This is a genomic window from Streptomyces sp. NPDC043896 (genome assembly GCF_056435605.1).
The window spans coordinates 55,949-112,051 of record NZ_JBWKEE010000017.1 but is presented as its reverse complement, the minus strand read 5'-3'; the positions used below and the strand labels follow the sequence as shown (position 1 = coordinate 112,051).

Sequence of the window (56,103 nt, the reverse complement as noted above, 5' to 3'; positions counted from 1 at the left end):
AGCTCGATCACGGTGGTGTCGCCCTCGATGCTCAGGGACACGGAAAGCGGCATGTCAGGGTCTCCTTCGGTGCGGGGCGGGTCAGTCGCCTCGGGGCTCGGGTGCGGTGGCCCGGCCGACCAGGATCACGACCGAGCGCGGGCCGATCAGGTACTTCCCGGCGTTGTCGAGCTCCCGCTCCGCCCCCGGGGTGCGGATGTCGTGCGGTGCCCCGGCGCCGGTGTCGGCGAACAGGTGCCAGCTGCGGCCGCCGGGCAGCGCGGGCAGTTCCAGGTCGTGCGCCTCCCAGTGGGAGTTCATGGCCACGTACACCACGTCCTGGTCGCCGGTGCCGCAGCGGGCCACGGCCAGCAGCCGGCTCTCCGCCGACCAGTCGGGCTGCCAGGCCCGCTCCCCGTGCCAGCTGATGTCGGGCAGGCCCAGGCCTTCCCGGAGCCGGCCGGTGGGGTGGGCGGTGGAGCGCAGCTCGCGGTGGTGGGCCCGGAAGGCGATCATCTCGCGGGTGAACCGGAGCAGTTCGGCGTTCTCGTCGACCTGCTCCCAGTCGAACCAGGACAGTTCGTTGTCCTGGCAGTACGTGTTGTTGTTGCCCTGCTGGGTCCGCGCGACCTCGTCCCCGGACAGCAGCATCGGGATGCCCTGGCTGGTGAGGAGGATCGCGAGGGCGTTCTTCATCTGCCGCAGCCGCAGGGCGTTGACCTCGGGGTCGTCCGTGGGTCCCTCGGCCCCGCAGTTCCAGCTGTTGTTGTCGTTGGCTCCGTCGTTGTTGCCCTCGCCGTTGGCCTCGTTGTGCTTGTCGTTGTACGAGACGAGGTCGGCCAGGCTGAAGCCGTCGTGCGCGGTGAGGAAGTTGACGGAGGCCGACGTCCCCCGGCTGGAGTAGAGGTCGGGCGAGCCGGCGATCCGGGTGGCCAGCTCGCCGGTGACGCCGGGGTCGCCCTTGAGGAAGCGGCGGACGGTGTCGCGGTACTTGCCGTTCCACTCGGCCCAGCGGCCGTAGGCCGGGAAGTTGCCGACCTCGTAGAGGCCGCCGGCGTCCCAGGCCTCGGCGATGAGCTTGGTGTGCCGCAGGACCGGGTCGAAGGCGAGCATCTCCAGCAGCGGCGGGTTGGGCAGCGGGGTGCCGTCCAGGTCCCGGCCGAGGATGGCGGCGAGGTCGAAGCGGAAGCCGTCGATGTGGTAGTCGGCGACCCAGTGGCGCAGGCAGTCCAGGACGTAGTTGCGGACCACGGGGTGGTTGCAGTTGACCGTGTTGCCGGTGCCGCTGAAGTTGAAGTAGTACCCCTCGGGCGTGAGCATGTAGTACGTGGCGTTGTCCAGGCCCTTGAAGGAGATGGTGGGGCCCTGCTCGTTGCCCTCCGCGGTGTGGTTGAAGACCACGTCGAGGATGACCTCGATGCCGGCGGCGTGCAGGTCCTTGATCAGGGTGCGGAACTCGTCGCCCTGCATCCCGTAGCGTCCGGTGGCCGCGTAGCCGGCCTTCGGGGCGAAGAAGGAGACGGTGTTGTAGCCCCAGTAGTCGTAGAGCTTCTCGCCGGTCTCGGGGTTGGTGCGCGGGTTGTCGCTCTCGTCGAACTCGAAGACGGGCAGCAGCTCGATGCAGTTGACGCCGAGCTCCTTCAGATACGGGATCTTCTCCCGCAGCCCCGCGAAGGTGCCGGGGGCCGTGACCTGCGAGGAGGGGTGGCGGGTGAAGCCGCGCACGTGGGCCTCGTACACGACGAGGTCCTCGGCGGGTATCCGCAGCGGGGTGTCGTCGCCCCAGTCGAAGTCCTGGAGGCAGACCCGCGAGCGGTACTGGTAGCCGCGGCTGCGGTCCGGTTCGTCGCCCCACACGTCGCGGCCTGCGATCAGCCGGGCGTAGGGGTCGGACAGGACCTGACGGGCGTCGAAGCGGTGCCCGGTGGCCGGATCGTAGGGGCCGTCGGCCCGGTACCCGTACTCGATGTTCTCGTGGTCGAGGCCGAAGACCGTCATGGCGAAGACGCTGCCGGTGCGGAACTCCTCGGGGAATTCCAGCTCGGCCATCGGCTCGGGCTCTCCGCGCTTGTAGATGACCAGGGACATGGAGGTCGCCTGGTCGGAGAAGACGGAGAAACTGACCCCGCCGGGGACCACGTTGGCCCCGAAGGGGAACGGCTTGCCCGCGCGGACGCGGTACCCGCCCACCTCGTGGGTCGGGTACGCGTCCACGCGCAGCACCTGCTCGGAGCGGGCCTCGCTCACCGCGCGGCCCTGGCCCGGGTCGCGGCGGCCTCGCCGGTCTCGAAGAAGTCGAGGAAGCCGGTGGCCGACATGACGAACCGGACTTCCTCGCTCACCCCGTACAGGGTGACGGCGACCCCGGCGTGCTGCGCCTCGCGGTAGACGACGAGCAGCGTGCGCAGCCCGGCGCTGGAGACGTAGGTCACGGCGGTCAGGTCGATCCGCAGCGGCCGGCCCTCGCGGACCAGCGGCAGCAGGGACTCCAGCAGGGTGCCGGAGGTCTCGCTGTTGATCTCGCCGGTGGCGACGAGCACGGTGGCCGTCTTGTTCCGGCGTTCCTTCACGTTCAGACTCATTGCCTGCATTCCCCTCTTGTTGGGGCGCCCCCCGTGGGCACTACCGCTTGTTCACCGGCCGAAGCCGGACCTTGACCTTGACCCGGCCCTGGACGTCGGGGAGGCGGACGGTCAGCGCCTCGGAGTCGAACTCCTCGTAGGGCTTCTCGTCGATCTCCACGGACGCGATCCGCACCGAGCCCGCGGGCAGCAGGTCGGGCGAGACGCGCAGGATCCGGTCGGGCAGGTCGGTCGGGTCGGGCTGGAAGTGGAAGTCCATCTCGCGGCCGTTGACGAGAAGGTTGTTGTAGACGGCGGCGAGGTAGCAGAGCTCCGCCGAGTGGTACATGGACATCGAGTGGCTGCCCTTGAGCCGCTCCGTGCCGAGCAGGTACGGCGTACCGGCGGCGAGCACGTTGAAGTAGACCGCTCCCTCGTCGTGGTCGAGAAAGAAGGTGTTGTAGAAGGCCTGGGCCTGCCGGGCCTCGCGCAGGTTCGCGTCGCCGCCGACCGTGCCGTTCAGGATGAGGTAGGCGAGGATCGCCTGCTCCTGCTGCCACCAGGCCTTGCGGTCGTGCCAGGCGAACCGGTACGCCTCCTGGTCCCCCTCCTTCACCCGTTCCACGACGTCGTACCAGCCGCCGCGCTGGCGGTCGCTGCCGACGGCCGGCATGATCTCGCCGATCTTCCGGGCGAGCTGCTCGTAGGCGGGCTTGGCCTTCAGCGAGTTCATCCGCATCAGGTTCCAGGCGATCTTCAGGTTGTGCCCGACCACCGCGCGGTTCTGCTGCCAGCTGTGCGCCGTGTCGTGCGACCAGTCGCGGAAGAAGCGCTCCTGGACGAACGGGCTGTTCTCGTAGTCCGGGAACCGGTCCGCGATGGTGTCGAAGGTGTACTCCAGGAAGTCGGCGTACTTCTGGTCGCCGGTCGCCAGGTACAGGTTGATCAGGTACGCGGGCGCGTGGTCGCCGACCGAGTTCCAGTTCTTGCGCTCGGCGTTCTCGCCGAGGGACTCGTGGTCGGCGCTGAAGAGGATCGGGTCGATGTGCGAGTAGTAGCCGCCCTGCTCCTCGTCCTTGAAGAACTTGTCGAAGAGCCGGATGGTGGCGTCGGCGTCGTTCTTGATCCGGACGTCGCCGGTGACCCGGTAGGTCTGGACGGGACCGGCCAGCGCGTAGATCTGCTCGTACATCGGGATCGCGTCGTAGTCGTCGGAGAACTCCGAGGTGAAGAGCTTGCGTTCGGTGTCACCGTCGACGCTGATGCCGTGGTACCAGAAGACCACGTCCTCCTCGCTGTCCACGACCCGCATGTGCTTGCGCAGGTACTCGGTGCCCCGCTCGGCGATCTCCAGGTACTCGTCCTTGCCGGTGAGCAGGTAGGCCGAGGCCATGCCGTAGACCAGGCGGGAGATGGTGTCGGTCTCCTGGACGTGGCTGGCGGTCTTGTCGCCGCCGAGCCGGATCTCGGTGCGGTACTCGGTGAAGTCCACCGGTCCGTCGCCGAACTGGGCCCGCTTGTAGAAGTCGGCGAGCGACTCGATCTGCCGGATCCACCAGCCGGCCTCCTCGAAGCGGTAGTCCTCGGCGCCGCGGCCGAGGAACACCAGCCGCTTGGCGTCGAAGCGCCCGCCCCGCTCGGGGTAGTGGACCCCGTAGGCGAAGAGGAACCGGCCCGGGGAGAGCATCTCGTCGACGTGCCCGGAGGCGTCGACGTACGGCTCGTCCAGGTTGCGCACCAGTTCGGCGCTGGGGCCGGAGGCGAGCGAGATCTCGAACTCCCGCTCGTCGGTGGTCTTCAGCCGGAGCAGGCGTGACGAGGTGTCGAAGCGGACGACGTAGCCCGCGATCGTGTCGGAGAAGGAGAAGCTCAGGGAGCCCGCCATGTCATGCACCGTCCTTGTCGTGTGAGCGGTCGTCCTCGTATCCCTGGCTGACCTCGACGATCACGCCGTCGGGGTCGCGCACCCAGACGGTCCGCCAGCCGCAGATGAAGTCGTCGAAGTCCAGCGGGCCCAGGGTCACCTCGGCCGCGTCGCCCAGTTCCGCGAGGAACGCGTCGACGCTGTCGGTCTGGAAGGCCAGGTGGCGGATCCGGCCCGGGGCCGGCGGGCCGTCCTCGTGCGCGGTCCGGGCCGGCTCGGCGGCCGCCGCGAAGAGCTCCAGGTACGCGTCCCCCTTGCGCAGGAAGACGATCCGCGTGGCGCCCAGGTCGACGACCCGGGCCCGGGCGAAGCCGAAGTACCGGGTGTAGAACTCCTCGGTGGTCTTCTGGTCGGCGCAGTTGAGGCCGACGTGGGACCAGACCATCGCGCCCATCAGGCGCTCCCCCGGCCCCGGCCCGCGGAGAGCAGCCCGATGATCCGGCGGGCGAAGAGGTGGTGGTGGGCTCCGGTGCGGCCGGTGACCAGGTCCCCGTCGACCACCACGTCCTCGTCCACGTACTGGGCGCCCATGTTGCGGACGTCCCCGATCAGGTTGTTGTGGCAGACGACCTTGCGGCCGCGGACCTTGTCCGGGATCGAGGAGGCCAGCCACATGCCGTGGCAGATGATCCCCTTGAGCACGGCCGGTTCCTCGAAGGCCCGGCGCAGCAGTTCGGTCGCCGGGGCGAGGACGTCCACGTCCTCGGTGTAGCGCAGCCGGTCGGCGACCATGCCGGAGGGCACGATCAGCGCGGCGTAGCGGCGCAGCTCCGCGTCGTCCAGCCCCTCAAGGGACTTGTCCGCGGTGAAGGGCGCCCGGTACTCGTGCCCGGTGAAGGTGAGGGAGCCGTTGCCCCACAGCCGGGTCAGGAAGTCGACCTCGGCCCCTTCCTCGGCGAACCGGCGCTGGTAGTAGAAGATCTCCGGTTCGTAGAAGTCGCTCTCGACCAGGACCGCGATCCTGGTTCCGGTCAGCGCTCCCTCGCGCAGGACCACGTCAGGCACGGGAGATCCCCCTCAGGAAGTCCGCCGCGCGCTCGGCGATCATCGCGATGGCGGTGTGGCAGTTGCCGGACGGGACGGCGGGCATCACGCCGGCGTCGACGACGCGCAGGTTGCGTACGCCGTGGACCCGCAGCTCGGGGTCGACGACGGCGAGGTCGTCGACGCCCATGCGGCAGGAGCCGGCCTGGTGGTGGTAGCTCTCGGACTTCTGCCGGACGAAGGTCCGCAGCTCCTCGTCGCCCACGACGCCCGGACCGGGCTGGAGCTCCTGCTTGTACCAGGGCGAGAAGGCGGAGGTCGCGAAGAGCTCCCGGGCGAGTTTGACGCCCTGCACCATGCGTTCGAGGTCCCACCGGTCGCCCAGGTAGTTCGGGTGGATCAGCGGGTGGGCCAGCGGATCGGCGCTCGCGAGCCGGATCCAGCCGCGCGAGACCGGGCGTACGACGCCGGGCAGGATGGAGACGGTGTCGGGGTGGTCCTTGCCGACGATCACGTCGAACGGGACGTGGACGAAGGCGATCTGGAGGTCCGGGGCGGGCAGTCCGGGCCGGGAGGACAGGAACAGGGCGCTCTCCGACAGGTTCTGCGCGGGGGGCGGGAGTTCCTGGGTGACCTCGGCCATCAGCCCGGTCAGGACGTGGTTGTGGAAGTTCTCGCCGACCCCGGGCAGGGCGGCGGTGACCGCGATGCCGTGCTCGCGCAGCCGCTCGGGGTGCCCGATGCCCGAGAGCAGCAGCAGCTTGGGGGACTCGATGGCCCCCGCCGCGACGATCACCTCGCGCCGGGCCCGGACGGTGTGCGGGCCCGGGGCCGCGGTGGTGCTGTGCCCGTCGCGGACGGTGCGGCCGGGGACGTCGGCGGGCGGCGCGAGCTGGACGTACTCGACGCCCGTGCAGGTGTCCCCGTCGACGATCAGCCGCGTGGACTGGGCGCTGGTGCGCAGGGTCAGGTTGGGGCGGACGAGCGCCGGCTCCAGGTAGGCGGCCAGGGTGCCCTGGCGGCGCCCGTCGGCGACGTCGATGTGGTGCCAGCCGGTGCCGAAGAGCCCGCGCCGGGGGCCGTCGGTGTTGAAGTCGGCGATCTCCTGGTGGCCCAGCTCGACGGCGGCGTCGATGAAGGCGCGGGAGACCGGGTTGGGGCCGTGCCGTCCGGCGTTCGTGATCCGCTGCGGGCCGGTCGTGCCGGTGGTCGCGGCGGTGGCGTCCTCCTGGCCCTCCAGCAGGGCGAAGTACGGCAGCACGTCCTCGTACGCCCAGCCGGCCGCGCCCTGGTAGGCCCAGTTGTCGAAGTCCGAGGCGTGGCCCCGGACGTGCATCATGATGTAGAGGTTGCTGCTGCCGCCGGGGGCCTTGCCGCGCGGTTCGTACGTACGGCGTCCGCCGAGTCCCGGCTGCGGGACGCTGGTGTAGCCCCAGTCGACGGGCCCGCCGAGCAGCTTGTACCAGGAGGACGGGTCGTCCACCTCGGGCGGGATGCGGGGGCCGCCGGCCTCCAGGACCAGGACGGAGACGTCCGGGTCCTCGGAGAGGCGGCTCGCGAGGACGCTGCCGGCGGTGCCGGAGCCGACGATCACGTAGTCGTACTGTTCCGTGGCCACGAGTCCGGTCCCCCTCAGCCCTGGCCGAGCACCTGGAAGGGGGCGGTGTCGTGGTGGTTCGCCATGTAGGCGATCCGTCCGTCCACGATCTCGAAGTAGTTCATCACATCGGCCTCGATGGCCTGGCCGGAGGCGCTGACGGCGCTGAGGCGGGAGACGGCCGCGGCCTTGGTCCCGTCGACCAGGAAGTGCACGGGCTCGTTGCGGAAGACCCGGTACATGGTCCCCATGCCCTTCATCATCGAGCGCAGGGTCTCCAGGCCCTCGATGTGTCCGGCGAGCTGTTCGTCCATGACCTGGTCCTCGGCGAACAGGCCGCACCAGCGGTCCCAGTCCCCGGCGTTGGCGTACTCGTAGTACTTGGTCAGGATCTCTCGGGCGTCCATCACGTCTCTCATCCCCCTATCGGTCCCTGCGGGTGCCGTCCGCCGCGAACGGTGCCCAGAACTGGCTGAAGTGGGCGGCCGTGTCGCCGAAGAGCCCGTCGCGGCCCTCGAAGATCCGGCCGTCGCGCCACTTCACGAAGTGGAAGACCGGGTAGTCCATCCGCTCGTACGGCGAGGTGCCCGCCGGGTCCGCGCCCTCGCGGAGGGCGGAGTTGCGGCACACGTCGGCGCTGCAGTCCTCCCCGACGAGGACCGCCTCCAGCTCCATCCGGAAGGTGCCGCCCGTGAGTTTGTGGGTCTGCCCCATCAGTTCCAGGAAGGCGTCGAGGCCCTCGTACCAGCCGGCGAGCGGGTGGTTGCCCGGCACCAGCCAGCGCAGGTCCTCGGCGTAGTACTCCAGGATCCGCGCGCGGTCGCCGGAGCCCAGCGCCCGGTAGGCGGCCTCGACCCGCTCGCGTGTCACTCCGGTCATCGCCGCCGCCTTCTCAGAGCGAGCCCGAACCGGGCATCGCTGCCAGTTCGTTGACGGTGTACTGCTTGATCAGCGGCCCGTCCTCGCCCGCGACGACCGTCCAGGTCTGGTCGGCGTCGAAGCCCAGCCACTGGCTGCGGGCGGCCGGCGGGTCCCAGATCTTGGCCTGCCAGTTGACGAGGACCCGGACGATCGCCCGGTCGCCCTCGATGACCGGCTCCACCTTGGTGACCGTGTGCACCTCGTCGAAGAACCGGTGGGTGACGGCGTCGTACCAGCGGCCGAAGCCCTGGTGTCCGAGGAAGGTGTCCTCGGGGACCTTGAACTCCAGGTCCTCGGTGATCAGGGCGAGGACCTGCTCCAGCGGGAGGTGCCGGTCCAGGGCCACGTACCAGTTCTCGGCGAAGGCGCGGATCGCGTCCTCGGTCAGCCGCTCGGCGGGCATGCGGTCTCCTCCTGTCCGTCGGTGGGAAGCGTGGTGCGCCCCGGCGGTGCCGGGTGCGGGAGCTGCTCAGATCTGGACGTCGACCAGGTACGGGCCGGGGTGGGCGAGCATCCGGGCGACGGCGGCCGCGGCCTCGTCGGGCTTCTCCACCCGGGTCCCCCCGGCGCCCAGCGCGCGGGCCAGCCCGGCGAAGTCGATCTCCGGGTGGGACAGGTCGAAGGAGCCCGGGAACGGGTGCTCCGCGATGTCCCGCTCCCGCCAGTACTGGGCGATGTTGTCGTCGAGCAGCCGGTACTTGCGGTTGTTGCAGACCACGAACTTGGCGGCGATGCCGTGCCGGACCGCCGTCCACAGCGCCTGGTAGGTGTACATGGACCCGCCGTCGCCCGCGAAGCCGACGACGAGCCGGTCCGGGTGGGCCAGCTTGGCGCCGACCGCCCCCGGGAAGCCGACGCCCAGCGAACCGCCCCGGGTGAGGTGGTAGTCGCCGGGCCGCTCGGGCGGCAGGTACCGGGTGACCATCGGGGAGGTGGTGAGCGCCTCGTCGAAGACGATCAGGTCCCCGCCGGTGCGCTCGGCGAGCGTCCGCAGGAAGACGGCCATCGGCGTGTCGTCGTCCGGCCGCTCCAGCGCGGCCCGGGCCCGCTCGCGGGTCCGTACGTCCAGCCGCGCGGCCGCGGCCGCCCGCCGGGACGGGGTCAGCCGCTGTTCCAGTACGCCGGCCAGCGCGCGCAGCGCGTACCGCGGGTCGGCGGCGAGGCCGAGGTCGACCGGGTGGTTCTTCGCGATCTCGTAGGCGTTGAGGTCGATGTGCACGACCCTGGCGTCCGGCCGGAAGGGGTTCTCCAGCTCGGGGAACACCTCGGGGAAGACGTAGGTGCCGACGATCAGCACCCCGTCCGCGCCCGCGACCAGCTCCTTGCTGTGCGGGCCGAACATGTGGCCCGTCTGGCCCCGGCGCAGCGGGTGCGAGGCGGCGATGTTCACCTCGGAGGAGTCGACCTCGTAGACGTCGGCGCCCAGCAGCTCGGCGACGGCGGCGAGTTCGGCCTGCGCCCCGGAGAGCGCGACCCCGTCCCCGACGAGGACCACCGGGCGTTCGGCTCCGGCGAGCAGTTCCGCCGCCCGTGCGACCGAGGCCGGCGAGGGCGCCACGTCGGTGAGCGGCACGGTGGCGGGCAGGACGGGCTCGGAGTTGGGCTCGTCCAGCACGTCCATGGGCAGGGCCACGAACACCGGGCCGCGCGGCGAGGTCAGCGCGATCTTGACGGCCCGGCGGACGGTGCGGAGCACGGACCGGGGGTCGGTGACCCGGGTCGCGTATTTGGTGACGGGTTTGGCCATGGCGACCAGGTCGCAGGCCATCTGCGCGTCCATGGCGTCGTAGCGGACCCCGGCGTCGCCGGCGACCACCACGAGCGGGGTGTGGCCGCGCAGCGACTGGTAGAGCATGCCGATGCCGTTGCCCAGCCCCACGCCGGAGTGCAGCTGGAGCAGGGCCGCGCCGCCGGTGGCGCGGGCGTAGCCGTCGGCGATGCCCGCGGCCACGGTCTCCTGGAGGGCGAGGACGTACCGGAAGTCCGCCGCCGCGTCCACCGCGTCGAGGAATCCCTGTTCCACCGTTCCCGGATTTCCGAACATCACGTTCAGACCGTCGGCCTTGAACTGTTCGATCAGCCTTTCCCGTCCGGGAGTGGCTTCGGTATTCATCGGACTCCCCCCTTTTCGCCTACCACCCGTAGCGGGTGAGACCGTCCTCCAGGACTTCCACGATCTTCTGCCCCGTGAGATAAGAGTCGGGGGTCGAGCGGCCGGTGACGAAGGGGTAGTCGACGACCACCGAGAGCGGCTTTCCGAAATTCCCGTGATAGGCGCCGCGCGGGCCGGTCGCATCGCGCAGGATGTACTCCAGCGGATACGGGGGCGGGCCCATGTTGAAGTCGGTGCCGAGGAATCCGGTGCCGTCCTTGTAGTCGTACTCCTTGCAGTGGCCGGTGACGTGCTTGCCCCAGATGATGCTCTTGCGGTCGTCCCAGTCCCGGGCGAATGCCAGGCAGGCGACGCCGTAGCACTCGGCCGCGACGACCTTGCCGGCCTTCTTGAAGGCCAGGATCAGGGCGTGCACCCGCTCGTTGTTGGCGAGGTCGGCGATCGGACCGCTGCCGCCGACGATGAGGATGGCGTCGTATTCCGCGACGTCGGCGTCGATCCGGTCCAGGTCGCGGTGGTACTGCTCCAGCTTGCGCAGGTATCCCTCGTCGCTCGTGTACGGGCGCTCGGGCACCCACGCCTCGATGTCGAGCGGTGAGTCGAGCCGGTTCGACTGCTCGAACTCGCGGCCCAGCCGGGCGTTCTCCTCGGTGGTCACCGAGCGGCCCAGCGGCGGGTCGACGTAGTTCGCGTCGAGGCTCGGCGGAAGTGCGTGCGCGCGCTTTCCGGTCGGCGTGGCGAATACGGTCTCGTAACCCCGCTCGTCGAACGTGGCTATCGGTCCGATCAGCTCCTCGGACCAGTAGCCGTGTTCGGAGACAATGACCAGAATCTTTCGGCTCACAGATTCCTCCAGGCGCCGCCTGTTGTCGTTTGCGTCCCCCACACTGCGTGCGCCCGGGGCCCGCGTCAAAGGGCGCGAATGCGACTTCGTGAGGTAGCGGGCAAGGTGGCGGCACCACCTCACCTAGTCGGCCGCCGAGGTCAGGAAGTACCCGCCGGACTTCCTGACCTCGGCCGGATCGATGAACCGTTTCGAGATCCCCGATTTATGGTCTGGACGCGCCGTGATGGTCGGGCGCGACGGGGTGTACGAGTGCGCGAGGAGAGGGACGGGGACGATGACGATGGAGTTGTTGTGCACACACATCGACCAGATACGTCCGGTGAAGCCATCCGCCGAGGGGTGCGAGGAGTGCCTGCGGCTGGGCGACGTCTGGGTGCACCTGCGGATGTGCCTGAGCTGCGGTCACGTCGGATGCTGCGACTCGTCGAAGAACCGCCACGCCACCCGGCACCACAGGTCGACGGCCCATCCGATCGCGGCCTCGCACGAGCCCGGTGAGGACTGGGCCTGGTGCTACGCCGACCAGCTGATGCTGGACCCGGCGTGAGCGCGGCCCCGGAGGGCGCGGCCGCCCCCGCGACGACGACCGCGACGACCGCCGCCGCGGGTGCCGCCGCGCGCGCCGAGAGCCGCAAGCCGGTCATCCTGGCCGTGGACGACGACCCGCAGGTGCTGCGCGCCGTCCGGCGCGACCTGCGCAGCGCCTACGGCGACCGTTACCGGGTGCTCGGCGCCTCCTCGGCCGCGGACGCCCTGAAGATCCTGGACTCCCTCGACGAGCGCGGCCACGACCCCGCGCTGTTCCTCGTCGACCAGCGGATGCCCGACGTCACCGGGGTGGAGTTCCTGCTGGAGGCCGTCAGCCGCTTCCCGGACGCGCGCCGGGTCCTGCTCACCGCGTACGCGGAGACGGACGCGGCCATCACCGCCATCAACCGGGTCCGGCTGGACTACTACCTGCTCAAGCCCTGGGACCCGCCGCACGAGCGGCTCTTCCCGGTCCTGGACGACCTGCTCTCGGACTGGCTGGCCACCTACCGCCCCGCCTACGACGGGATCATCGTCGCGGGCCACCTGGTCTCCCCGGGCACCCACGCGGTCCGGGACTTCTTCACCCGCAACGGGCAGCCGTTCCGCTTCCTGAACGTGGAGCGGGACCCGGAGGCGCTCACGGTGATCGCCGCCGCGCAGGCGGACGCGGCGCTCCCGCTGGTCCGCTTCCCCGACGGGTCGGTGCTCGCCGCCCCCACCGACACCGAGCTCGCCCAGCGCCTCGGCCTGGCCACCACCGCCTCCCGCCCGCACTACGAGTGCGTCATCGTCGGCGCCGGGCCGGCCGGGCTCGCCGCCGGGGTGTACGCGGCCTCCGAGGGCCTGTCCACCCTGATGCTGGACTCCCGCGCCCCCGGCGGCCAGGCCGGCACCTCCAGCCTGATCGAGAACTACCTGGGCTTCCCCTCGGGCCTCTCCGGCGGGGACCTGACCCGCCGGGCCACCATCCAGGCCGCCCGGTTCGGCGCCGAGATCCTGCACCCCGTCGAGGTGGTCTCGCTGACCCGGGACGACCCGGCGAAGATCCTGACCCTGGCGGACGGTACGGAGATCAGCGCGGAGACGGTGCTGCTGGCGACCGGGGTCTCGTACAACCGGCTCGACGCCCCCGGCGCGGACCGCTTCGAGGGCGCCGGGCTCTACTACGGCGCGGCGACCACCGAGAGCTCGGCCTGCATCTCGCAGCACGTGTTCATCGTGGGCGGCGCCAACTCGGCCGGCCAGGCGGCGGTGCACTTCGCCAAGTACGCGGCCCGGGTGACGATCCTGGTGCGCGCCGCCTCCCTCGACGCGAGCATGTCCCGCTACCTGATCGACGAGATCGACCGCACCCCCAACATCGAGGTGAAGGTGCGCACCACGGTCACGGCCCTGCACGGCGGGGAGCACCTGGAGCGGATCACCCTGCACGACGCCGACACGGGAGCGGACCGGGAGGTCCCGGCGCGGTTCATGTTCACCTTCATCGGGGCCCGCCCGCACACGGACTGGCTGGCCGGGGTGGTGGAGCGCGACGAGTACGGCTTCGTCCTCACGGGCTCGGACCTGATCGCCAACGGCGGCGAACTCCCGGCGGAGTGGAGCCTGGAGCGCGCGCCCTACCCGCTGGAGACCAGCGTGCCCGGGGTGTTCGCGGCGGGCGACGTGCGCGCCCACTCGGTGAAGCGGGTCGCCTCGGGCGTGGGCGAGGGAGCGATGGCGGTCTCCCTGATCCACCGCTACCGCTCGATGGGCTGAGAGCGAACGGGGCCGGAGCGGGCGGCCGGACCCTTGCGATCACGAGGAGAGCGGATGCAACGTTGATTACATGATTACAGCCGAACAGAGCGAGAAGCTCCGCGCGTGGTTCGCCGAGCGCCTGCCGGTGGACGTCTACGAGTCACTCGTCTCGGTCACCGTCGACCGGGAGGAGATCACGGTCGTCGGCACGGTGCCGGCGTCCGAGTCGGTCAAGGAGTTCCGCGAGCGCACCCGCGAGCAGCGGATGGAGGTGGCCCGCGAGGCGGAGGAGCTCTACCGCCGCAAGGTCGCCTGGGGCGTGCGGTCGGGTGGGGAGACCGTCCTCTTCACCCACCTCGCCGTCCCGGTCATGACCCGGCTGCGCCAGTCCGAGCGCCAGGTCCTCGACACCCTGGTGGCCGGCGGCGTGGCGCGCAGCCGGGCGGACGCCCTGGCCTGGTGCGTCCGCCTCGTCGGCGACAACGCCGAGGACTGGCTCGGCGCGCTGCGGGACTCCCTCGACAAGGTGCGGCAGGTGCGCGCCCAGGGCCCGGACATCCAGAAGTCTGGGTCCGAGTGACGGAAAACCTGTCCGGGTACGCATGATCCCGGAAAGGTAGCCGGGACGACCTGACCCCAGGGAGAGGCACGCAACCCATGACGACCACCGTCGAGTACATCCGCTACCGGATCGCCTCGCAGGACCAGCAGGCGTTCGAGGACGCGTACGCCCGGGCCGCCGAGGCCCTGGCCGCGTCGCCCGAGTGCATCGACTACGAGCTGGCCCACAACACGGACGAACCCGACCGGTACATCCTCCGCATCCGCTGGACCTCGGTCGACGCCCACCTGAACGGCTTCCGCAAGGGCGAGCACTTCCCGGCGTTCTTCGCCGCGATCCGCCCCTACGTGACGAACATCGAGGAGATGCAGCACTACTCCGTCACCGGCGTGGCGGGTCCGGGGAAGGCCGCCGGACAGTCATGAGCACGACTCCCACGATCTACGAGTGGATGGGCGGGTCCGAGGCCCTGGAGAGGCTTACCGACGCCTTCTACGCCCATGCGCTGCGCGACGAGGTCCTCGCCCCGGTCTTCGCGGGCATGGACGCGGAGCACCCCCGGCACGTCGCGGTCTGGCTCGCGGAGGTCTTCGGCGGCCCGGCCGGGTACTCGGCGCACCACGGCGGCCACCGGCACATGGCCACCAAGCACCTGGGGCGCGGCATCACCGAGCGGCAGCGCCGCCGCTGGGTGGACCTGCTGCTGGACACGGCCGACGAGGTCGGCCTCCCCACGGATCCGGAGTTCCGGGCGGTGTTCGTCTACTACATCGAGTGGGGCACCCGGATGGCCCTGATCTACTCGGGCCCCAACCCGCCGCCGGTGGACGCGGCGGAGATCCCGGTCTGGTCCTGGGGCCAGACCCCGCCCTGGCAGCCGGAGGCCGCCAAGGCGGAGTGACACCCGCTCGGGGGCCGGTGCGGGCCGGCCCCCGACCGGACGGGACGCCGCCGTTTGCACGGAACCGTGACGTCCCGTCATGAGTCGGCAACAGTGCGCCGGGAGCGGGACTCCGGGGACGCGGGGCGGGGCATGACCGGGAGGTCGGCACCACCTCTCGACCCATGCCAAGCACACGGGGGCCCACCATGAGCACCGCCCGCAACAGATGGCAGACCTGCGTCCTCGGAGCGGCGGCCGTCGCCGCGCTCCTCACCTCCACCGCCTGCGACTCGGGCAAGGACGACGGCGAGAATCCCACCGCCTCCGCGTCCCCCTCCGCGCCGGCACCCGCCTCCCCCGGCACCGGCGCCACCCCGGGCACCAGCCCGTCGCCCTCCGCGAGCGGTTCCCCGGGCGGCAAGGCGAGCCCCTCGCCGAGCAGCTCCGCATCCCCCGCCAACGGCGGGAAGGAGGCCACCAGGGCCTGCAGCCACGACGACCTCTCGATCACGCCGTCGCTGTGGAAGATGGACTCCGGCCAGAACCTCCTGATCACGGCCGTCAACCTCAGCGACACGCCCTGCACCCTCTACCACTACCCGTACGTCGGCTTCGGCACGGTGGTCGAGGGCCCGCTCGCCCCGATGGGCTCCGCGCCGCGGGCGGTCGCCACCCTCCAGCCGAAGGAGAAGGCGTACGCGGGCGTGTACATGTTCCGCGGGGGCGAGCAGACGGTCGCCGTCACGGCGCTGTCCATGGGCTACCAGGACCGCGCGCTCGGCAGCAACAAGGACTCGGGGTGGCTCGAACAGGACCTGGTCCCCCGGACCGGCGGCCTGAACGCCGGGCGCGACGCCAAGGTGACGTACTGGAACAAGGACCTCCGCGCGGTCGAGGACCAGCTGTTCAGGCCGAAGGGCTGAGCCCCCTCAGGTCCGGGCGGACAGCACCACCGTCAGCGGGGGCGCCCCGTCGCGCTCCCGCTGCTCCCGCCAGAAGTCCGCCGCCCCCTCCAGGACCTCCGTCAGGGTGTCCCAGTCCTGCGGCCGCTCGGCCGCGTAGCCGCGCCACGAGGTCACCGCCAGCAGCCGTCCCGGGGCCTCCGGCAGCCAGGACAGGTCCGCCAGGACGTCGGCCAGCGCGTCCCAGTTCCCGCCGAACCACTCCGGCGCCCGAAGCGCCCGCGCGCAGCGCCGCATCAGCGCCGCCTTGCTCCGTACGCCGTCCAGGTCCAGCCGAACGACGCTCCAGCCGGCCTGCTCGGCGGCGGCCAGGGCGGGGGCGAGCGGCTGCGGGTCGAGGCTCATCGGAGAACCGCCTTGAAGGTCTCGTAGTGGTCGTCCGTGTAGTAGAACTCCCCGCCCCCGCCGGTCACGATCCGCCGGGCCCCGCGGTCGCGCTCGCCCGGCGTCTTCACCGTGTACTCGTGGTAGTAGCCGCGCTTCTGCTTCGGCAGCGCCTTCTCGAAGTTCCCGAAGACGGTCCCGTCCTGCCGGTACGGGTACGGCCCGCCCTTGTCGATCAGCGCGAGCACCTCGCGCGCCTGCGGCGGCAGCGCGTCGGCCCGTACGGTGGGCATCCCCTTCGCCCACGCGGGAGCGGGGGCGGCGGTGCTCGCGGCGGAGGACGGCCGCGCCGGGGCGGGCCCGCCACCGCAGCCCGCCAGGGCGGCGGTCAGCGCGGCACACAGGAACAGGGCCCCGAGCACGCGTGACAACGACCGGGACATGTTCCTGAGGATCATGCCCCGATCGTGCCAAATATCCGATTCGGTCGCGAATCGCCCGGCCGCGGCACCCGCCACGGCACCGGGCGTCCGCTCAGTCGTCCGGGTCGGCGCGCTCCAGCGCGGGCCGCAGACCCGGCTCGGACTCGGTCAGCAGGTAGTCCGCGACGGCCGTGTCCGTGACCAGGCTGGTCACCAGCCCGGAGCGGAGCACCGCGCCGATCGCCGACGCCTTGCGCAGCCCGCCCGCGATCGCCACGACCTCGGGGATCCGGCGCAGCCGGTCGGCCTCGACGGTGATGCAGCGCTCGCCCAGGTCCCTTCCGACCCGGCGGCCCTCCTTGTCGAAGAGGTGCGCGGACATCTCGGCCGCGACACCGAGGGAGGCGTAGTGCGCCCGCTCCTCGTCGGTCAGCATGTCGTGCACGGTCGAGATCCCCGGCTCCCAGGAGCCGATGGACACGGCCGCGACGGTGACCTTGTCGAAGTACTCGAAGGCCCGCGCGATCCCGGTCTGGCTGCGCAGCGCCGCCGCCGTCGCCGGATCCGGGAGCAGCATCGGGGCGTAGATGGGGTGCGCGTCCCCGCCGGAGACCTGGGCGGCCCTGCGCACGGCCTCCACGGAGCCGCGCTCGGCGGTCCCCGCGTCGTACACGCCGGTCAGCTGCACGACGGTGCACGGCGGCAGCCGGTGCAGGGAGGCGGCCATGTGAATGGTCGACCGGCCCCACGCCAGCCCGAGCACGTCGCCCTCGTTGACCAGCTCGCCGAGCAGGTCGGCCGCCACCGCGCCGAGGTTCTCCGGGTCCGGGGCGTCCTCGCTCGCGTCGGCGGGCGATTCCACCACGACGGCGTGCCGCAGCCCGTACCGGGCACGGAGCGCGTCGGAGCGCTCCGCGTCCAGTTCCGCCGGCACCCGGATCTCGATGCGTACGAGGTCGCGTTCGAGGGCGGTCTCCAGGACCCGGGCCACCTTGAAGCGGCTCACGCCGAACTCCTCGGCGATCTGGATCTTGGACTTGCCCTCCAGGTAGAAGCGGCGCGCCATGGCCGCCGCCTGCACCAGCTCCGCGGGTCCCATCCGCAGGGCTGACCGTCCCGCCGACATTGCAGACACCGCGCTCTCCTCACTGCTGTTCACACTGTCGTGTTCACACTCTCGACTCGCCGTTCATCCTGTCAGATCCAACGGCCATTGATCAGCCTGGACGGCTTCCGTTCACCGAGCCGTCCCCTGACACCCGCCTCAGTGGTCGCAGGCCCAGGGCGCCGCGGCGATCGCCGCGCCCGCCTGGTCACGCAGCGTACGGACCGCCGCGGCCGGGTCGACCGCCCCGTACACCGCGCTGCCCGCCACGAACACGTCGGCGCCGGCCTCCGCGACCCGCTCGATCGTCGTGGCCGAGACCCCGCCGTCGACCTGGAGCCAGAGGTCGAGGCCGTGCTTGGCGATCAGCTCCCGGGTCCGGCGGACCTTGGGGAGCATGATGTCGAGGAAGGCCTGACCGCCGAAGCCTGGCTCGACCGTCATGATCAGCACCATGTCGAGCTCGGGGAGGATGTCCTCGTACTGCTCGATCGGGGTGCCCGGCTTGAGGGCCATGGCCGCCCGGGCGCCCTTGGCCCGGATCTCCCGCGCGAGGCGCACGGGAGCGGCGGCGGCCTCGGCGTGGAAGGTGACCGATCCCGCACCCGCCTCCACGTACTGCGGCGCCCAGCGGTCCGGGTCCTCGATCATCAGGTGCAGGTCCAGCGGGATGTCCGTGGCCCGGCTGAGGGACTCCACGATCGGCACGCCGAGGGTCAGGTTCGGGACGAAGTGGTTGTCCATGACGTCGACGTGCAGCCAGTCGGCCCCCTCGACGGCCTTCGCCTCCTCGGCGAGACGGGCGAAGTCGGCGGACAGGATGCTGGGATTGATCTGAACGGCCATGCCCCCAAGCCTGCCATGCCCCCGGGCACTTCCGGCCACGGCCCCGGAACTCGGGGCCCTCACCGCCCCCTCGCTACGCCGTGCGCCGCAGCAGTGCCAGGTACATGGCGTCCGTGCCGTGCAGGTGCGGCCACAGCTGGACGTCCGGGCCGTCGCCCAGCGCCGGCACGCCCTCCATGAACGGGCGGGCGTCGACCAGTTCCGCCGCCACCGGCCGCGCCCCGGCGCCCCGTCCCTTGAGGACGTCCTCCACGACCACCCGGGTCTCCGCCAGGTGCGGGGAACAGGTCGCGTACCCCACGACACCGCCGACGCGCACCGCGGACAGGGCCTCCCGCAGCAGCGCCCGCTGGAGCGGCGCGAAGCCCTCCAGGTCCTCCGGGCGGCGCCGCCAGCGGGCCTCCGGACGGCGCCGCAGCGCCCCCAGGCCGGAGCAGGGCACGTCCATCAGAACCCGGTCGAAGGAGCCCGGCAGCCACGCCGGACGGGTGCCGTCGGCCGCGATGACCCGGTACGGGCCCGGGTTGCCGGCCAGCGCCCGCTCGACCAGGCGCGCCCGGTGCGGCTGCTTCTCCGAGGCCAGCAGGAACGCGCCCCGCTGCGCGGCCAGGGCCCCCAGCAGCGCCGCCTTGCCGCCCGGGCCCGCGCAGCCGTCCAGCCACCGCTCGTCGCGGCCCTCGACCGGTACCGCCGCCAGGGCCATGGCCACCAGCTGGCTGCCCTCGTCCTGCACACCGGCGCGCCCCTCGCGGACCGCCTCCAGCGCACCCGGCTCGCCGCCCTCGGCCATCCGGACGGCGTACGGGGACCAGCGCCCCGGCAGCGCCGACTCCTCGCCGACCGCCTCCAGCAGCTCCGCCGGCGTGGACCGGCCGGGCCGGGCCACCAGCGTCACCTCGGGCCGCTCGTTGTCGGCCTCCAGCAGGTCCTCGATCCCGGCGCGGCCGCCGCCCAGCGCGTCCCACAGGGCACTGACCACCCAGCGGGGGTGCGAGTGGCAGACCGCCAGGTGCTCCTCGGCGTCCTCCTCGTACGGCGGCGCGACCCGCTCCAGCCAGCCGTCGAGGTCGTGCGCGGCGATCCTGCGCAGCACGGCGTTGACGAACTTCGCCCGCCCGTCGCCGAGCACCACGCGGGCCAGCTCCACGCTCGCGGAGACCGCCGCGTGGGTGGGGATGCGGGTGCCGAGGAGCTGGTGCGCGCCGAGCGAGAGCACGTCCAGCACCGGCGGGTCCACCTCGCGCAGCGGCCGGTCCACGCAGGCGGAGATGATCGCGTCGTACGTGCCCTGCCGGCGCAGCGTCCCGTAGACCAGCTCGGTGGCCAGGGCCGCGTCGCGCGCCTGGAACTTCTCGTCCTGCCGGGCCTTCTTCAGCAGCGGGGGCAGGACGAGGTTCGCGTAGGCGTCGCGCTCGTCCACCGCCCGCAGCGCCTCGAAGGCCAGCATCCGGACCGGGTCCTTCTGCGGCCGGCGGTAGGGCTTGGCCGGCTTGCCGGTGCCCGACTTGGGGGCGGGACGACGACGGGGCTGTTCGCTCACGTGAAAGGTGCTCCGGATGTACGAGGTGCGGTGCGGTGCGGTGGTGGTGGGGCGGCCCGGGGACGCGGGACGGCCCGGGATCAGCCTACGTCGGCGGCGCCCAGGCGCTCGCCGGGAGCGATCCGCACCCCGCGGGCCCAGTCGGCGCCCTTCATCGGCTTCTTGCCCTGCGGCTGCACCCAGAGCAGCTCGACGGCGTGCGAGCCGGTGCCCACGTACACGTTGTTCTTGGCCGGGGCCAGGACGCCCGGCGCGAGGTCCGTGCGGTCGGGGACGAGCCCGACGGAGATCAGCTTCAGGCGCTCGCCGCGGAAGACCGTCCAGGCGCCCGGCGCCGGGGTGCAGCCGCGCACGACCCGGTCGGCGCGCAGCGCGGGGGCGTTCCAGTCGATCCGGGCGTCCTCGACGGTGATCTTCGGCGCGAGGGAGACCCCCTCGGCGGGCTGCGCCATGGCGCGCAGGCTGCCGTCCTCGATGCCGTCCATGGTCGCGGACAGCAGTCCGGAGCCGGCGAAGGCGAGGCGGGTCAGCAGGTCGCCGCTGGTGTCGGTGGGGCGGATCTCCTCGGTGAGGACCCCGAAGACCGGGCCGGTGTCCAGGCCCTCCTCGATGCGGAAGGTCGAGGCACCGGTGACCTGGTCCCCGGCCATGATCGAGTGCTGGACGGGGGCCGCGCCGCGCCAGGAGGGCAGCAGCGAGAAGTGCAGGTTGACCCATCCGTGGCGGGGGATGTCGAGCGCGCTCTTGGGGATCAGCGCCCCGTACGCGACCACCGGGCAGCAGTCCGGGGCGATCTCACGCAGCCGGGCCTGGAACTCCTCGTCACGCGGCCGGGCCGGCTTGAGGACCTCGATCCCGGCCTCCTCGGCGCGCTCGGCGACGGGGCTGGCCACCAGCCGGCGGCCGCGCCCCGCGGGTGCGTCGGGCCGGGTGACGACGGCGGCGACCTCGTGCCTCCCGGAGGCGATCAGGGCGTCCAGGGCGGGTACGGCGACCTCGGGGGTGCCTGCGAAGACCAGCTTCACTGGGGTCCTACCTCGTTGTCTCGGCTGTCAGCGGCGTCCAAGTCTATGGGACGTACACCCGAGGCCACCTGCGGTGTCGGGGGGCGTACGCACACACACGCGCCTCTCGCATATGCCGACACGCCCCCGATGCGTGACCTGGGCGCCCGGTGGCGCGTTGGTCAAAAGAGATTGACCGAAACGGGCCGCGATCAAGAACGGTGTCTGCGGCCCGATCCGCTCTCCAGCACCGGTTCGAGAGGCTTCTCCATGGCCGACCACGCCACCCATGACGCCCAAGCACGGGCCAGCCTGCACCTCCTGGTGCGGGACATCGAGCGGGTTCGCCGGCAGGTGGACGCACTGCGTACGCTCACGGCCCAGCTCGGCAACGTGTACCGACCGCGCCGCTCCGGGCCCTCAACGGGCTTCGTCGTCTACGGCAGGGCCCCCGCCCCCACCGTCCGGCTCGCCCAGGAGCTGAGGGACAGCGTCGAGACGCTGGTCACCGCCGCGGTGGACTTCGACCGCTCCCTCGGCTTCTCCTGGGACGCCGTCGGCTCGGCCCTCGGCGTCACCAAGCAAGCCGTGCACCGCCGCTACGGCGCACGCCGCGCGCAGGCCGCCGAGGCGGCGGAGCCGCTGGCCGAGGGCACCACGACCCGGACCCTGGGACCGCTCCCCACCATCCCGGCGGCCCGCTCGGTGCCCCCGCAGCCGGTCCGCGAGGAAGCCCAGGCCGCCGCCGCCCGCCCGTCGGCCTTCCCCGGCCCCCGCAACGGCTGACCCACCCCGGCCGCCGGGCCGCCGACCCCCGACGGCTCCAGGCCGCCGGCGGGGCCGGATCTTCCGGCCCCGCCGGCGCAGCGGCATCGGCGGACCGCTCAGCCGATGTCCGGCGGGTCGATCCGGATGCGGATCGGATCCCCCGCCGGCGCGCCCCGCGCCATCCGCGCGGCCTGCGCCGCCTTCAGCGCGGCGGCCAGCGCGGCCCCGCTCCCCGGCGGGACCCGCACCAGCGCCCGCTCCCCCGGCGACGACTCCCCCCGCCGCGCGGGCAGCGGCACCGGCCCCAGGACCTCCGCGTCCGCCGGGAGCTCCGCGGCTGCGAGGAAGGCCTCCACGACGTCCCCCCGGCCGGCCACCGCCGCCATCCGGGACACCGGCGGGAAGCCCAGCTGGGCCCGCTCCGCCAGTTCCCGCACCGCGTGGCCGACGGGGTCCCACCGCACCAGCGCCTGCACCGGCCGCAGCGTCGGCTCGGCGACCACCACCACCTGCCCGTCGGCCCGCACCAGCGAGGCGGCCGCGATCCAGCGGCGCAGGGCCTCCTCCCCCGCGCGCAGGTCGGGCCGGGTGAGCATCGCCCAGCCGTCCAGCAGCAGCGCCGCCGCGTACCCGGCGCCCGCCGCGACCGGTTCGGCACCCGGGGTGCACACCACCAGCGCGGGCCGGTCGGACACCTCGTCCAGCACGTGGTCGCGCCCGGAGGTCCGTACCGGTACGGCGGGGAAGGCCCGGCCCAGCTCCTCCGCGGTCCGCCGGGCGCCCACCACCTGGGCCCGCAGCCGGAACGAGCCGCACTCCTCGCAGTGCCACGCGCCCTCGGCCCGGCCGCACCAGCCGCAGTGCAGCTCCCGCTCGTCGGGGGCCTCCAGCGGACCGGCGCACGCCGTGCAGCGGGCGGGGGTGCGGCAGCGCTCGCACGCCAGCCGGGGCACGTACCCGCGCCGGGGCACCTGGACCAGCACGGGCCCGCTCTTCAGCCCCTCCCGCACGGTCTCCCAGGCCAGGCTCGGCAGCCGCGCCGCGCGGGCCGCCCCGTCGCGGGCCAGCAGTTCGTCGCCGACGGTGCGGATGCGGGGCGCGGCGGCCCGTACGGTCTCCCGGTCCGCGACGAGCGGCCGCGCCCACCCCGACTCCACCAGCTGGGCGGCCTCGACGGTGCAGCTGGTGCTCCCGGCCAGGAAGCCGCAGCCGTCGCTGACCGCGCGCAGTTCCAGTACCTCCCGCACGTGCGGGAAGGGGGCGTGGACGTCGGAGTGGCTGGAGTCGCCGTCGTCCCAGACGGCGACCAGCCCGAGGTCCCGCACGGGCGCGAACATCGCCGCCCGGGTGCCGACGACGGCACGGACGGAGCCCCGGTTCACGGCGAGCCACTGCCGGTAGCGCTTCTCGGGGCCGGACTCGGCGGTCAGCAGCGCGTGCCGCCCCTCGCCCAGCAGGGCGGTGAGGGCGGCGTCGACCCGGGCGGCGGTGCGCCCGTCGGGCACCACCGCGAGGGCTCCGCGGCCGGAGGCGAGGGTGGCGGCCATGGCCCGGGCGAGCTCGTCCGCCCAGCCGGGACCGGGCAGCGCCGTCCACACCGCGCGGGGGGTGCCCCCGGTGGCCAGTGCCCGCAGGAAGGCCGGGCCGGCTCCGTAGCGCGTCCAGCCGCCGGGCTCCGGGGCGGGGGGCGGGGGCAGGGGGTCGGGCGAGGGCTTGGCCTCGGCGCGGGCGCTGCGCGGGGGCAGGGCCAGCTGGAGCACGTCGGCCAGGCTGCCGGCGTACCGGTCGGCCACGGCCCGGGCGAGGGCCAGCATGCGGGGGCCGAGGACCACCTCCGGCGAGACCACCTGGGCGAGGGCGGCCAGGGCGCCCTCGTAGTCGGATTCGGCGCGCCGTTCCACGATGAAGCCGTCGATGAGGCCGCCGCCCTCGCGGCGGCCGCCGTGCACCCGGTGGGCACCGGCCCCGAAGCGGACCCGGACGCGCACACCGGGCCGGGCCGCCTCGGACAGTTCGGCGGGGACGGCGTAGTCGAAGAGCCGGTCGAGGTGGAGCACGCCCTTGTTCACGAGGACACGGGCGACGGGCAGCTGCTCGGCCACGGCGGCGCCGCGCCAGGTGCGCGGCTTGGCCTTGGGCGCCTTGGCCTTCGCCTCGGCGACCATCTCCCGGATCAGGGCGAGCTGTTCCGGCTGGGAATCGTTCGCGCTGCTCACACAGGCATTCTTACCAAACGCCACTGACAGCGAACGGCCCCGGACCACGAGGGTCCGGGGCCGTTCGGGCCGTTCAGGGCCGGGTACTACAGGCCGGCGGCGGCGCGCAGGGCGTCGACGCGGTCGGTGCGCTCCCAGGTGAAGTCGGGGAGTTCGCGGCCGAAGTGGCCGTAGGCGGCGGTCTGGGCGTAGATCGGGCGCAGCAGGTCGAGGTCGCGGATGATCGCGGCCGGGCGGAGGTCGAAGACCTCGGCGATGGCGTCCTCGATCTTCTGGACGTCGACCTTGGCGGTGCCGAAGGTCTCGACGAAGAGGCCGACGGGCTCGGCCTTGCCGATCGCGTAGGCGACCTGGACCTCGCAGCGGGCGGCCAGGCCGGCGGCGACCACGTTCTTCGCGACCCAGCGCATCGCGTACGCGGCGGAGCGGTCGACCTTGGACGGGTCCTTGCCGGAGAAGGCGCCGCCGCCGTGGCGGGCCATGCCGCCGTACGTGTCGATGATGATCTTGCGGCCGGTCAGGCCCGCGTCACCCATCGGACCGCCGATCTCGAAGCGGCCGGTCGGGTTCACCAGGAGGCGGTAGCCCTCGGTGTCCAGCTTGATGCCGTCCTCGACGAGCTGCGCGAGCACGTGCTCGACGACGAACTCCCGGATGTCGGGTGCGAGGAGCGAGTCCAGGTCGATGTCCGCGGCGTGCTGCGAGGACACGACGACCGTGTCGAGGCGGACGGGCTTGTCGCCGTCGTACTCGATGGTGACCTGGGTCTTGCCGTCGGGACGCAGGTACGGGATCGTCCCGTTCTTGCGGACCTCGGAGAGGCGGCGCGAGAGGCGGTGCGCGATGTGGATCGGCAGCGGCATCAGCTCGGGCGTCTCGTCCGTCGCGTAGCCGAACATCAGGCCCTGGTCACCGGCGCCCTGCTTGTCGAGCTCGTCCTCGTCGCCCTCGACCCGGGACTCGTAGGCGGTGTCGACGCCCTGCGCGATGTCCGGGGACTGCGCGCCGATGGACACCGACACGCCGCAGGAGGCGCCGTCGAAGCCCTTCTTGGACGAGTCGTAGCCGATTTCGAGGATCTTGTCGCGGACGAGCTGGGCGATCGGCGCGTACGCCTTGGTCGTCACCTCGCCCGCGATGTGCACGAGACCAGTCGTGATGAGAGTCTCCACGGCCACACGCGAGGTCGGGTCCTCGGTGAGGAGCGCGTCGAGGATCGTGTCGCTGATCTGGTCAGCGATCTTGTCGGGGTGACCCTCGGTCACGGACTCGGAGGTGAACAGGCGACGGGACACAACGCTCCCTGGGGTTGCAGCGGCTGCTGGCTGATCATTTGGCGGAACCACACCGGGGGCTGCGCCCGGTCACGTTCCAAGTGCAGTTTATCGGTCGCCACCGTTCGCCGGACCACCCGTCTCGCCTTATGGGAGGCGTGTGACCTGCGGCACTCCATTCTGACGCACGGATCTTCCGGCGAAAAGGGAAACGCTCAGGCGCGTCGAAGATCACGTCGGGCCGCGAGGCGCGGGGCGACCTGGTCCCAGATGACGTCCGCCAGAAGTTCCTTCGGACCATGGGGCACAGGGGTTTCCGTGCCATCCGAAGCCAGGATGACCGCCTCGTTCTCCTCGGAACCAAAGGTCTTCGTTGCGCCGACCTCGTTGACCACGAGGAGGTCGCAGCCCTTGCGCCGGAGCTTGGCCCGGCCGTTGGCGAGGACGTCGTCCGTCTCCGCGGCGAAGCCGACCACGACCTGGCCCTCCAGGGCGCGCTCGGCGGAGATCTCGGCGAGGACGTCGGGGTTCCGTACGAGGGCCACGGGCTCGGGGTCCTGCCCGTCCTTCTTCTTGATCTTGCCGTCGGCGTACCGGGCGGGGCGGAAATCGGCCACGGCCGCGGCCATCACCACGGCATCGGCGTCCGCGGCGGCCTTGAGCACCGCCTCGCGCAGCTGGAGGGCCGTGCCCACCCGTACGACGTCCACCCCGGCCGGGTCGGGCAGCGCGGTGTTGGCCGCCACCAGGGTGACCCGGGCGCCGCGTGCGGCGGCGGTGCGGGCGAGGGCGTAGCCCTGCTTGCCGGAGGAGCGGTTGCCGAGGAAGCGCACCGGGTCCAGGGGCTCACGGGTGCCCCCGGCGCTGACGACCACGTGCCGCCCGGCGAGGTCGGGCCCGGCCGCACCCCGGGCCAGCACCCTGCGGCAGACCTCGAAGATCTCGTCCGGGTCGGGCAGCCGGCCCTTGCCGGTGTCCTTGCCGGTGAGCCGGCCGACGGCGGGCTCGATCACGACGGCGCCGCGGCGGCGCAGCGTGGCGACGTTCTCCTGGGTGGCGGGGTGCTCCCACATCTCGGTGTGCATCGCGGGTGCGAAGACCACCGGGCACCGGGCCGTGAGCAGGGTGTTCGTGAGGAGGTCGTCGGCCAGGCCGTGGGCGGCCTTGGCGAGCATGTCGGCGGTGGCCGGGGCGACGACGACCAGGTCCGCCGCCTGGCCGATGCGCACGTGGGGCACCTCGTGGACGGTCTCCCAGACCTCCGTGGAGGCCGGGTTGCCGGAGAGCGCGGCCCAGGTGGCCTCGCCGACGAAGTTCAGGGAGGCCGCGGTGGGCACCACCCGTACGTGATGCCCGGACTCGGTCAGCCGTCGCAGCAGCTCACAGGCCTTGTAGGCGGCGATCCCGCCGCTCACGCCCAGCACGACCCTCGGCTTGTCCACTGCTCGCTCCCCATTCGCCATTCGCGTACGACCCTATGACACACCACAGGCCCGGCAGATGTTCTGCCGGGCCTGTGGTGAAGGATTTCACGCCGCCTTACTGGGCCGGGGCCTCGATGGCCTCGGAGGTCAGCAGACCCGCGTTGATCTCGCGCAGCGCGATCGAAAGCGGCTTCTCGTGGACGTGGGTGTCCACCAGCGGGCCGACGTACTCGAGCAGGCCCTCACCGAGCTGCGAATAGTACGCGTTGATCTGACGCGCGCGCTTGGCCGCGTAGATCACGAGGCTGTACTTCGAGTCCGTGGCCTCGAGCAGCTCGTCGATCGGCGGGTTGATGATGCCCTCGGGCGCGGTGATGGAAGAGGACACGCTCTACCTTCCGAAGATGGGTGAAGATCGAAACGAAAACGATCAAACAACTTTCATCAAGGCTAGCAGCTCACGCGCCACGTCCTCGACGGAGGTGTTGACGAGGGTGGTGTCGAACTCCGACTCGGCAGCGAGTTCGATCTTGGCGGAGTCGAGCCGCCGCGCGATGACCTCGGCGGACTCGGTGCCCCGGCCGGTGAGCCGGCGGACCAGCTCGTCCCAGCTCGGCGGGGCCAGGAAGACCAGCTGGGCCTCGGGCATCGACTCGCGGACGAGCCGGGCGCCCTGGAGGTCGATCTCCAGCAGCACCGGTTCGCCGTTGTCCAGGCGTTCCAGTACCGCGCCGCGCGGTGTGCCGTAGCGGTTGCCCGCGAACTCGGCCCACTCCAGCAGCTCGCCGTTGGCGATCAGCTTGTCGAACTCGTCGTCGTTGACGAAGAAGTAGTGGACTCCGTGTCGCTCACCGGGCCGCGGCTTGCGGGTGGTGGCCGACACCGAGAGCCACACCTCGGGGTGGACCTTGCGCATATGCGCGACGACCGTGCTCTTGCCGACCCCCGAGGGGCCGGAGAGCACGGTCAGCCGCGGACGAACCTCTGCTGCCATAGAGCGATTATCCAGGTTCTCGGGACTGCCTGAGAACGCCGGGAGAACTTCGGGCGACGCCTCAGGCGTTGCTACCGCCGAACTCACGCTCCAGAGAGGCGATCTGGTTGGAGCCGAGACCTCGGACACGCCGGGACTCGGAGATGCCGAGGCGCTCCATGATCTGCTTGGCGCGGACCTTGCCGACGCCGGGCAGCGACTCGAGAAGGGCGGAGACCTTCATCTTTCCGATGACGTCGTTCTCCTGACCCGTCTTGATGACGTCGTGGAGGGAGGCGCCGGAGTGCTTGAGTCGATTCTTCACCTCGGCCCGCTCCCGGCGAGCCGCGGCGGCCTTTTCGAGCGCTGCTGCGCGCTGTTCAGGGGTAAGGGGCGGAAGAGCCACGCCTACGTCACCTCGGATGTCGAACTGTCGGATACGGACCGGCGGGGAGCCCTTGGGCACCACGCCAGGCGAGGTCCCGAACAGCGAGGTGATGCGTTCGCTGCTCGTTCACTCTGGTCGGAGACTAGCGGCCAAGGCCGCTCCAGTCAGCGAGAACGGACGAAAAGTCCTGGTCAGCCTCCACTGAACCGTACATCACGGACAAACTACCCCGGTTTTGTCCGGGGAAAGACGTTCGATTTTCGAGATCCCGTGTCACGGGCCCTCCCCGCGCCCCGCCGGTCAGCCCGCGACGGCCTCGCGCACCTCGTCCGCGAAGCGCTTCGCGGAGGCGCGCAGGGCGGCGGCGTCCGGGCCGTGCTTGAGGACGCCCCGCGAGACGTTCGGGACCACGTTGGCGACGGCCGCGCCGAAGACCGCCGGCAGGTCGGCCGCCGTCGCGCCCTGGGCGCCGATGCCCGGGGCCAGCAGCGGGCCGTTGATGTCCAGGTCGAAGGAGGACAGGTCGCCGAGGGTGGCGCCGACCACCGCGCCGAAGGAGCCCATGGGCTCCGCGCCCGCGTTCTCCGCCGCCAGGTGGGCCAGCATGGTCGCGCCGATCGAGCGGCCGTCCTCGCGGACCGCGCGCTGGACCTCGGCGCCCTCCGGGTTGGAGGTCAGGGCCAGGACGAAGAGACCGGCGCCCGATTCCCGGGCCAGCTCCACGGCGGGGGCCAGCGAGCCGTAGCCCAGGTACGGGGAGACCGTCAGCGCGTCCGAGAACAGCGGGGAGGACGGGTCCAGGAAGGCCGAGGCGTACGCGGCCATCGTGGAACCGATGTCGCCGCGCTTGGCGTCCATGACCACCAGGGTCCCGGCGGCCCGGGCGTCCGCGACGGTCCGCTCCAGCACCGCGACGCCCTTCGAGCCGAACCGCTCGAAGAAGGCGGCCTGCGGCTTGAAGACGGCGACGGAGTCGGCCAGCGCCTCGACGACGGTGCGGGAGAACCGCTCCAGGCCGGCGATGTCGTCCTCCAGGCCCCAGGAGGCCAGCAGGGCGGCGTGCGGGTCGATCCCCACGCACAGGGGGCCCCGGGCGTCCATGGCGGTCCGCAGACGGGTTCCGAAGGGGGTCACAGGGCTCACGGCGCGGCCTTTCGGGTCTCGGCGCCCACGGCTTCGGCCAGGGTCGCGTACGGGCTGGCGGCCAGGCGCGCGGCGAGGCCCTTGTGGATGGCGCGGGCGTAGAACGGGCCCTCGTAGATGAAGGCGCTGTAGCCCTGGACCAGGGTCGCGCCCGCCAGGATCCGCTGCCAGGCGTCCTCGGCGTTCTCGACGCCGCCGACGCCCACCAGGACCAGGCGGTCGCCGACGCGGCCGTACAGGCGGCGCAGGACCTCCAGGGAGCGCTCCTTGACCGGCGCGCCGGAGAGCCCGCCGGTCTCCTTGACCAGGGCGGGGTCGGACTTCAGCCCGAGGCCCTCGCGGGCGATGGTGGTGTTGGTGGCGATGATGCCGTCCAGGCCCAGCTCCAGGGCGAGGTCGGCGACGGCGTCGACGTCCTCGTCCGCGAGGTCCGGGGCGATCTTGACGAGCAGCGGGACGCGGCGGTCGGTGACCGCGCGGTCCGCGGCCTCCCGTACGGCGCTCAGCAGCGGCCGCAGGGACTCCGTGGCCTGGAGGTTGCGCAGGCCCGGGGTGTTGGGCGAGGAGACGTTGACGACGAGGTAGTCGGCGTGGCGGGCCAGGCGCTCGGTGGAGACCACGTAGTCGGCGGCGGCCTCCGCCTCCGGCACCACCTTGGTCTTGCCGATGTTGACGCCCACGACGGTCCGGAAGACGGGGTTGCGGGCGGCCAGGCGGGCGGCGACGGCGGCAGAGCCCTCGTTGTTGAAGCCCATGCGGTTGATCAGCGCGCGGTCGGGGACCAGGCGGAAGAGCCGCTTCTTGGGGTTGCCGGGCTGGGCCTGGCCGGTGACCGTGCCGATCTCGATGTGGTCGAAGCCGAGCATGGACATGCCGTCGATGGCGACGGCGTTCTTGTCGAAGCCGGCCGCGAGCCCGAAGGGGCCGTGCATCCGCAGGCCGAGCGCCTCCGTGCGCAGGGACTCGTACCGGGGCGCCAGGACGGCCGCGACGAAGGTGCGCAGCACCGGGATGCGGGCGGCGAGGCGGATCCACCGGAAGGCCAGGTAGTGGGCCTGCTCCGGGTCCATCCGCTTGAAGACCAGGTTGAAGAAGAGTTTGTACATCGTCCGAAAAGTCCCTTCTGCGCTCACGAAGAGGGGGACACCCGGCGCGGATCGCGCGTCCGGTGTCCCCCTCTCGCTTACGGGCTGCTAGTCGCGGGCGGCGTTGAGGTGCTCCGCGTGCTCCTGGAGGGAGCGCACGCCGACGTCACCGCGGTTGAGCGCGTCGATGCCCTGGACGGCGGCGGCGAGCGCCTGGACCGTCGTCAGGCACGGGACGCTGCGCGCCACGGCGGCCGTACGGATCTCGTAGCCGTCGAGGCGGCCGCCGGTGCCGTACGGGGTGTTGACGATCAGGTCGACCTGGCCGTCGTGGATGAGCTGGACGATGGTCTTCTCGCCGTCCGGGCCCTCGCCCTCGCTGAGCTTGCGCACCACGGTGGCGTTGATGCCGTTGCGGCGCAGCACCTCGGCGGTGCCGGAGGTGGCGAGCAGCTCGAAGCCGTGGGCGACGAGCTCGCGGGCCGGGAAGACCATCGAGCGCTTGTCGCGGTTGGCGACGGAGATGAACGCGCGGCCCTTGGTCGGCAGCGGGCCGTAGGCGCCGGCCTGCGACTTGGCGTACGCCGTGCCGAAGACCGAGTCGATGCCCATGACCTCGCCGGTGGAGCGCATCTCCGGGCCGAGGACGGTGTCGACGCCGCGGCCGTGGATGTCGCGGAAGCGCGACCACGGCATGACGGCCTCCTTGACGGAGATCGGCGCGTCCAGCGGCAGGGTGCCGCCGTCGCCCTCCTTGGGCAGCATGCCCTCGGCGCGCAGTTCGGCGATGGTGGCGCCGAGCGAGATGCGGGCGGCGGCCTTCGCGAGCGGGACGGCGGTCGCCTTCGAGGTGAAGGGGACGGTCCGGGAGGCGCGCGGGTTGGCCTCCAGGACGTAGAGGATGTCGCCCGCCATCGCGAACTGGATGTTGATCAGGCCGCGGACGCCGACGCCCTTGGCGATGGCCTCGGTGGAGGCGCGCAGGCGCTTGATGTCGAAGCCGCCGAGGGTGATCGGGGGCAGGGCGCAGGCGGAGTCGCCGGAGTGGATGCCGGCTTCCTCGATGTGCTCCATGACGCCGCCGAGGTAGAGCTCGGTGCCGTCGTAGAGGGCGTCCACGTCGATCTCGATCGCGTCGTCGAGGAAGCGGTCGACCAGCACGGGGCGGGTCGGGGAGATCTCGGTGGACTCCGCGATGTAGGACTCCAGGCGGGTCTCGTCGTAGACGATCTCCATGCCGCGGCCGCCGAGCACGTAGGACGGGCGGACGAGGACCGGGTAGCCGATCTCGTCGGCGATCGCCTTCGCGCCCGCGAAGGTGGTGGCGGTGCCGTGCTTGGGCGCGGGCAGGCCGGCCTCGGCGAGGACCTGGCCGAAGGCGCCGCGGTCCTCGGCGGCGTGGATGGCCTCCGGGGAGGTGCCGACGACCGGGACGCCGTTGTCCTTGAGCGCCTGGGCGAGACCGAGGGGGGTCTGGCCGCCGAGCTGGACGACGACGCCGGCGATGGGGCCGGCCAGCGACTCGGCGTGGACGATCTCCAGCACGTCTTCCAGCGTCAGCGGCTCGAAGTACAGGCGGTCGGAGGTGTCGTAGTCCGTCGAGACGGTCTCGGGGTTGCAGTTGACCATCACGGTCTCGTAGCCGGCGTCGCTGAGGGCGAAGGAGGCGTGGACGCAGGAGTAGTCGAACTCGATGCCCTGGCCGATGCGGTTCGGGCCGGAGCCCAGGATGATCACCGCGGGCTTCTCGCGCGGGGCGACCTCGGACTCCTCGTCGTAGGACGAGTAGAAGTACGGGGTCTTGGCGGCGAACTCGGCGGCGCAGGTGTCGACCGTCTTGTAGACCGGGCGCACGCCGAGGGCGTGGCGGACCTCGCGGACGACGTCCTCGCGCAGGCCGCGGATCTCGGCGATCTGGGCATCGGAGAAGCCGTGGCGCTTGGCCTCGGCGAGCAGCTCGGGGTGGAGCTTCTCGGCGGCGGCCAGCTCGTCCGCGATCTCCTTGATCAGGAAGAGCTGGTCGACGAACCAGGGGTCGATCTTCGTGGACTCGAAGACCTCTTCCTGGGTGGCGCCGGCGCGGATGGCCTGCATGACGGTGTTGATGCGGCCGTCGGTCGGGCGGACCGCGGTGGCCAGCAGCTCCTCCTTGTCGCCGGGCTCGCCGACGAAGGTGAACTGGGAGCCCTTCTTCTCCAGGGAGCGCAGGGCCTTCTGGAGGGCCTCGGTGAAGTTGCGGCCGATGGCCATGGCCTCGCCCACCGACTTCATGGTGGTGGTGAGGGTGGCGTCGGCGGCCGGGAACTTCTCGAAGGCGAAGCGCGGGGCCTTGACGACGACGTAGTCGAGGGTCGGCTCGAAGGAGGCCGGGGTCTTCTCGGTGATGTCGTTCGGGACCTCGTCCAGCGTGTAGCCGATGGCCAGCTTGGCGGCGATCTTGGCGATCGGGAAGCCGGTGGCCTTCGAGGCGAGCGCGGAGGAGCGGGAGACGCGCGGGTTCATCTCGATGACGATGACGCGGCCGTCGTCCGGGTTGATCGCGAACTGGATGTTGCAGCCGCCGGTGTCGACGCCGACCTCGCGGATGATCGCGATGCCGATGTCGCGCAGCCGCTGGTACTCGCGGTCGGTGAGCGTCATCGACGGGGCGACGGTGATGGAGTCACCGGTGTGGACGCCCATCGGGTCGAAGTTCTCGATCGAGCAGACGACGACCACGTTGTCCTTGGTGTCGCGCATCAGCTCCAGCTCGTACTCCTTCCAGCCGAGGATGGACTCCTCCAGGAGCACCTCGGTGGTCGGGGAGAGCGTGAGGCCCTGGCCGGCGATGCGGCGCAGCTCGTCCTCGTCGTGGGCGAAGCCGGAGCCGGCGCCGCCCATGGTGAAGGAGGGGCGCACGACGACGGGGTAGCCGCCGAGGGTGTCGACGCCCGCGAGGACGTCCTCCATCGAGTGGCAGATGACCGAGCGGGCGGACTCGCCGTAGCCGATCTTGGCCTTGACGGCCTCGACGACGCCCTTGAAGAGGTCGCGGTCCTCGCCCTTGTTGATGGCCTCGACGTTGGCGCCGATGAGCTCGACGCCGTACTTCTCCAGCACGCCCTGCTCGTGCATGGAGATGGCCGTGTTGAGGGCCGTCTGGCCGCCGAGGGTGGGCAGGAGCGCGTCGGGGCGCTCCTTGGCGATGATCTTCTCGACGAACTCGGGGGTGATCGGCTCGACGTACGTGGCGTCGGCGATCTCCGGGTCGGTCATGATCGTCGCGGGGTTGGAGTTCACCAGGATGACCCGCAGGCCCTCGGCCTTGAGGATGCGGCAGGCCTGGGTGCCGGAGTAGTCGAACTCCGCGGCCTGGCCGATGACGATCGGGCCGGAGCCGATGACCAGGACGGACTGGATATCGGTGCGCTTAGGCACGCTCGGCCTCCATCAGGGATACGAAGCGGTCGAAGAGGTACGCGGCGTCGTGCGGGCCCGCTGCCGCCTCGGGGTGGTACTGGACGGAGAAGGCCGGCTGGTCGAGCAGCTGGAGGCCCTCCACGACGTTGTCGTTCAGGCAGACGTGCGAGACCTCGGCGCGGCCGTAGGGGGTCTCGGACACCTTGTCGAGGGGCGCGTCGACGGCGAAGCCGTGGTTGTGCGCGGTGACCTCGACCTTGCCGGTGGTGCGGTCCTGCACCGGCTGGTTGATGCCGCGGTGGCCGTACTTCAGCTTGTAGGTGCCGAAGCCGAGCGCGCGGCCCAGGATCTGGTTGCCGAAGCAGATGCCGAAGAGCGGGGTCTTGCGCTCCAGGACGCCCCGCATGACGGCGACGGGGCCGTCGGCGGTGGCCGGGTCGCCCGGGCCGTTGGAGAAGAACACGCCGTCGGGGTCGACCGCGTACACGTCCTCGACGGTGGCGGTGGCCGGCAGCACGTGCACCTCGATGCCGCGCTCGGCCATCCGGTGCGGGGTCATGCCCTTGATGCCGAGGTCCACGGCGGCGACGGTGAACTTCTTCTCGCCGATCGCGGGGACGACGTACGCCTCCTTGGTGGCGACCTCGGCGGAGAGGTTCGCGCCCTTCATCTGCGGCTGCGCCTGGACCTTCGCCAGGAGGGCCGCGTCGTCGGCGACGGCCTCGCCGGAGAAGATGCCGACGCGCATGGCGCCGCGCTCGCGCAGGTGGCGGGTCAGGGCGCGGGTGTCGACGCCGCTGATGCCGACGACGCCCTGCTTGACGAGCTCCTCGTCCAGCGAGCGCTGCGAGCGCCAGTTCGAGGGGATGCGGGCGGGGTCGCGGACGACGTAGCCGGAGACCCAGATGCGGGAGGACTCGGGGTCCTCGTCGTTCACACCGGTGTTGCCCACGTGGGGGGCGGTCATCACGACGACCTGGCGGTGGTACGACGGGTCGGTCAGGGTCTCCTGGTAGCCGGTCATGCCGGTGGAGAACACGGCCTCGCCGAAGGTCTCCCCCACAGCGCCGTAGGCGCGGCCTCGGAAGATCCGACCGTCCTCCAGGACGAGTACGGCGGGAGCTTTCGCTGCTCCCCTGGTGGAGGTCGTCATCGTTCGGCGCCTTCCGTCGTGGTGGTTGAGTTCATGAGGTTGATCGCTTCGACCCATGCCGCGTGCTCGGCGGCCCGGTCGGAGCGGAATCCGGAGTCGATCAGCTTGTCGCCGTGCGCCCATGTGACGACGAGCAGACCGCCCTCGGTGAGTACCTTGCCCGCGATTCCCTTGTCGAGGCGGGCGCCGCGCAGCTGCGTGGCCGGTACGAAGAAGTCGGTTGCCCCCGGACGGACCACGTCGAGGCCCGCGTCGGTGAGCGTGAGCTCGACCCGGCTGCGGACTCCGAGCCCGTGGGCGACGATCCGGTCGAGCCACTGCCCGGCGGTCGTGGACCCGTGGTACCGGCCGGTCAGGGCCAGCCGGTGCTCGGGAAGACCGCCGGGGGCGGCGGGCAGCTCCGGCAGATCGCTCTGCAGGGCGCCGCGCCATTTCCAGCCTTGCCGCATCAGCCAGTACACGAACGCGATGAAGACGAGCAGACCGAGCACCCACGCGATGCGGGCGCCCCAGTCCGTCACCTCCGCCGACTGTCGTTCGGCGGCCTCGGCGGCCAGTTGGATCACTGCAGGTGTCACGCCAGTTTCCCGTCCACGACCGTTGCCCGGCCCCGCAGGAAGGTGTGAGTGACGCGACCCGGCAGCTCGCGGCCCTCGTAGGGCGTGTTGCGGCTGCGGGAGGCGAAGTGTGCGGGGTCCACGACACCACGGTACGAGGTGTCGACCAAGGTCAGGTTCGCGGGTTCACCTGCCGAGACGGGCCGGCCGTGCCCGGCGAGGCTCCCGATGCGCGCCGGAGCGTGCGACATGCGCTCCGCGACGCCCGCCCAGTCGAGCAGTCCGGTCTCCACCATCGTCTGCTGGACGACGGAGAGGGCGGTCTCCAGGCCCACCATGCCCATGGCGGCGGCGGCCCACTCGCAGTCCTTGTCCTCGTGCGGGTGCGGGGCGTGGTCGGTGGCGACGATGTCGATCGTGCCGTCGGCGAGCGCCTCGCGCAGGGCCATCACGTCGCGCTCGGTGCGCAGCGGCGGGTTGACCTTGTAGACCGGGTCGTACGAGCGGACGAGCTCGTCGGTGAGGAGCAGGTGGTGCGGGGTGACCTCGGCGGTGACGTCGATGCCGCGGGACTTGGCCCAGCGGACGATCTCGACGGAGCCGGCGGTGGAGAGGTGGCAGATGTGCACGCGGGAGCCGACGTGCTCGGCGAGCAGGACGTCGCGGGCGATGATCGACTCCTCGGCGACGGCCGGCCAGCCGCCCAGTCCCAGCTCGGCCGAGACGGTGCCCTCGTTCATCTGGGCCCCCTCGGTGAGGCGGGGCTCCTGGGCGTGCTGGGCGACGACGCCGCCGAAGGCCTTCACGTACTCCAGGGCGCGGCGCATGATCACGGCGTCGTCCACGCACTTGCCGTCGTCGGAGAAGACGGTGACGCGGGCGGCGGACTCGTGCATGGCACCCAGCTCGGAGAGCTTCTTGCCCTCCAGGCCGACGGTGACGGCGCCGATGGGCTGCACGTCGCAGTAGCCGGACTCCTTGCCCAGGCGCCAGACCTGCTCGACGACGCCGGCGGTGTCCGCGACCGGGAAGGTGTTGGCCATGGCGAAGACGGCCGTGAAGCCGCCGGAGGCCGCCGCTCGGGTGCCGGTGAGGACGGTCTCGGAGTCCTCGCGGCCGGGCTCGCGCAGGTGGGTGTGCAGGTCGACGAGGCCGGGGAGGAGGACCTGGCCGGCGGCCTCGATCACCTGGGCGCCCTCGGCGGACAGGTCCTGACCGACCGCCTCGATGGTCTCGCCGTCGATCAGGACGTCCTGCGCCTCGCCGCCGAGGACCTTCGCGCCGCGGATAAGGATCTTGCTCATGGTTACTTGTTCTCCTCGGTACGGGCGGCGGCGGGGGTGGTGACGGCGGGCTCGGAGCCTCCGAGCAGCAGGTACAGGACGGCCATGCGGATCGAGACGCCGTTGGCGACCTGCTCGACGACCGTGCAGCGGTCGGAGTCGGCGACCTCGGCGGTGATCTCCATGCCGCGGACCATGGGGCCGGGGTGCATCACGATGGCGTGCTCGGGCATCCGGGCCATGCGGGCGGCGTCCAGGCCGTAGCGGCGGGAGTACTCGCGCTCGGTCGGGAAGAAGGCTGCGTTCATGCGCTCGCGCTGCACACGCAGCATCATGACCGCGTCGGACTTCGGCAGCACCTCGTCCAGGCTGTACGAGACCTCGCAGGGCCAGGTCTCGACGCCGACCGGCACCAGGGTCGGCGGGGCCACCAGGGTGACCTCGGCGCCGAGGGTGTGGAGCAGGTCGACGTTGGAGCGGGCCACGCGGCTGTGCAGGACGTCGCCGACGAGGGTGATCCGGCGGCCGTCGAGGCCCTTGCCGAGCCCGGCGTCCCGGCCGACCAGGCGGCGGCGCATGGTGAACGCGTCGAGCAGGGCCTGGGTGGGGTGCTGGTGGGTGCCGTCGCCGGCGTTGATCACCGGGGCGTCGATCCAGCCGGAGTTGGCGAGCCGGTAGGGGGCACCGGAGGCGTGGTGGCGGATGACCACGGCGTCCACGCCCATGGCCTCCAGGGTCTGCGCGGTGTCCTTGAGGGACTCGCCCTTGGAGACGCTGGAGCCCTTCGCGGCGAAGTTGATGACGTCGGCGGAGAGGCGCTTCTCGGCGGCTTCGAAGGAGATCCGGGTGCGGGTCGAGTCCTCGAAGAACAGGTTGCAGATCGTGAGGCCGCGCAGGGTGGGCAGCTTCTTTATCGGCCGGTCGGCGACCCGGGCCATCTCCTCGGCGGTGTCGAGGATCAGGACGGCGTCGTCGCGCGTGAGGTCGGCGGCCGAGATGAGGTGGCGCTTCATCTGGGTGCTCCGTAAGTCGGGAGGGCAGGCAGGCGGGGCTGACGGTGATGCGGGCAGGGCAGGCCTCGGCACGGGCCCCGCGAGGGGTCCGTACGCGTGGGGTCTACTGACCTGCTGCCCGGGCGGTCCGCTGGCCGAGCAGCACGGCGTCGCGGCCGTCCTCCTCCTGGAGCTGGACCTTGACGGTCTCCCGCAGCGAGGTGGGCAGGTTCTTGCCCACGTAGTCGGCGCGGATCGGAAGTTCACGGTGGCCGCGGTCGACGAGGACCGCGAGCTGGACGGCGCGGGGGCGGCCGATGTCGCCGAGCGCGTCGAGGGCGGCCCGGATGGTGCGGCCGGAGAAGAGGACGTCGTCGAGGAGGATCACCAGCCGGCCGTCGATGCCGTCGCCGGGGATCTCGGTGCGGCCGATCGCCCGGGCGGGCTTCAGGCGCAGGTCGTCGCGGTACATGGTGATGTCGAGGGAACCGACCGGGATCTTCGTCCCGGTGATCTCCTCCAGCTTGTCGGCCAGCCGGCGGGCCAGGTACACACCGCGGGTGGGGATGCCGAGGAGCACCACGTCGTCGGCGCCCTTGGCGCGTTCGACGATCTCGTGGGCGATACGCGTCAGGACCCGGGCGATGTCCTGCGCCTCCAGAACGGGGCGCATCGCTTCGTCGGCCGGGACCTGGGAAGTCGTGCTGTCCATGAAAAGGACCTCCTTCTCCGCCTCACGGGACGGACCTTAAAGGACGTCTGATGTACGCCGTCCACGGTACCAGGGGTCGGCCGGGACCTTCGCACGGGGGCCCGGCGGGGCCCCTCGTACGAGGGCGTGGAAGAGCATTCGGCTTGACGCATCCACGTAACGCTGCGTAACCTCACAGTGAGTTACCAGCCGCGCGGCGGAGCCGCATGGTCTCCATGTAGTCACAGCGTCACAGCGTCCGGGAGCGTTATGTCCAGCGAATACGCCAAACAGCTCGGGGCCAAGCTCCGCGCCATCCGCACCCAGCAGGGCCTCTCCCTCCACGGTGTCGAGGAGAAGTCCCAGGGCCGTTGGAAGGCCGTGGTCGTCGGCTCGTACGAGCGCGGGGACCGCGCCGTGACCGTCCAGCGCCTCGCCGAGCTGGCGGACTTCTACGGGGTTCCGGTCCAGGAACTGCTGCCGGGCACGACCCCCGGCGGTGCGGCCGAGCCGCCGCCGAAGCTGCGCCTCGACCTGGAGCGCCTGGCGGGCGTCCCCGCCGAGAAGGCCGGCCCGCTCCAGCGCTACGCGGCGACCATCCAGAGCCAGCGCGGCGACTACAACGGCAAGGTGCTGTCGATCCGCCAGGACGACCTGCGCACCCTGGCCGTCATCTACGACCAGTCGCCCTCGGTCCTGACCGAGCAGCTCATCAGCTGGGGCGTCCTCGACGCCGACGCGCGTCGCGCCGTGGCCCACGAGGACATCTAGTCCCCCGGGTTCCGTCCCGGCTCAGCAGAAACGTTACCGGCGGGTGCCGGTGCCCCAGGGCGCCGGCACCCGCCGGTTTTTCGTCGGTCGACCGACCGAAGCCCGTGGGGCCCCGGAAACGGAACGGCGGAGGGCCCGGGGCGCGTGTGCGCCGCGGGCCCTCCGCGCAGCCGTCCGGCCCCGGGACTACTCGCCCCGGCGCAGGCTCGGCTTCAGGTCCTTGAAGCGGGCCAGCAGGCCGTTCACGAAGGCCGGGGAGTCGTCCGTGGAGAACTCCTTGGCCAGCTGCACGGCCTCGTCGATCGCCACGGCGTCCGGGGTCTCGTCGACCCAGATCAGCTCGTAGGCGCCCAGCCGCAGGATGCTGCGGTCCACGACGGGCATGCGGTCGAGGTCCCAGTCCACGGCGTAGGTGACGATCAGGTCGTCGATGCGCTTCACCTTGTCGGCGTAGCCCTCGACGAGATCCATCGTGAAGGCGTTGACCGGCGGCTGCCGGTCGTCCGACCGCGAGTGGCGGATCCAGTCCGCGAGGACCTCGCGCACGGGCACACCGCGCTGGTCGGCCTCGAAGAGGATCTGGAAGGCGCGCTTGCGCGCGTTGCTCCGGGCAGCCACGGTTAGCTGTTCACCCGGCCGAGGTAGGCGCTGGTGCGGGTGTCGACCTTGATCTTCTCGCCGGTGGTGACGAAGAGCGGGACCTGGATCTCGTGGCCGGTCTCCAGGCGGGCCGGCTTGGTGCCGCCGGTGGAGCGGTCGCCCTGGACGCCCGGGTCCGTGTGCTCGATGGTCAGCTCGACGGCGGCCGGGAGCTCGACGTAGAGCACCTCGCCCTCGTGCTGGGCCACGGAGGCGGTGAAGCCCTCGATGAGGAAGTTGGCGGCGTCGCCGACGGCGGCGCGGGAGACCATCAGCTGGTCGTAGGTCTGCATGTCCATGAAGACGAAGTAGTCGCCGTCCATGTACGAGAACTGCATGTCGCGCCGGTCGATCGTGGCGGTGTCGACCTTCGTGCCGGCGTTGAAGGTCTTGTCGACGACCTTGCCGGAGAGCACGTGCTTGAGCTTGGTGCGCACGAAGGCCGGGCCCTTGCCGGGCTTGACGTGCTGGAACTCGACGACGGACCAGAGCTGGTCACCGTCGAGCTTGAGCACCATGCCGTTCTTGAGGTCGTTCGTGGAAGCCACGGTTGCGGAATCTCCTGCACTGGAAGACCACGGATGCGCGCACGGTCCGGTGTCGCGGACTAGAGCGCGAGCAGCTCCTTGGTCGTAATGGTGAGTAGCTCGGGACCGCCGTCCGCCTCGGGGCGCACGACGAGCGTGTCATCGATCCGGACACCTCCCCGGCCGGGGAGGTGAACCCCCGGTTCGACGGTGACCGGCACGCAAGCGTCCAGTTTACCCATTGCCGTAGGTGCAAGCTGCGGGTCCTCGTCGATTTCGAGGCCCACACCGTGTCCCATCCACCCCGCGAGGGCCTCACCGTGCCCCGCGGAGTCCAGTACGGACCGTGCCGCGTGGTCCACGTCGCGGTACGCGGCCCCCGGCAGCAGGGCCTGCCGGCCCGCACGCTGGGCCGCGAAGACGAGGTCGTACAGCTCGATCTGCCAGTCGGCGGGGGTGGTCCCGATCACGAAGGTACGGCCGATCTCGCAGCGGTAGCCCCGGTAGTTCGCGCCGAGGCAGACGGAGAGGAAGTCGCCCTCCTCCACCCGCCGGTCGGAGGGCCGGTGCCGGGAGCGCCCGGAGTGCGGGCCGGTGCCGACGGAGGTGGGGAAGGCGGGGCCGTCCGCGCCGTGGTCGACGAGGCGGCGCTCCAGCTCCAGGGCCAGGTGGCGTTCGGTCCGGCCGACGAGGATCGACTCCAGCAGCTCGCCCAGGGCCTGATCGGCGATCTCGGCGGCGATCCGCAGGCAGGCGATCTCCTCCTCGTCCTTGACCAGCCGCTGCTGCTCCACGGCCGTGCCGAGGTCGGCCAGCCTCAGCCGGGGCGCGACCGAGTGCACGGCCCGGTGCCTGCCCACGGTGAGGTGGTGCTCCTCGACGGCGAGGGACTCGGCCCGGGCGGAGGCGGCCAGGTCCGCGGCGGCCACGGCCGGATCGGCGCCGGGCGCGGGCAGGACGGACACCCGCAGCGCCTCGTCGAGCCGGCCCTCCTCCGCCTCGCCGGTGGGCGCCCCGGGGCAGAACAGCACGTCTTCGGCGGGCCCGACCAGCAGGACGGCGCCCAGCGGGGACGCCCCGGCGAGGTAGCGGACGTTCGCCGGACGCGTGACCAGGGCTGCGGAGTTGCCCGCGGCGGCGCAGCGCTCGCGGAGCAGGCCCCTGCGGGCCTCGTACACGTCGGACATGTCTCCGAGCCTACGAGCGCCCCGCCCATCCGGCCCGGCGAGCGCGTCCGGACGGGGCCGGGCCCCTGCCCGGCACCGGCGGTCCGGCCGGCGGTACCGGCCGCCCTACCAGCGGGGCGGGCTCGTCAGTGCCCGCGCGAGGGCCTCGTCCAGGGCCCGCGCGGTGCCCTCGACATCGAGGTGGGAGTTGTCGATGATCGGCAGCCCCGAGCCGTACCAGCCCGCCATCCGGCCGTGGATGCGGGCGACTTCCTCGTCGGAGAGCCGGCGGTTGCCGGAGCGGGCCGCGTTGCGGTCGAGGACGACGTCCAGGCCGGGCAGCAGCACGACCGGCAGCAGGGCGGGCCCCACGTGCCGCTTCCAGCCGCCGAGGCCCACCACGGGCCGGTCCGGGAAGACCGCGTCGTCGAGGATGCAGGAGATGCCGTTGGCCAGGAAGTTGCGGGCGGCGAAGCCGCAGGTGCGGCGGGCCAGGCGGTACTGGGCCTCGGAGTGCTCGTTCCAGCCGGCCTGCGGGTCCGCGAAGCCGGAGCAGACCCACTCGCGGACGTCGTCCAGGCTGATGTGCGCGGTCGGCACGGGGCGGGTGCCCGCCCAGTGCCGGGCCACGGTCGTCTTGCCGGCGCCCGCCGGGCCGATCAGCAGGACGGCGAGCACGGCCCCGCCGGTGCCGGGCGCGGGCGGGGACGCCGCGGGGGCCGCGGCGGGAGGCAGCGGGATGTGGCCCGTCGCGTCGGGGACCGGCGCCACCGGCCAGCCCTGCGCAGGGGGTATCGGCGGCTGCGGGGGCACCGCCGGGTGTTGTCCCGGCGGGCCCCAGCCCCCCACTCCGTGCTGCATCCGCGCCACTCCGTCTCGTTCAGGCGACTGATGCGAGAACGTTATCTCAGGCCGTGACCTCTTCGGCCAGCGCACGCAGTGCCAGCCGGTAGGACCCCAGCCCGAAGCCCGCGACGGTGCCGGTGGCCACGGCGGCGATGACCGAGGTGTGCCGGAACTCCTCCCGGGCGTACGGGTTGGAGATGTGCACCTCGATCAGCGGGGCGGTCCGCTGCGCGGCCGCGTCCCGCATGGCGTACGAGTAGTGCGTGAAGGCGCCCGGGTTGATGACGACCGGGATCTTGCCGTCCGCCGCCTCGTGCAGCCAGCGCACCAGCTCGCCCTCGTCGTTGGTCTCGCGGACCTCGACGTCGAAGCCGAGCTCCGCGCCCAGGGTGCGGCAGCTCTCCACGAGGCCCGCGTACGAGGTGGCCCCGTACACATCGGGCTCGCGGGACCCGAGCCGGCCCAGGTTCGGGCCGTTCAGGACCAGCACCCGGCGGCTCACGCGGAGACCTCGCCGTACGCGGCGACCAGGTGCGCCGGGTCGGGGCCCTCCAGCACGGTGGGCTTGGCCAGTCCGTCCAGGACGATGAAGCGCAGCAGGTTGCCGCGGGACTTCTTGTCGACCTGCATGGTCTGGAGCAGCTTGGTCCACTGGTCGCCGCGGTAGGTCAGCGGCAGGCCGACCGAGGCCAGTACCGCCTTGTGGCGGTCGGCCGTGGCGTCGTCCAGGCGCCCGGCCAGCCGGCCGAGTTCGGCCGCGAAGACCATGCCGACGGAGACCGCCGCACCGTGCCGCCACTTGTAGCGCTCGTTCTTCTCGATGGCGTGCGCGAGGGTGTGGCCGTAGTTGAGGATCTCCCGCAGCCCCGACTCCTTCAGGTCGCTGGAGACCACGTCGGCCTTGACCTGGATGGAACGGCAGATCAGCTCGGCCGTGTGGGGCCCGGCGGGCGTACGGGCCGCCGCCGGGTCCTCCTCGATCAGGTCGAGGATCACCGGGTCGGCGATGAACCCGGCCTTGATGATCTCGGCCAGGCCGCTGACGTAGTCGTTGACCGGCAGCGACTCCAGCGCGGCGAGGTCGCAGAGCACCCCGGCCGGCGGGTGGAAGGCGCCGACGAGGTTCTTGCCCTCGGCGGTGTTGATGCCGGTCTTGCCACCGACGGCCGCGTCCACCATCGCCAGGACGGTGGTGGGGACGGCGATCCAGCGCACCCCGCGCAGCCAGCTGGCCGCGACGAAGCCCGCCAGGTCGGTGGTGGCGCCGCCGCCGACGCCGACGATGACGTCGGTGCGGGTGAAGCTGGACTGGCCGAGCGCCTTCCAGCAGTACGCGGCCACCTCGACGGTCTTGGCCTCCTCGGCGTTCGGCACCTGGATGGCGATCGCCTCGTAGCCCTGCTCCGCCAGGTCCGCGCGCAGCGCCTCGCCGGTGTCGGCCAGCGCCTCGGGGTGGATCACGGCGACCCGCTGGGCCTTCGTGCCGATCAGGCCGCCCAGCTCGCCGAGCAGCTGCCGGCCGACCAGCACGTCGTACGCGTCGTGTCCGGCGCTCGCGCCGACGTGGATCCGCGTCACCTGGTCTGTCATACGTCCTTCAACTCCAGAGCGTCGAGGACCGCCTGGGCGACCTCTTCGGGGGTGCGGTCGTCGGTGGCCACGACGACGCGCGCGACTTCGGTGTACAGGTGGCGCCGGGCCTCCATCAGCTCGCGCCACTGGCGGCGCGGGTTGACGGCGAGCAGCGGCCGGGCGGCGCCGAGGCCGACGCGGCGCACGGCCTCCTCGACGTCCATCGACAGGTAGGCGACGGGCAGTCCGCTCAGCAGGGCACGGGTGCCCTCGTCGAGGACGGCCCCGCCGCCGAGGGCGAGGACCCCGGTGTGCTCGGCGACGGCGGCCGCGACGGCCGCACGCTCCAGCTCACGGAAGTACGGCTCGCCCTCGTCGACGAAGATGTCGGAGATCTCCCGGCCCTGGGCCGCGACGATGTCCGCGTCGGTGTCCCGGTAGGGGACGCCGAGCCGGCGGGCGAGCAGGCCGCCCACCGTGGACTTGCCGGAACCCATGGGTCCGACGAGGACGACCAGGGGGCCGCCCGTCACCGGATCTGCAGGTTGTCGAGGTAGGACCGCACGTTGCGGCGGGTCTCGGGGACCGAGTCGCCGCCGAACTTCTCGACCACGGCGTCGGCCAGCACGAGCGCGACCATGGCCTCGGCGACGATGCCCGCGGCGGGCACGGCGCAGACGTCGGAGCGCTGGTGATGGGCGACGGCGGCCTCGCCGGTGGCGACGTCGACGGTGGCCAGTGCGCGCGGCACGGTCGCGATGGGCTTCATCGCGGCGCGTACGCGCAGCAGCTCGCCGGTGGTCAGGCCGCCCTCGGTGCCGCCGGAGCGGCCGGAGGTGCGCTTGAGGCCCTCGGGGGTGGAGACGATCTCGTCGTGCGCCTGGGAGCCGGGCACGCGGGCCAGCTCGAAGCCGTCGCCGACCTCGACGCCCTTGATGGCCTGGATGCCCATGAGCGCGGCGGCGAGGCGGGCGTCGAGGCGGCGGTCCCAGTGGACGTGGGAGCCGAGGCCGACGGGCACGCCGTATGCGAGGACCTCGACGACGCCGCCCAGGGTGTCGCCGTCCTTGTGGGCCTGGTCGATCTCCGCGACCATCGCCTTCGACGCGTCGGCGTCGAGGCAGCGGACCGGGTCGGCGTCGAGCTTCTCGACGTCGGCGGGGGTCGGGTAGACGCCGTAGGGGGCCTTGGCCGAGGCCAGTTCCACCACGTGGGAGACGATCTCGATGCCCGCGACCTCCTTGATGAAGGAGCGGGCGACGGCGCCGAGGGCGACGCGGGCGGCGGTCTCACGGGCGCTGGCGCGCTCCAGGATCGGCCGGGCCTCGTCGAAGCCGTACTTCTGCATGCCGGCGAGGTCGGCGTGGCCGGGGCGGGGACGGGTCAGCGGCGCGTTGCGGCCGGTGTCCTTGAGCAGGGAGGGGTCGACCGGGTCGGCCGACATGACGGTCTCCCACTTGGGCCACTCGGTGTTGCCGATCATCACCGCGACCGGGCCGCCCTGGGACAGGCCGTGGCGGACGCCGCCGAGGAAGGTGATCTCGTCCTGCTCGAACTTCATGCGGGCACCGCGGCCATAGCCGAGCCGGCGCCTCGCCAGGTGGTCGGCCACCAGCTCGGTGGTGACCGGGACGCCGGCGGGAAGGCCCTCCAGCGTCGCGACCAGTGCCGGTCCGTGCGACTCTCCTGCGGTCAGCCAACGCAACCTGCTCAACGATGCTCCTCATGCTCGCGCCTGGCACTGCGACGACGCGTCCGGCTGCGCGGACCGGACGCCCGTACCCGAATCCTCCCACGTCCGGGCCGCCCGGCCGATCTCGGTCCAGCTGACGGACTGGGAGTGCGCGGCCTGATCGTGCCGGGCGCGGCTATCCGGTCCCTACGCGGACGCCCGCGCGGGCTCGGTGACGGGGCCGCGGGGCGGTCGGTCAGTGGCGGGCGCGCAGGGCCGCTTCCCCGGCGGACCGCATGGCCGCCAGGGGGCCGGGCGTGCGGCCGGTCATCTGCTCGACCTGGAGGACGGCCTGGTGGACGAGCAGGTCGAGGCCGCCGAGGAGGGTGCCGCCGCGCCCGGACCAGGAGGCGGCCAGCGCGGTGGGCCAGGGGTCGTAGAGGACGTCGAAGAGGGTGCCGGGCGCGTCGGGGACGGCGGGGGCGAGCCCGTCCGTGGCGCCGGCCGGGGTGGTGGCGATGACCAGGGGGGCGTGCAGGGCGTCGGCCGCCCGCGACCAGTCGGCCGTACGGACGTCGACGCCGAGCCGCTCGCCCCACTGGCGCATCTCGTCGGCGCGGGCCTCCGAGCGGACGTACGCGGTGACCTCGCCGGTGCAGATCCGGGCGAGGGCGGCGAGCGCCGAGGAGGCGGTGGCGCCCGCCCCGAGGACGGCGGCGGCGGGCACCTTGTCCACGCCGCGCTCGTGCAGGGCGGCGACGATGCCGGGGATGTCGGTGTTGTCGCCGACGCGGCGGCCGTCCTCGGTGAAGACGACCGTGTTGACGGCCTCCACGGAGGCCGCGGTGTCGCTGATCCCGTCCAGCAGCGGGATGATCGCCCGCTTGAGCGGCATGGTCAGCGACAGCCCGGCCCACTCGGGACCGAGGCCGGCCACGAAGGCGGGCAGCGCGGCCTCGTCGATCTCGAACCGGTCGTAGGACCAGTCGCCGAGGCCGAGCTCCCGGTACGCGGCGCGGTGCAGCACCGGTGAGAGGGAGTGCTCGATGGGCGAACCCAGCACCGCGGCCCGTATCCGTGACATGTCCTGCTACCCGCCGTTCTTCTGCTTCTGCCGTGCCTGGAACTCGTCGGCGAGCTTCATGTGCTCTTCGTACGTCTTCGTGAAGGTCGTCTTGTCGCCGTCGACCGACACGAAGAACATCCAGCCGCCGTGGTCGGGGTTGAGCGTAGCGGTCAGCGCGTCCAGGCCGGGGTTCCCGATCGGGCCGGGCGGCAGTCCCTTGACGAAGTGCGTGTTGTACGGGTGGTCGAAGGCCTGGGCTTCCTTCAGGTTGAAGTTCAGTTCGCTCTGGTTCTTGATGTAGTTGTACGTGGAGTCGAACTGGAGCCGCTGGTTCGTGACGTCGTTGGTCTTCTTGAGGCGGTTGTAGACCACCTCGGCCATCTTGCGGAAGTCGTCGTGGTTCTTGCCCTCGGCGTTCACGAGGCTGGCGACGGTGACCACCTGGAGGGGGTTCTCCAGGTTCAGCTCCTTGGCCTTGCCCTCGATCCCCATCTCCGCGTACTTGTCGGCCGCGTTCTTGACCATCTGCCGGAGCAGCGACTCGGGCGTCGTGTCCTTCTTCAGGTCGTAGCGCGCGGGGAGGAGGAAGCCTTCCAGCGGATCGATGAGCTTCGTGTTGCTGCCGGCCCAGGCCGGCAGGCCGAGGTTCTTCGCCTCGCGCTGGGCGATGTCCTTCGTGGTGCCTTCCGGTTTGCCGAGCTTCTTGTCGATGGCCTCGTAGATCTTGGAGTTGCGCAGGCCCTCGGCGATGGTGATGACGTTCAGCTTGCTGGGGTCGATCATCAGCGCGACGGCGGCCGAGGCCGACATCTTCTTCTTCATCGGGTAGACGCCGGGCTGGATCGACTTGCCCCTGGGGTTGGCGTTCGCCGCGTCGACGAAGGCCTGGGCGCTGGCGACCACGCCGGCCTGCTTGAGGATGCGGCCCATCTGGCCGATGCCGGCGTCCTTGGGGATCTCGACCTCGACGATCTCGTCGGTGCCCTCGCCCGCGAAGTCCTCGGCCGGGGCGAAGCGGTCGTGGAGGTAGTTGTAGCCGTAGTAGCCGCCACCGCCGACGACACCGATGATCACCACGGCGGCGATCAGGCAGGCGGCGCCGCTGCGTTTCTTCTGTTTGCCGCCCTTGCCGCCCTTGGCGCGGCCGCCGCCGCGGCGCCCGCGCGCGGGCGGCTCGTCGCCGTCGTCCGTACCGCGGCCGGATCCGGCCACGATGTCCTCTTCGTCCTCGGCGAGCGGGTCCTCGACCGGTTCCGGTTCGAGGTGGCGCAGGCCGGGCGGCTGCGGCGGCGGATAGGCCTCGGCCGTGGTGTACAGGTCGGGGGCCTCACCGGGGTAGGTCCCGACGGCCTGCTGGGCGTACGGGTCCGCCCCGGCGTACGGGTCGACCTGCACGGCCGCGGCCGCGTACTGGCCCTGGCCGGTGTCCCCCCAGGCCTGGCCGCCGCCGTCGTACACCGGCTGCGGGGCCATGGGCTGGGGGGCCGCCTGCTGGGCCATCTGCTGCTGCATCTGCTGGTACTGGACCTGCTGGGCGTAGCCCTGGTCGTCGTACTGCTGCGGGTACGGGCCCGCGTACTGCTGCTGGTACTGCGGCTCCTGCGGGTGCGGGTACTGCTGCTGTTCCCCGCCGTAGGGCACCTGCGCCTGCTGCGTCTGGTGCGCGGTCCACCCCTGGTCCCCGTAGAGGGGGTCCTGGGGGTTCCACGGTTCGGAGCCGTGGCCCCGGCCATAGTCAGTCATCGGTCCCCTAGAGCCGCGAGACGAAGGTCGCGGGCTCTTTTCGGCCGCGACACCCGGTTCCGCCTCTTTGGTGGTGAGCGACGGCTGTTCGAATGCCGTCTCATCGCGCGGAACGTTACCGTATCGCGATCAGACAACCACTTCGACGCACTCACCGGGCGGATTACCTGATACCCGTTCGGTCTCAAGAGCGTTCTGGAGGATGACCACAGCGGCCGCCTGGTCGATGACCGAACGGCCCTTCTTCGCGTTCCGGCCGGAGGCCCGCAGGCCCTGGGCGGCGGTGACCGTGGTCATCCGCTCGTCCACCAGGCGCACCGTCACCGGCTTGATTCCCTTGGCGAGTTCGTTCGCGAATGCGCGCACCTTGGCCGCGGCCGGCCCCTCCCGCCCGCTGAGCGAGCGGGGGAGGCCGACCACGACTTCGAGGGGCTCGTACTCCTCGACGAGCTGCCGCAGCCGCCGGTGGGCGAAGGGGATGTCCCGGCCCGGGACGGTCTCCACCGGCGTGGCCAGCACCCCGTCGGGGTCGCAGGACGCGACCCCGATCCGGGCGTCTCCGACATCGATGGCCAGTCGGCGGCCACGGCGCAGGCTCATCGTCAGGCCGTCTCCGCCACGAGGCGCTCGACCGCGGCGATGGCCTCGGGCACGGCGCCCGGGTTCTGGCCGCCGCCCTGGGCCACGTCCGGCTTGCCGCCACCGCCGCCGCCGAGGGTCTTGGCGGCGGTACGGACCAGGTCACCGGCCTTGAGACCGCGCTCGCGGGCCGCCTCGTTGGTGGCGATGACGGTCAGCGGGCGGTCGTTCGCCACGGTGAACAGTGCGACGACGGCCGGGCGGTCGCCCGGGATGCGGCCGCGGACGTCGAGGACCAGCTTGCGCAGGTCGTCGGCGCCGGTGCCGTCCGGCACCTGGCCGACGACGAGGGCGACGCCGCGGATGTCCTGGGCGTTCGAGGCGAGACCGGCGGCGGCCTGGAGGACCTTCTCCGCGCGGAACTTCTCGATCTCCTTCTCGGCGTCCTTCAGCTTGCCGAGCATGGCGGCGATCTTCTCCGGCAGCTCCTCCGGACGGCCCTTGACCAGCTCCTGGAGCTGGGCGACGACCGTGTGCTCCTTGGCGAGGAAGTTGTACGCGTCGACGCCGACGAGGGCCTCGACACGGCGCACGCCGGAGCCGATGGAGGACTCGCCGAGCAGCTTCACCAGGCCCAGCTGGGAGGTGTTGCCGACGTGCGTGCCGCCGCACAGCTCCTTGGAGAAGTCGCCGATGGTGACGACGCGGACCCGCTCGCCGTACTTCTCGCCGAACTCGGCGATGGCGCCCTGCTTCTTCGCCTCGTCGATGCTCATGACCTCGGCGGTGACGTCGAGCTCGCGGGAGAGCACGTCGTTGATCTTCTGCTCGACGTCGGTGAGGACCGAGCCGGGGACGGCGTTCGGCGAACCGAAGTCGAAGCGGAAGCGGCCAGGGCTGTTCTCGGAGCCGGCCTGGGCGGCCGTCGGGCCGAGGGCGTCGCGCAGCGCCTGGTGGGTCAGGTGCGTGGCCGAGTGGGCGCGGGCGATGGCCCGGCGGCGCTTGCCGTCGATGGCGGCGTACGCGGAGGCGCCCACCGTCACCTCGCCGACCTGGACGGAGCCCTTGTGCACGGAGACACCGGGGACCGGCTGCTGGACGTCGCGGACCTCGATGACGGCGCCCGTGTCGAGCTTGATGCGGCCCTGGTCGGCGAGCTGGCCGCCGCCCTCGGCGTAGAAGGGGGTGCGGTCGAGGACGACCTCGACCTCGTCGCCCTCGGAGGCGGCGGGCGCGGAGACGCCGTTGACCAGCAGGCCGACGATGGTGGCCTCGCCCTGGTTGGTGACGTAGCCGGTGAACTCGGTGGCGCCGGAGCCGTCGGCGATCTCCCGGTAGGCCGACATGTCGGCGTGGCCGGTCTTCTTGGCCTTGGCGTCGGCCTTGGCGCGGTCGCGCTGCTCCTGCATCAGGCGGCGGAAGCCGGGCTCGTCCACGGAGAGGCCCTGCTCGGCGGCCATCTCCAGGGTGAGGTCGATCGGGAAGCCCCAGGTGTCGTGGAGCAGGAACGCCTTGTCGCCGGAGAGGACCGTGCCGCCGGCGGCCTTGGTCTCGGTGACGGCGGTGTCGAGGATGTTGGTGCCGCCCTTGATGGCCTTGAGGAACGCGGCCTCCTCGGCGAGGGCGACGGTCTCGATGCGCTTGCGGTCGGTGATGAGCTCCGGGTACTGCCGGCCCATCGTCTCGATCACGACGTTGATCAGGTCCTGGACGACCGGACCGGTGGCGCCCATGAGGCGCATGTTCCGGATGGCGCGGCGCATGATGCGGCGCAGCACGTAGCCGCGGCCCTCGTTGCCCGGCGTGACGCCGTCACCGATGAGCATGGTCGAAGTGCGGATGTGGTCGGCGACCACGCGCAGGGAGACGTCCGTGTTCTGGGCGGCGCCGTAGCGGACGCCGGTCAGCTCGGTGGCCTTGTCCATGACCACGCGCAGGGTGTCGGTCTCGTACATGTTCTGGACGCCCTGCAGGATCATCGCGAGGCGTTCGAGGCCGAGACCGGTGTCGATGTTCTTCGACGGCAGGTCACCGAGGATCGGGAAGTCTTCCTTCCCGTCGCCGGCGCCGCGCTCGTACTGCATGAAGACCAGGTTCCAGATCTCCACGTACCGCTCGTCGTTGACGGCCGGGCCGCCCTCGACGCCGAACTCGGGGCCGCGGTCGTAGTTGATCTCGGAGCAGGGGCCGCAGGGGCCGGGGACGCCCATGGACCAGAAGTTGTCCTTCTTGCCCAGACGCTGGATGCGCTCGGCGGGGACGCCGATCACGTCGCGCCAGATGGCCTCGGCCTCGTCGTCGTCGAGGTAGACCGTGATCCAGAGCTTCTCGGGCTCAAGGCCGTAGCCGCCGTCCGCCACGGAGCTGGTGAGCAGCTCCCAGGCGTACTTGATGGCGCCTTCCTTGAAGTAGTCCCCGAAGGAGAAGTTGCCGCACATCTGGAAGAACGTGCCGTGGCGGGTGGTCTTGCCGACCTCTTCGATGTCCGGCGTGCGGACGCACTTCTGGACGCTGGTGAGCGTCGGGGCCGGCGGCTTGGTCTCGCCCAGGAAGTAGGGCTTGAAGGGCACCATGCCCGCGGGCACCAGCAGCAGAGTCGGGTCGTCCGCGATGAGCGACGCCGAAGGGACAACGGTGTGACCGCGCTCCTCGAAGAAGCTCAGCCAGCGGCGGCGGATTTCAGCCGACTCCATCAGTGGTCCTCATTCCGGTTGTGCGTGACCGTCGATTTGTTCGAACGGTGGGTGGTCTGGTGGTACTCGATGGCCGGCAGCCGCCGCGGCCCGGGAAGGGCGGTGACGTTGTCGGGCCGGTCGGGGTCCTGGTGGAGCCCCAGTGCGTCGTTCAGCTCGTCTTCGCGCTGCGTCATTCCCGCCTTGACGTCGAGGGCGAACTCCTTGAGGCGGTGCCCGGCCTCCACTGCCTTGTCGGCGGCCTGGGCGGCGAGGCTCTCCGGCGTCAGCTTCTTCAGCTGGCGGTTGACCTTGGTCGTGGCCCACACGCCGGCGGCGGCGCCTGCGGTGAACCAGAAGGCTCGGCGGAACATCGGCGGTCTCAGCCCTTCTGCTTCCGGCGCCGGGCCGCCGGCACCGTACGGCCGACGATCACGTTTCGCCGGGTGGTCTTCTGCGGGGCGTCCTCCGTGCGGCCCAGCGCCTTGCGGACGCCGTAGCCGAAGGCCGCGACCTTGACCAGGGGTCCGCCGAAGGTGGTGGCCACGGTGGAGGACAGCGCGGAGGCGTTGGAGGTGACCTCCTGGACGTCGCTCGCGATGGCGTCGACCCGGTCGAGCTGGGTGCGCGCGGAGCGTACGGTCGTCGAGGCGTCCGCGAGCAGCGGGACGGCCTGCTCGGTGACGTCGGCCACGAGCTTGGTGGTGGCCCGCAGCACCTGCGCGAGCCGTACCAGCGCTAGGGCGAGGAAGGACACCAGGATGGCCCAGAAGACGGCCACGAGGATGCCGGCCACCTCTCCACCGGACACGTTGCACCGCTCCCTGATCTGCTCGTCTTCTACGGATTGCCTACGGATCGACTACGCGGAAAAGTCTTCCTCCGACCCTATCGCGCCGGAGATCCGCCGCAGTACCGGAATTCGGGGTCCAGCACCCGTCCCCGCGGATCCGCCCCTCACCCGACGCGTCCGGATCGGCACTCTCCGTGCCCATGGGGCAGCGCCCCACCCGGCGAGCGGCATCGGGCGTCCTCCCCCGGAGCCGGGTGACCGCCCCTCGCCGGGGAACGGAAAGGCCCGCCGCCCCCCGGAGGGGACGGCGGGCCGACACCAGCCTGTGAGGGCTACGGCCGCTGGATCAGCGGGCGTAGTACTCGACGACGAGCTGCTCGTCGCAGATGACCGGGATCTCCTTGCGGTTCGGGTCGCGGTCGAGGCGGAAGGCCAGGGCCTTCAGGTTGACCTGCAGGTAACGCGGGGTCTCACCCTCACCGGCGTAGCCACCCTCGCGGGCGACCTGGAAGGGGTGCTTCTCGCGGCTGCGCTCGCGGACCGTGATGACGTCGTCGGGACGCACGCGGAACGACGGCTTGTCGACCTTGGCGCCGTTGACCTCGATGTGGCCGTGGACGACCATCTGGCGGGCCTGGTAGATGGTGCGGGCGATGCCGGCACGCAGGACCAGGGCGTCCAGACGACGCTCGAGCTCGACGACCAGCGCCTCGCCCGTCTTGCCCTCGGCCTTCTTCGCGCGGTCGTACGCGCGGGCCATCTGGCGCTCGGAGATGTCGTACTGGGCGCGCAGACGCTGCTTCTCGAGCAGACGGACCTTGTAGTCCGAGTTCTGCTTGCGGCCACGGCCGTGCTCGCCCGGCGGGTAGGGGCGGGCCTCGAAGTACTTGACGGCCTTCGGCGTCAGGGCGATGCCGAGAGCGCGAGACTTCTTGACCTTGGGTCGCTTCTGGTTCACGGGGAACCTACCTCCATGTAAGTTAGGTGAGGCTTACCTTATCGAGGAGGACGTAATGTCTCGACCACATGGGATCCCCCTGCCCAGTGCGCGCCGCAGTTCGGATTCCAACGAAACGGAATCCGCTTTCGACGACGATAAGCAAGGTCAGCCGCGTCCCAGGGAAGGCGTTCGGCAGCTCACCGGAGCCGAACGCGTACGAACCCTCGTAGAGTCCAACGCCTCAGTATCCCTCACGCTGCCGGGTGCTACCGACCAGGCCGAGTGGTGGACAGGGGTGCCGGCCGCACGGACCGTCACCCCGGACGGGGACGTGATCCTCCTGGTACCAGGGGAATCCGCGGCTGCCAGGGCTGCCGCTCACGCCCAGGACGACGACCTCACCGCCGTGATCGAGATCACGGACGTGGCGCCGGTGTCCGTGCCCCATCGTATCCGAGGCCGCGCGCGGCTCTCCGGGTGGCTGACCCCGGTACGCGGGGACGACCGCCCGGTGTGCGCGGCGCTGCTCGCCGAGCGGAACCCGGTGGGCGAGCTGCTGGGCCTGGCCGAGTCCCAGGACCCCCCGTACACCGGCCGCCCCGCCTGGATGATGCTGCGCCTGGAGGTCGGCGAGATCGCGCTCGACGACCTCTGGGGCTCCGAGCAGGTGGACCCCGACGAGCTGGCGGGGGCCGAACCCGACCCGCTGGCCGCCCACGAGACGGAGCTGCTCCAGCACCTGCACTCCGCCCACGCCGAACGGGTCGCCGACCTGTGCGGGCTGCTCGGCCCCCGGGGGGCGGCCGGCCTGACCGCCGTCCCGCTGGCCCTCGACCGCCTCGGGCTGCGCGTCCGCTTCACCGGCGGCCCCGGCCGCGCCTCCTTCGACGCCCGCTTCGACTTCCCGCAGCCGGTGGCCGACGTGTGCGGGCTGCGCCGGGCCATGCGGGCCCTGTTCGCCGCCGCCGCTCACTGAGGACAGGCGGCGAGCAGCTCCTGGAGCGCGAGCTTCTCGGGTGGCGTGACGGACAGCCGGTACTTGGCCTTGACGCCGGTGTAGCGGCGCCCGTATTCGCACCAGTACTCTCCGCGCGGCGGCCGCCACTTGTCGGCCGTGCGGCTGCCCTTGTCCTGGTTGGTCTGCTTGTCCACGGCGAGCAGCACGTCGAGGTCGTTGGCGTACTCCAGCCTGCGCTGCGGCGTCCACGCGTACGCGCCCGCCCGCCAGGCCGCGCCCAGCGCGACGACGTGATCGGTCTGGATCTGCGAGGCCCGCCGGTAGGAGTACGGGAGCTCCTTGCCGGTGTACGGATCGTGCAGCACGCCCGACACCACCACACAGGGGTTGCGGTCCCCCTCGCGCAGCTCGGAGAGGTCCCTGCGCAGGACGTCGTCCCGGGTGTCGCAGCCGTTGCGCCCGCCGACGGCGTCGGTCTCGTCCGACCAGTACCGGCCGAACTCCTCCCTCTTGTACGTCTGCCAGTTCCTGCCCCACGCCACCGGGAGCTTGGCCAGCTGTTCCTGGGCGGTCGCCCTGTCCGGGGGGAACCCCGCCCCTGTGAGCGGCACCGGCCGGTGTGCGACGCCGGGGTGCTGCTGGCATCCGGCGGTAAGCAGCGCGGCGACGATGACGAGCGCACGGCATCCCATGCCCGGACCCTAGGCCCCCCGAGCCGGACGGGCCACCTCTGCGCGGGGCTGTCCCCTACCCGCCCTTCCACCGTTCCCGCCTCAGTCGCCGGCGCGGCTACAAACACGGCGCTACCGCGCCCGCGCCTCAATCGCCGGCGGGGCTGGATCTTCCAGCCCCGCCGGCGATTGAGGCGCGGGGTCTGGGGCGGAGCCCCAGGGAACGGTGGAAGGGCGGGGCGGGGAGCAGCGCCGCAGGCACCGGCACCGGCACGGCCAGGTCAGACGCCGCGCAGGCGGTCGCGGACCTTCTCCACCACGTCCGCGTAGCGCGCCTCCGCGCCGTACCGCGTCGGCTCGTAGTACCGCTTCCCGTGGATCTCGTCCGGCGCGTACTGCTGCGCGGCGATCGCGCCCGGCACGTCGTGCGGGTAGACGTAGCCCACCGCGTGCCCCAGCTTCGCCGCCCCCTTGTAGTGCCCGTCCCGCAGGTGCGCCGGCACGGCCCCGGCCAGCCCGGCCCGTACGTCGGCGAGCGCGGCACCGATCGCGGTCGTGGCGGTGTTCGACTTCGGGGCGAGCGCCAGCGCGATGGTGGCGTGCGACAGGGTCAGGGCGGCCTCCGGGAAGCCGATCATCGCCACCGCCTGGGCCGCGGCCACGGCCAGCGGCAGGGCCGTCGGGTCCGCCAGGCCGATGTCCTCGCTCGCGGAGATCATCAGGCGACGCGCGATGAACCGGGGGTCCTCCCCCGCCTCGATCATCCGGGCCAGGTAGTGCAGCGCGGCGTCCACGTCCGAGCCGCGGATCGACTTGATCAGCGCGCTCGCCACGTCGTAGTGCTGGTCGCCGTCCTTGTCGTAGCGGACCGCGGCCCGGTCGACGGCCTCCTCCAGCGTCTGGAGGGTGATCTCCTCCTCGCCCTTGGCGATGGCGGAGCCGGCCCCCGCCTCCAGCGCCGTCAGCGCCCGGCGGGCGTCGCCGCCCGCGATGCGCAGCAGGTGCGCCTCCGCGTCGGCGGGCAGGGACACGGCTCCGCCGAGGCCCCGCTCCTCCGTCAGGGCGCGCCGCATCAGGGCGCTCAGGTCCTCGTCGGTCAGCGGTTCCAGGGTGAGGAGCAGGGAGCGCGACAGCAGCGGGGAGATGATCGAGAAGTACGGGTTCTCCGTCGTCGCCGCGATCAGGGTGACCCAGCGGTTCTCCACGGCGGGCAGCAGCGAGTCCTGCTGGGCCTTGCTGAAGCGGTGGATCTCGTCGAGGAAGAGGACGGTCTCCTTGCCGTAGCCGCCGGCGGCGC

58 protein-coding genes (2 of these 58 only partly in view) are annotated in these 56,103 nt (G+C 71.8%); 9 read left to right on the top strand and 49 right to left on the bottom strand.

All coding sequences use genetic code 11. The features are described from left to right. From AC069X_RS24240 to AC069X_RS24185, 12 genes are all read right to left on the bottom strand, one after another. On the bottom strand, positions 1-53 hold the 5' portion of the coding sequence (locus tag AC069X_RS24240; protein WP_468168932.1) for an STAS domain-containing protein. Its footprint begins 259 nt before the window's first position; only the first 53 of its 312 coding nucleotides appear in the window; the start codon lies at positions 51-53; its stop codon lies off the left edge, out of view. A 28-nt stretch (positions 54-81) separates the two neighbouring features. Further along, positions 82-2,226 (bottom strand): glycogen debranching protein GlgX, encoded by a 2,145-nt coding sequence (gene glgX / locus AC069X_RS24235; protein ID WP_478731317.1) that lies wholly within the window; start codon positions 2,224-2,226, stop codon positions 82-84. Further along, positions 2,223-2,561 carry an STAS domain-containing protein gene (locus AC069X_RS24230; protein ID WP_125595761.1) on the bottom strand — a complete coding sequence of 113 codons (339 nt, stop codon included), beginning with the start codon at positions 2,559-2,561 and terminating at the stop codon, positions 2,223-2,225. Before AC069X_RS24230 ends, glgX begins: the two co-directional genes overlap by 4 nt. Positions 2,562-2,601: 40 nt before the next feature. Next, positions 2,602-4,425 (bottom strand): AGE family epimerase/isomerase, encoded by a 1,824-nt coding sequence (locus AC069X_RS24225; RefSeq protein WP_478731315.1) that lies wholly within the window; start codon positions 4,423-4,425, stop codon positions 2,602-2,604. 1 nt (position 4,426) lies between these two features. Beyond that, the gene (locus tag AC069X_RS24220) at positions 4,427-4,858 is read right to left on the bottom strand and encodes a VOC family protein (RefSeq protein ID WP_478731313.1); all 432 of its coding nucleotides are present in this window, start codon (positions 4,856-4,858) and stop codon (positions 4,427-4,429) included. Then, positions 4,858-5,469 (bottom strand): DJ-1/PfpI family protein, encoded by a 612-nt coding sequence (locus tag AC069X_RS24215; RefSeq protein ID WP_478731311.1) that lies wholly within the window; start codon positions 5,467-5,469, stop codon positions 4,858-4,860. The genes AC069X_RS24220 and AC069X_RS24215 overlap by 1 nt, the downstream gene beginning before the upstream one ends. Next, positions 5,462-7,066, bottom strand: coding sequence for a GMC family oxidoreductase (locus tag AC069X_RS24210; protein ID WP_478731309.1), 1,605 nt, complete (start codon positions 7,064-7,066; stop codon positions 5,462-5,464). Before AC069X_RS24210 ends, AC069X_RS24215 begins: the two co-directional genes overlap by 8 nt. 14 nt (positions 7,067-7,080) lie before the next feature. Continuing rightward, on the bottom strand, positions 7,081-7,452 hold the full coding sequence (locus AC069X_RS24205; RefSeq protein ID WP_478731307.1) for a nuclear transport factor 2 family protein: 372 nt from the start codon (positions 7,450-7,452) through the stop codon (positions 7,081-7,083). A gap of 16 nt (positions 7,453-7,468) precedes the next feature. After that, complete coding sequence (locus tag AC069X_RS24200) at positions 7,469-7,924, bottom strand: nuclear transport factor 2 family protein (RefSeq protein WP_478731305.1); 456 nt, start codon at positions 7,922-7,924, stop codon at positions 7,469-7,471. A 13-nt stretch (positions 7,925-7,937) separates the two neighbouring features. After that, positions 7,938-8,369: a nuclear transport factor 2 family protein gene (locus AC069X_RS24195; protein ID WP_478731303.1), complete on the bottom strand. Its 432-nt coding sequence runs from the start codon at positions 8,367-8,369 to the stop codon at positions 7,938-7,940. Between the two features lie 66 nt (positions 8,370-8,435). Continuing rightward, positions 8,436-10,079: a thiamine pyrophosphate-binding protein gene (locus tag AC069X_RS24190; RefSeq protein WP_478731301.1), complete on the bottom strand. Its 1,644-nt coding sequence runs from the start codon at positions 10,077-10,079 to the stop codon at positions 8,436-8,438. A 19-nt stretch (positions 10,080-10,098) separates the two neighbouring features. Continuing rightward, positions 10,099-10,923, bottom strand: coding sequence for a type 1 glutamine amidotransferase domain-containing protein (locus tag AC069X_RS24185; RefSeq protein WP_478731299.1), 825 nt, complete (start codon positions 10,921-10,923; stop codon positions 10,099-10,101). Positions 10,924-11,206: 283 nt separating this feature from the next. Between AC069X_RS24185 and AC069X_RS24180 the strand changes: the two genes are divergently transcribed. The 6 genes from AC069X_RS24180 to AC069X_RS24155 all read left to right on the top strand — a co-directional run bounded on the left by AC069X_RS24180 (position 11,207) and on the right by AC069X_RS24155 (position 15,565). Beyond that, positions 11,207-11,473, top strand: a complete 267-nt coding sequence (locus AC069X_RS24180) for a UBP-type zinc finger domain-containing protein (RefSeq protein ID WP_478731431.1) — start codon at positions 11,207-11,209, stop codon at positions 11,471-11,473. A 98-nt stretch (positions 11,474-11,571) separates the two neighbouring features. Next, complete coding sequence (locus AC069X_RS24175; RefSeq protein WP_478731429.1) at positions 11,572-13,215, top strand: FAD-dependent oxidoreductase; 1,644 nt, start codon at positions 11,572-11,574, stop codon at positions 13,213-13,215. Positions 13,216-13,285: 70 nt separating this feature from the next. Then, positions 13,286-13,777 carry a hypothetical protein gene (locus tag AC069X_RS24170; RefSeq protein WP_478731297.1) on the top strand — a complete coding sequence of 164 codons (492 nt, stop codon included), beginning with the start codon at positions 13,286-13,288 and terminating at the stop codon, positions 13,775-13,777. A gap of 77 nt (positions 13,778-13,854) precedes the next feature. Continuing rightward, positions 13,855-14,184, top strand: a complete 330-nt coding sequence (locus tag AC069X_RS24165; protein ID WP_478731295.1) for a putative quinol monooxygenase — start codon at positions 13,855-13,857, stop codon at positions 14,182-14,184. Further along, positions 14,181-14,660 carry a group II truncated hemoglobin gene (locus AC069X_RS24160; protein WP_478731293.1) on the top strand — a complete coding sequence of 160 codons (480 nt, stop codon included), beginning with the start codon at positions 14,181-14,183 and terminating at the stop codon, positions 14,658-14,660. The genes AC069X_RS24165 and AC069X_RS24160 overlap by 4 nt, the downstream gene beginning before the upstream one ends. A 188-nt stretch (positions 14,661-14,848) precedes the next feature. Further along, on the top strand, positions 14,849-15,565 hold the full coding sequence (locus AC069X_RS24155; protein ID WP_478731291.1) for a DUF4232 domain-containing protein: 717 nt from the start codon (positions 14,849-14,851) through the stop codon (positions 15,563-15,565). Between the two features lie 6 nt (positions 15,566-15,571). On the opposite strand, the gene AC069X_RS24150 is transcribed toward AC069X_RS24155, so the two are convergent. From AC069X_RS24150 to fmt, 6 genes are all read right to left on the bottom strand, one after another. Next, a complete protein-coding gene (locus tag AC069X_RS24150) occupies positions 15,572-15,949 on the bottom strand; it encodes a barstar family protein (protein WP_478731289.1) in 378 nt (125 codons plus the stop codon). Then, a complete protein-coding gene (locus tag AC069X_RS24145) occupies positions 15,946-16,386 on the bottom strand; it encodes a guanyl-specific ribonuclease (RefSeq protein WP_478731287.1) in 441 nt (146 codons plus the stop codon). The genes AC069X_RS24150 and AC069X_RS24145 overlap by 4 nt, the downstream gene beginning before the upstream one ends. 76 nt (positions 16,387-16,462) lie before the next feature. Beyond that, positions 16,463-17,476 (bottom strand): sugar-binding transcriptional regulator, encoded by a 1,014-nt coding sequence (locus AC069X_RS24140; protein ID WP_478731427.1) that lies wholly within the window; start codon positions 17,474-17,476, stop codon positions 16,463-16,465. 138 nt (positions 17,477-17,614) lie between these two features. Then, positions 17,615-18,301, bottom strand: coding sequence for a ribulose-phosphate 3-epimerase (gene rpe / locus AC069X_RS24135; protein ID WP_478731285.1), 687 nt, complete (start codon positions 18,299-18,301; stop codon positions 17,615-17,617). Positions 18,302-18,374: 73 nt separating this feature from the next. Beyond that, the gene (locus AC069X_RS24130; protein ID WP_478731283.1) at positions 18,375-19,841 is read right to left on the bottom strand and encodes an RsmB/NOP family class I SAM-dependent RNA methyltransferase; all 1,467 of its coding nucleotides are present in this window, start codon (positions 19,839-19,841) and stop codon (positions 18,375-18,377) included. 80 nt (positions 19,842-19,921) lie between these two features. Continuing rightward, positions 19,922-20,866, bottom strand: a complete 945-nt coding sequence (gene fmt, locus AC069X_RS24125; protein WP_478731281.1) for a methionyl-tRNA formyltransferase — start codon at positions 20,864-20,866, stop codon at positions 19,922-19,924. A 249-nt stretch (positions 20,867-21,115) separates the two neighbouring features. Between fmt and AC069X_RS24120 the strand changes: the two genes are divergently transcribed. After that, positions 21,116-21,631, top strand: a complete 516-nt coding sequence (locus AC069X_RS24120) for a hypothetical protein (RefSeq protein ID WP_401248739.1) — start codon at positions 21,116-21,118, stop codon at positions 21,629-21,631. 98 nt (positions 21,632-21,729) lie between these two features. Here AC069X_RS24120 and AC069X_RS24115 read toward each other — a convergent pair whose 3' ends face one another. The 14 genes from AC069X_RS24115 to pyrR form a co-directional block, all read right to left on the bottom strand. Then, entirely contained in the window at positions 21,730-23,829 is a 2,100-nt protein-coding gene (locus AC069X_RS24115) for a primosomal protein N' (RefSeq protein ID WP_478731279.1), read from the bottom strand. 86 nt (positions 23,830-23,915) lie between these two features. Next, positions 23,916-25,124 carry a methionine adenosyltransferase gene (metK, locus tag AC069X_RS24110; protein WP_125817760.1) on the bottom strand — a complete coding sequence of 403 codons (1,209 nt, stop codon included), beginning with the start codon at positions 25,122-25,124 and terminating at the stop codon, positions 23,916-23,918. Positions 25,125-25,318: 194 nt separating this feature from the next. Further along, entirely contained in the window at positions 25,319-26,545 is a 1,227-nt protein-coding gene (coaBC, locus tag AC069X_RS24105) for a bifunctional phosphopantothenoylcysteine decarboxylase/phosphopantothenate--cysteine ligase CoaBC (RefSeq protein ID WP_478731277.1), read from the bottom strand. A 97-nt stretch (positions 26,546-26,642) separates the two neighbouring features. Then, positions 26,643-26,915 carry a DNA-directed RNA polymerase subunit omega gene (rpoZ, locus tag AC069X_RS24100; protein WP_004948662.1) on the bottom strand — a complete coding sequence of 91 codons (273 nt, stop codon included), beginning with the start codon at positions 26,913-26,915 and terminating at the stop codon, positions 26,643-26,645. A 42-nt stretch (positions 26,916-26,957) separates the two neighbouring features. Beyond that, positions 26,958-27,521, bottom strand: a complete 564-nt coding sequence (gene gmk, locus AC069X_RS24095; RefSeq protein WP_478731275.1) for a guanylate kinase — start codon at positions 27,519-27,521, stop codon at positions 26,958-26,960. 61 nt (positions 27,522-27,582) lie between these two features. Beyond that, positions 27,583-27,906 carry an integration host factor gene (locus tag AC069X_RS24090; RefSeq protein WP_478731273.1) on the bottom strand — a complete coding sequence of 108 codons (324 nt, stop codon included), beginning with the start codon at positions 27,904-27,906 and terminating at the stop codon, positions 27,583-27,585. 282 nt (positions 27,907-28,188) lie between these two features. Further along, positions 28,189-29,031: an orotidine-5'-phosphate decarboxylase gene (gene pyrF, locus AC069X_RS24085; protein WP_478731271.1), complete on the bottom strand. Its 843-nt coding sequence runs from the start codon at positions 29,029-29,031 to the stop codon at positions 28,189-28,191. Continuing rightward, a complete protein-coding gene (locus AC069X_RS24080; RefSeq protein WP_478731269.1) occupies positions 29,028-30,137 on the bottom strand; it encodes a quinone-dependent dihydroorotate dehydrogenase in 1,110 nt (369 codons plus the stop codon). The genes pyrF and AC069X_RS24080 overlap by 4 nt, the downstream gene beginning before the upstream one ends. Positions 30,138-30,224: 87 nt before the next feature. Continuing rightward, positions 30,225-33,533: a carbamoyl-phosphate synthase large subunit gene (carB, locus tag AC069X_RS24075; protein ID WP_478731267.1), complete on the bottom strand. Its 3,309-nt coding sequence runs from the start codon at positions 33,531-33,533 to the stop codon at positions 30,225-30,227. Beyond that, a complete protein-coding gene (carA, locus tag AC069X_RS24070; RefSeq protein ID WP_478731265.1) occupies positions 33,526-34,668 on the bottom strand; it encodes a glutamine-hydrolyzing carbamoyl-phosphate synthase small subunit in 1,143 nt (380 codons plus the stop codon). Before carA ends, carB begins: the two co-directional genes overlap by 8 nt. Beyond that, complete coding sequence (locus AC069X_RS24065) at positions 34,665-35,246, bottom strand: PH-like domain-containing protein (protein WP_478731263.1); 582 nt, start codon at positions 35,244-35,246, stop codon at positions 34,665-34,667. The genes carA and AC069X_RS24065 overlap by 4 nt, the downstream gene beginning before the upstream one ends. Then, positions 35,243-36,529: a dihydroorotase gene (locus AC069X_RS24060; RefSeq protein WP_478731261.1), complete on the bottom strand. Its 1,287-nt coding sequence runs from the start codon at positions 36,527-36,529 to the stop codon at positions 35,243-35,245. Before AC069X_RS24060 ends, AC069X_RS24065 begins: the two co-directional genes overlap by 4 nt. Positions 36,530-36,531: 2 nt before the next feature. Then, positions 36,532-37,521, bottom strand: coding sequence for an aspartate carbamoyltransferase catalytic subunit (locus AC069X_RS24055; protein ID WP_478731259.1), 990 nt, complete (start codon positions 37,519-37,521; stop codon positions 36,532-36,534). Positions 37,522-37,624: 103 nt separating this feature from the next. Further along, complete coding sequence (gene pyrR / locus AC069X_RS24050) at positions 37,625-38,212, bottom strand: bifunctional pyr operon transcriptional regulator/uracil phosphoribosyltransferase PyrR (RefSeq protein WP_478731257.1); 588 nt, start codon at positions 38,210-38,212, stop codon at positions 37,625-37,627. A 249-nt stretch (positions 38,213-38,461) separates the two neighbouring features. Between pyrR and bldD the strand changes: the two genes are divergently transcribed. Next, positions 38,462-38,962, top strand: coding sequence for a transcriptional regulator BldD (gene bldD / locus AC069X_RS24045; RefSeq protein ID WP_007263032.1), 501 nt, complete (start codon positions 38,462-38,464; stop codon positions 38,960-38,962). A gap of 186 nt (positions 38,963-39,148) precedes the next feature. Here the strand turns inward: bldD and nusB are convergent, their stop codons facing one another. The 15 genes from nusB to rpsD all read right to left on the bottom strand — a co-directional run bounded on the left by nusB (position 39,149) and on the right by rpsD (position 53,195). After that, positions 39,149-39,580, bottom strand: coding sequence for a transcription antitermination factor NusB (gene nusB / locus AC069X_RS24040; RefSeq protein ID WP_478731255.1), 432 nt, complete (start codon positions 39,578-39,580; stop codon positions 39,149-39,151). 2 nt (positions 39,581-39,582) lie between these two features. Continuing rightward, complete coding sequence (gene efp, locus AC069X_RS24035) at positions 39,583-40,149, bottom strand: elongation factor P (protein ID WP_478731253.1); 567 nt, start codon at positions 40,147-40,149, stop codon at positions 39,583-39,585. Between the two features lie 59 nt (positions 40,150-40,208). After that, positions 40,209-41,315 carry an aminopeptidase P family protein gene (locus AC069X_RS24030; protein ID WP_478731251.1) on the bottom strand — a complete coding sequence of 369 codons (1,107 nt, stop codon included), beginning with the start codon at positions 41,313-41,315 and terminating at the stop codon, positions 40,209-40,211. Between the two features lie 105 nt (positions 41,316-41,420). Beyond that, complete coding sequence (locus AC069X_RS24025) at positions 41,421-42,155, bottom strand: AAA family ATPase (RefSeq protein WP_478731249.1); 735 nt, start codon at positions 42,153-42,155, stop codon at positions 41,421-41,423. A gap of 46 nt (positions 42,156-42,201) precedes the next feature. After that, a complete protein-coding gene (gene aroQ / locus AC069X_RS24020; protein WP_281205782.1) occupies positions 42,202-42,642 on the bottom strand; it encodes a type II 3-dehydroquinate dehydratase in 441 nt (146 codons plus the stop codon). Next, positions 42,639-43,730 (bottom strand): 3-dehydroquinate synthase, encoded by a 1,092-nt coding sequence (gene aroB / locus AC069X_RS24015; protein WP_478731247.1) that lies wholly within the window; start codon positions 43,728-43,730, stop codon positions 42,639-42,641. Before aroB ends, aroQ begins: the two co-directional genes overlap by 4 nt. Next, entirely contained in the window at positions 43,727-44,245 is a 519-nt protein-coding gene (locus AC069X_RS24010) for a shikimate kinase (RefSeq protein WP_478731245.1), read from the bottom strand. The genes aroB and AC069X_RS24010 overlap by 4 nt, the downstream gene beginning before the upstream one ends. Further along, positions 44,242-45,426: a chorismate synthase gene (aroC, locus tag AC069X_RS24005; RefSeq protein WP_478731243.1), complete on the bottom strand. Its 1,185-nt coding sequence runs from the start codon at positions 45,424-45,426 to the stop codon at positions 44,242-44,244. Before aroC ends, AC069X_RS24010 begins: the two co-directional genes overlap by 4 nt. 214 nt (positions 45,427-45,640) lie before the next feature. Continuing rightward, positions 45,641-46,468 (bottom strand): shikimate dehydrogenase, encoded by an 828-nt coding sequence (locus tag AC069X_RS24000; protein WP_478731241.1) that lies wholly within the window; start codon positions 46,466-46,468, stop codon positions 45,641-45,643. Between the two features lie 6 nt (positions 46,469-46,474). Next, positions 46,475-48,193 carry an endolytic transglycosylase MltG gene (gene mltG / locus AC069X_RS23995; protein WP_478731239.1) on the bottom strand — a complete coding sequence of 573 codons (1,719 nt, stop codon included), beginning with the start codon at positions 48,191-48,193 and terminating at the stop codon, positions 46,475-46,477. Positions 48,194-48,322: 129 nt separating this feature from the next. Then, positions 48,323-48,793, bottom strand: a complete 471-nt coding sequence (gene ruvX / locus AC069X_RS23990) for a Holliday junction resolvase RuvX (RefSeq protein WP_359121373.1) — start codon at positions 48,791-48,793, stop codon at positions 48,323-48,325. Positions 48,794-48,795: 2 nt separating this feature from the next. After that, on the bottom strand, positions 48,796-51,465 hold the full coding sequence (gene alaS, locus AC069X_RS23985) for an alanine--tRNA ligase (RefSeq protein WP_478731237.1): 2,670 nt from the start codon (positions 51,463-51,465) through the stop codon (positions 48,796-48,798). Continuing rightward, positions 51,465-51,818, bottom strand: coding sequence for a DUF6167 family protein (locus AC069X_RS23980; RefSeq protein ID WP_478731235.1), 354 nt, complete (start codon positions 51,816-51,818; stop codon positions 51,465-51,467). Before AC069X_RS23980 ends, alaS begins: the two co-directional genes overlap by 1 nt. A gap of 8 nt (positions 51,819-51,826) precedes the next feature. Continuing rightward, positions 51,827-52,255: a DUF948 domain-containing protein gene (locus AC069X_RS23975; protein WP_478731233.1), complete on the bottom strand. Its 429-nt coding sequence runs from the start codon at positions 52,253-52,255 to the stop codon at positions 51,827-51,829. A 328-nt stretch (positions 52,256-52,583) separates the two neighbouring features. Then, the gene (rpsD, locus tag AC069X_RS23970; RefSeq protein WP_351885499.1) at positions 52,584-53,195 is read right to left on the bottom strand and encodes a 30S ribosomal protein S4; all 612 of its coding nucleotides are present in this window, start codon (positions 53,193-53,195) and stop codon (positions 52,584-52,586) included. A 55-nt stretch (positions 53,196-53,250) separates the two neighbouring features. Between rpsD and AC069X_RS23965 the strand changes: the two genes are divergently transcribed. Continuing rightward, positions 53,251-54,153, top strand: coding sequence for a DUF2470 domain-containing protein (locus AC069X_RS23965; protein WP_478731231.1), 903 nt, complete (start codon positions 53,251-53,253; stop codon positions 54,151-54,153). Here AC069X_RS23965 and AC069X_RS23960 read toward each other — a convergent pair. Then, on the bottom strand, positions 54,147-54,827 hold the full coding sequence (locus AC069X_RS23960; RefSeq protein ID WP_478731229.1) for an HNH endonuclease family protein: 681 nt from the start codon (positions 54,825-54,827) through the stop codon (positions 54,147-54,149). The two genes, AC069X_RS23965 and AC069X_RS23960, sit on opposite strands and share 7 nt — an antisense overlap. Before the next feature lie 260 nt (positions 54,828-55,087). Then, positions 55,088-56,103: the 3' portion of a replication-associated recombination protein A gene (locus tag AC069X_RS23955; RefSeq protein ID WP_478731227.1), read on the bottom strand. The gene runs 334 nt beyond the window's last position; only the last 1,016 of its 1,350 coding nucleotides appear in the window; its start codon lies beyond the right edge, outside the window; it ends in the stop codon at positions 55,088-55,090.

Excerpts from the sequence above, each read along its gene's own strand:
- mltG (WP_478731239.1), bottom strand. The coding sequence starts at position 48,193 with ATGACTGACTATGGCCGGGGCCACGGCTCCGAACCGTGGAACCCCCAG.
- AC069X_RS24225 (WP_478731315.1), bottom strand. The coding sequence starts at position 4,425 with ATGGCGGGCTCCCTGAGCTTCTCCTTCTCCGACACGATCGCGGGCTAC.
- AC069X_RS24140 (WP_478731427.1), bottom strand. The coding sequence starts at position 17,476 with ATGTCGGCGGGACGGTCAGCCCTGCGGATGGGACCCGCGGAGCTGGTG.
- AC069X_RS24195 (WP_478731303.1), bottom strand. The coding sequence starts at position 8,369 with ATGCCCGCCGAGCGGCTGACCGAGGACGCGATCCGCGCCTTCGCCGAG.
- AC069X_RS24200 (WP_478731305.1), bottom strand. The coding sequence starts at position 7,924 with ATGACCGGAGTGACACGCGAGCGGGTCGAGGCCGCCTACCGGGCGCTG.
- AC069X_RS24230 (WP_125595761.1), bottom strand. The coding sequence starts at position 2,561 with ATGAGTCTGAACGTGAAGGAACGCCGGAACAAGACGGCCACCGTGCTC.
- alaS (WP_478731237.1), bottom strand. The coding sequence starts at position 51,465 with ATGGAGTCGGCTGAAATCCGCCGCCGCTGGCTGAGCTTCTTCGAGGAG.
- AC069X_RS24170 (WP_478731297.1), top strand. The coding sequence starts at position 13,286 with ATGATTACAGCCGAACAGAGCGAGAAGCTCCGCGCGTGGTTCGCCGAG.
- AC069X_RS24055 (WP_478731259.1), bottom strand. The coding sequence starts at position 37,521 with ATGAAGCGCCACCTCATCTCGGCCGCCGACCTCACGCGCGACGACGCC.
- AC069X_RS24150 (WP_478731289.1), bottom strand. The coding sequence starts at position 15,949 with ATGAGCCTCGACCCGCAGCCGCTCGCCCCCGCCCTGGCCGCCGCCGAG.
- AC069X_RS24220 (WP_478731313.1), bottom strand. The coding sequence starts at position 4,858 with ATGGGCGCGATGGTCTGGTCCCACGTCGGCCTCAACTGCGCCGACCAG.
- AC069X_RS24000 (WP_478731241.1), bottom strand. The coding sequence starts at position 46,468 with ATGTCACGGATACGGGCCGCGGTGCTGGGTTCGCCCATCGAGCACTCC.
- aroB (WP_478731247.1), bottom strand. The coding sequence starts at position 43,730 with ATGACAGACCAGGTGACGCGGATCCACGTCGGCGCGAGCGCCGGACAC.
- AC069X_RS24190 (WP_478731301.1), bottom strand. The coding sequence starts at position 10,079 with ATGAATACCGAAGCCACTCCCGGACGGGAAAGGCTGATCGAACAGTTC.
- pyrR (WP_478731257.1), bottom strand. The coding sequence starts at position 38,212 with ATGGACAGCACGACTTCCCAGGTCCCGGCCGACGAAGCGATGCGCCCC.
- AC069X_RS24060 (WP_478731261.1), bottom strand. The coding sequence starts at position 36,529 with ATGAGCAAGATCCTTATCCGCGGCGCGAAGGTCCTCGGCGGCGAGGCG.
- bldD (WP_007263032.1), top strand. The coding sequence starts at position 38,462 with ATGTCCAGCGAATACGCCAAACAGCTCGGGGCCAAGCTCCGCGCCATC.
- ruvX (WP_359121373.1), bottom strand. The coding sequence starts at position 48,793 with ATGAGCCTGCGCCGTGGCCGCCGACTGGCCATCGATGTCGGAGACGCC.
- carA (WP_478731265.1), bottom strand. The coding sequence starts at position 34,668 with ATGACGACCTCCACCAGGGGAGCAGCGAAAGCTCCCGCCGTACTCGTC.
- AC069X_RS24030 (WP_478731251.1), bottom strand. The coding sequence starts at position 41,315 with ATGTCCGACGTGTACGAGGCCCGCAGGGGCCTGCTCCGCGAGCGCTGC.
- gmk (WP_478731275.1), bottom strand. The coding sequence starts at position 27,521 with ATGGCAGCAGAGGTTCGTCCGCGGCTGACCGTGCTCTCCGGCCCCTCG.
- AC069X_RS23965 (WP_478731231.1), top strand. The coding sequence starts at position 53,251 with ATGTCTCGACCACATGGGATCCCCCTGCCCAGTGCGCGCCGCAGTTCG.
- AC069X_RS23980 (WP_478731235.1), bottom strand. The coding sequence starts at position 51,818 with ATGTTCCGCCGAGCCTTCTGGTTCACCGCAGGCGCCGCCGCCGGCGTG.
- AC069X_RS24205 (WP_478731307.1), bottom strand. The coding sequence starts at position 7,452 with ATGGACGCCCGAGAGATCCTGACCAAGTACTACGAGTACGCCAACGCC.
- AC069X_RS24080 (WP_478731269.1), bottom strand. The coding sequence starts at position 30,137 with ATGTACAAACTCTTCTTCAACCTGGTCTTCAAGCGGATGGACCCGGAG.
- AC069X_RS24120 (WP_401248739.1), top strand. The coding sequence starts at position 21,116 with ATGGCCGACCACGCCACCCATGACGCCCAAGCACGGGCCAGCCTGCAC.
- AC069X_RS23960 (WP_478731229.1), bottom strand. The coding sequence starts at position 54,827 with ATGGGATGCCGTGCGCTCGTCATCGTCGCCGCGCTGCTTACCGCCGGA.
- AC069X_RS24165 (WP_478731295.1), top strand. The coding sequence starts at position 13,855 with ATGACGACCACCGTCGAGTACATCCGCTACCGGATCGCCTCGCAGGAC.
- AC069X_RS24155 (WP_478731291.1), top strand. The coding sequence starts at position 14,849 with ATGAGCACCGCCCGCAACAGATGGCAGACCTGCGTCCTCGGAGCGGCG.
- rpe (WP_478731285.1), bottom strand. The coding sequence starts at position 18,301 with ATGGCCGTTCAGATCAATCCCAGCATCCTGTCCGCCGACTTCGCCCGT.
- AC069X_RS24145 (WP_478731287.1), bottom strand. The coding sequence starts at position 16,386 with ATGATCCTCAGGAACATGTCCCGGTCGTTGTCACGCGTGCTCGGGGCC.
- AC069X_RS24160 (WP_478731293.1), top strand. The coding sequence starts at position 14,181 with ATGAGCACGACTCCCACGATCTACGAGTGGATGGGCGGGTCCGAGGCC.
- AC069X_RS24025 (WP_478731249.1), bottom strand. The coding sequence starts at position 42,155 with ATGCAGCACGGAGTGGGGGGCTGGGGCCCGCCGGGACAACACCCGGCG.
- AC069X_RS24180 (WP_478731431.1), top strand. The coding sequence starts at position 11,207 with ATGGAGTTGTTGTGCACACACATCGACCAGATACGTCCGGTGAAGCCA.